This window comes from Rodentibacter rarus (assembly GCF_001998965.1).
Lineage (GTDB): Bacteria > Pseudomonadota > Gammaproteobacteria > Enterobacterales > Pasteurellaceae > Rodentibacter > Rodentibacter rarus.
The window spans coordinates 1-48,997 of sequence record NZ_MLHJ01000012.1 but is presented as its reverse complement, the minus strand read 5'-3'; the positions used below and the strand labels follow the sequence as shown (position 1 = coordinate 48,997).

The 48,997-nt window shown below is 39.8% G+C and carries 44 protein-coding genes, 4 tRNA genes and 1 pseudogene; 27 read left to right on the top strand and 22 right to left on the bottom strand.

The window, feature by feature from the left end; genetic code table 11:
- The 5 genes from BKK50_RS01915 to BKK50_RS01895 form a co-directional block, all read right to left on the bottom strand.
- A partial coding sequence (locus tag BKK50_RS01915) for a GTP-binding protein (protein WP_244149405.1) occupies positions 1–235 on the bottom strand: 235 nt, incomplete at its 3' end.
- Between the two features lie 104 nt (positions 236–339).
- Positions 340–415, bottom strand: a tRNA-Thr gene (locus BKK50_RS01910).
- Between the two features lie 3 nt (positions 416–418).
- Positions 419–493: transfer RNA gene (locus BKK50_RS01905), tRNA-Gly, on the bottom strand.
- Between the two features lie 41 nt (positions 494–534).
- A tRNA-Tyr gene (locus BKK50_RS01900) sits at positions 535–619 on the bottom strand.
- 30 nt (positions 620–649) lie between these two features.
- A tRNA-Thr gene (locus tag BKK50_RS01895) sits at positions 650–725 on the bottom strand.
- Between the two features lie 216 nt (positions 726–941).
- On the opposite strand from BKK50_RS01895, the gene coaA reads away from it, so the two are divergent.
- The 6 genes from coaA (at position 942) to ilvA (ending at position 8,104) form a co-directional block, all read left to right on the top strand.
- Positions 942–1,877 (top strand): type I pantothenate kinase, encoded by a 936-nt coding sequence (gene coaA, locus BKK50_RS01890; RefSeq protein ID WP_077414789.1) that lies wholly within the window; start codon positions 942–944, stop codon positions 1,875–1,877.
- Between the two features lie 241 nt (positions 1,878–2,118).
- Positions 2,119–3,774, top strand: coding sequence for an acetolactate synthase 2 catalytic subunit (gene ilvG / locus BKK50_RS01885; RefSeq protein ID WP_077414787.1), 1,656 nt, complete (start codon positions 2,119–2,121; stop codon positions 3,772–3,774).
- Between the two features lies 1 nt (position 3,775).
- The gene (gene ilvM, locus BKK50_RS01880; protein ID WP_077414785.1) at positions 3,776–3,994 is read left to right on the top strand and encodes an acetolactate synthase 2 small subunit; all 219 of its coding nucleotides are present in this window, start codon (positions 3,776–3,778) and stop codon (positions 3,992–3,994) included.
- Positions 3,995–4,071: 77 nt separating this feature from the next.
- The gene (locus tag BKK50_RS01875) at positions 4,072–4,542 is read left to right on the top strand and encodes a GNAT family N-acetyltransferase (RefSeq protein ID WP_208606189.1); all 471 of its coding nucleotides are present in this window, start codon (positions 4,072–4,074) and stop codon (positions 4,540–4,542) included.
- A 114-nt stretch (positions 4,543–4,656) separates the two neighbouring features.
- Positions 4,657–6,495, top strand: coding sequence for a dihydroxy-acid dehydratase (gene ilvD, locus BKK50_RS01870; RefSeq protein WP_077414783.1), 1,839 nt, complete (start codon positions 4,657–4,659; stop codon positions 6,493–6,495).
- A gap of 67 nt (positions 6,496–6,562) precedes the next feature.
- Positions 6,563–8,104, top strand: coding sequence for a threonine ammonia-lyase, biosynthetic (gene ilvA / locus BKK50_RS01865; protein ID WP_077414781.1), 1,542 nt, complete (start codon positions 6,563–6,565; stop codon positions 8,102–8,104).
- 61 nt (positions 8,105–8,165) lie between these two features.
- Here the strand turns inward: ilvA and BKK50_RS01860 are convergent, their stop codons facing one another.
- From BKK50_RS01860 to rbsD, 10 genes are all read right to left on the bottom strand, one after another.
- Positions 8,166–9,239 carry a DNA cytosine methyltransferase gene (locus BKK50_RS01860; RefSeq protein WP_244149404.1) on the bottom strand — a complete coding sequence of 358 codons (1,074 nt, stop codon included), beginning with the start codon at positions 9,237–9,239 and terminating at the stop codon, positions 8,166–8,168.
- 2 nt (positions 9,240–9,241) lie between these two features.
- A complete protein-coding gene (locus BKK50_RS01855; RefSeq protein ID WP_077414779.1) occupies positions 9,242–10,075 on the bottom strand; it encodes an NgoPII family restriction endonuclease in 834 nt (277 codons plus the stop codon).
- A gap of 183 nt (positions 10,076–10,258) precedes the next feature.
- Complete coding sequence (locus BKK50_RS01850; protein ID WP_077414777.1) at positions 10,259–10,894, bottom strand: hypothetical protein; 636 nt, start codon at positions 10,892–10,894, stop codon at positions 10,259–10,261.
- 112 nt (positions 10,895–11,006) lie between these two features.
- Positions 11,007–12,332 (bottom strand): anaerobic C4-dicarboxylate transporter, encoded by a 1,326-nt coding sequence (locus BKK50_RS01845; protein ID WP_077414775.1) that lies wholly within the window; start codon positions 12,330–12,332, stop codon positions 11,007–11,009.
- Positions 12,333–12,703: 371 nt separating this feature from the next.
- Positions 12,704–13,705, bottom strand: coding sequence for a substrate-binding domain-containing protein (locus tag BKK50_RS01840; RefSeq protein WP_077414773.1), 1,002 nt, complete (start codon positions 13,703–13,705; stop codon positions 12,704–12,706).
- Positions 13,706–13,732: 27 nt separating this feature from the next.
- Complete coding sequence (gene rbsK, locus BKK50_RS01835; protein WP_077414771.1) at positions 13,733–14,653, bottom strand: ribokinase; 921 nt, start codon at positions 14,651–14,653, stop codon at positions 13,733–13,735.
- An 84-nt stretch (positions 14,654–14,737) separates the two neighbouring features.
- The gene (gene rbsB, locus BKK50_RS01830; RefSeq protein WP_077414769.1) at positions 14,738–15,616 is read right to left on the bottom strand and encodes a ribose ABC transporter substrate-binding protein RbsB; all 879 of its coding nucleotides are present in this window, start codon (positions 15,614–15,616) and stop codon (positions 14,738–14,740) included.
- Positions 15,617–15,636: 20 nt separating this feature from the next.
- Positions 15,637–16,605 (bottom strand): ribose ABC transporter permease, encoded by a 969-nt coding sequence (gene rbsC / locus BKK50_RS01825; protein ID WP_077414767.1) that lies wholly within the window; start codon positions 16,603–16,605, stop codon positions 15,637–15,639.
- A gap of 20 nt (positions 16,606–16,625) precedes the next feature.
- Positions 16,626–18,107 carry a ribose ABC transporter ATP-binding protein RbsA gene (gene rbsA, locus BKK50_RS01820; protein WP_077414765.1) on the bottom strand — a complete coding sequence of 494 codons (1,482 nt, stop codon included), beginning with the start codon at positions 18,105–18,107 and terminating at the stop codon, positions 16,626–16,628.
- Between the two features lie 12 nt (positions 18,108–18,119).
- Positions 18,120–18,539 carry a D-ribose pyranase gene (rbsD, locus tag BKK50_RS01815; protein ID WP_077414763.1) on the bottom strand — a complete coding sequence of 140 codons (420 nt, stop codon included), beginning with the start codon at positions 18,537–18,539 and terminating at the stop codon, positions 18,120–18,122.
- Between the two features lie 220 nt (positions 18,540–18,759).
- Between rbsD and BKK50_RS01810 the strand changes: the two genes are divergently transcribed.
- Complete coding sequence (locus BKK50_RS01810) at positions 18,760–19,482, top strand: lysine/arginine/ornithine ABC transporter substrate-binding protein (protein ID WP_077414761.1); 723 nt, start codon at positions 18,760–18,762, stop codon at positions 19,480–19,482.
- Between the two features lie 62 nt (positions 19,483–19,544).
- Here BKK50_RS01810 and hcr read toward each other — a convergent pair whose 3' ends face one another.
- Together hcr and hcp are read right to left on the bottom strand one after the other, a co-directional pair.
- Positions 19,545–20,567 carry an NADH oxidoreductase gene (hcr, locus tag BKK50_RS01805; protein ID WP_077414759.1) on the bottom strand — a complete coding sequence of 341 codons (1,023 nt, stop codon included), beginning with the start codon at positions 20,565–20,567 and terminating at the stop codon, positions 19,545–19,547.
- 121 nt (positions 20,568–20,688) lie between these two features.
- Complete coding sequence (gene hcp / locus BKK50_RS01800; RefSeq protein WP_077414757.1) at positions 20,689–22,341, bottom strand: hydroxylamine reductase; 1,653 nt, start codon at positions 22,339–22,341, stop codon at positions 20,689–20,691.
- A gap of 325 nt (positions 22,342–22,666) precedes the next feature.
- Between hcp and cpdB the strand changes: the two genes are divergently transcribed.
- Complete coding sequence (cpdB, locus tag BKK50_RS01790; protein WP_077414753.1) at positions 22,667–24,640, top strand: 2',3'-cyclic-nucleotide 2'-phosphodiesterase; 1,974 nt, start codon at positions 22,667–22,669, stop codon at positions 24,638–24,640.
- A 73-nt stretch (positions 24,641–24,713) separates the two neighbouring features.
- Here cpdB and BKK50_RS01785 read toward each other — a convergent pair whose 3' ends face one another.
- Together BKK50_RS01785 and ansB are read right to left on the bottom strand one after the other, a co-directional pair.
- The gene (locus BKK50_RS01785; protein ID WP_077414751.1) at positions 24,714–25,148 is read right to left on the bottom strand and encodes a hypothetical protein; all 435 of its coding nucleotides are present in this window, start codon (positions 25,146–25,148) and stop codon (positions 24,714–24,716) included.
- A 197-nt stretch (positions 25,149–25,345) separates the two neighbouring features.
- The gene (ansB, locus tag BKK50_RS01780) at positions 25,346–26,395 is read right to left on the bottom strand and encodes an L-asparaginase 2 (protein ID WP_077414749.1); all 1,050 of its coding nucleotides are present in this window, start codon (positions 26,393–26,395) and stop codon (positions 25,346–25,348) included.
- 268 nt (positions 26,396–26,663) lie between these two features.
- Here ansB and argC point away from each other — a divergent pair, with 268 nt between their 5' ends.
- From argC to BKK50_RS01705, 15 genes and pseudogenes are all read left to right on the top strand, one after another.
- Entirely contained in the window at positions 26,664–27,686 is a 1,023-nt protein-coding gene (gene argC / locus BKK50_RS01775; protein ID WP_077414747.1) for an N-acetyl-gamma-glutamyl-phosphate reductase, read from the top strand.
- 15 nt (positions 27,687–27,701) lie between these two features.
- Complete coding sequence (gene argJ, locus BKK50_RS01770) at positions 27,702–28,901, top strand: bifunctional glutamate N-acetyltransferase/amino-acid acetyltransferase ArgJ (RefSeq protein WP_077414745.1); 1,200 nt, start codon at positions 27,702–27,704, stop codon at positions 28,899–28,901.
- A gap of 12 nt (positions 28,902–28,913) precedes the next feature.
- On the top strand, positions 28,914–29,651 hold the full coding sequence (gene argB, locus BKK50_RS01765; protein ID WP_077414743.1) for an acetylglutamate kinase: 738 nt from the start codon (positions 28,914–28,916) through the stop codon (positions 29,649–29,651).
- A complete protein-coding gene (locus BKK50_RS01760) occupies positions 29,652–30,791 on the top strand; it encodes an acetylornithine transaminase (protein ID WP_077414741.1) in 1,140 nt (379 codons plus the stop codon). It begins immediately after the preceding gene.
- A gap of 151 nt (positions 30,792–30,942) precedes the next feature.
- Positions 30,943–31,389, top strand: coding sequence for a rhodanese-like domain-containing protein (locus tag BKK50_RS01755; protein WP_077414739.1), 447 nt, complete (start codon positions 30,943–30,945; stop codon positions 31,387–31,389).
- Between the two features lie 12 nt (positions 31,390–31,401).
- On the top strand, positions 31,402–31,914 hold the full coding sequence (secB, locus tag BKK50_RS01750; protein WP_077414737.1) for a protein-export chaperone SecB: 513 nt from the start codon (positions 31,402–31,404) through the stop codon (positions 31,912–31,914).
- 55 nt (positions 31,915–31,969) lie between these two features.
- Entirely contained in the window at positions 31,970–32,974 is a 1,005-nt protein-coding gene (gpsA, locus tag BKK50_RS01745) for an NAD(P)H-dependent glycerol-3-phosphate dehydrogenase (protein WP_077414735.1), read from the top strand.
- Between the two features lie 9 nt (positions 32,975–32,983).
- Positions 32,984–33,781 (top strand): serine O-acetyltransferase, encoded by a 798-nt coding sequence (gene cysE / locus BKK50_RS01740; RefSeq protein WP_077414733.1) that lies wholly within the window; start codon positions 32,984–32,986, stop codon positions 33,779–33,781.
- Between the two features lie 365 nt (positions 33,782–34,146).
- Positions 34,147–36,273, top strand: a complete 2,127-nt coding sequence (locus tag BKK50_RS01735) for a calcium-binding protein (protein ID WP_077414731.1) — start codon at positions 34,147–34,149, stop codon at positions 36,271–36,273.
- A 5-nt stretch (positions 36,274–36,278) separates the two neighbouring features.
- Entirely contained in the window at positions 36,279–36,920 is a 642-nt protein-coding gene (locus BKK50_RS01730) for a hypothetical protein (RefSeq protein WP_077414729.1), read from the top strand.
- A gap of 1 nt (position 36,921) precedes the next feature.
- Entirely contained in the window at positions 36,922–37,566 is a 645-nt protein-coding gene (locus BKK50_RS01725; protein ID WP_077414727.1) for a hypothetical protein, read from the top strand.
- 656 nt (positions 37,567–38,222) lie between these two features.
- Positions 38,223–38,864, top strand: coding sequence for a hypothetical protein (locus BKK50_RS01720; protein WP_077414725.1), 642 nt, complete (start codon positions 38,223–38,225; stop codon positions 38,862–38,864).
- Positions 38,865–38,866: 2 nt separating this feature from the next.
- A pseudogene (locus tag BKK50_RS01715) lies at positions 38,867–40,995 on the top strand (type I secretion system permease/ATPase).
- Position 40,996: 1 nt separating this feature from the next.
- Positions 40,997–42,424 (top strand): HlyD family type I secretion periplasmic adaptor subunit, encoded by a 1,428-nt coding sequence (locus BKK50_RS01710; protein ID WP_244149403.1) that lies wholly within the window; start codon positions 40,997–40,999, stop codon positions 42,422–42,424.
- A 34-nt stretch (positions 42,425–42,458) separates the two neighbouring features.
- On the top strand, positions 42,459–43,274 hold the full coding sequence (locus BKK50_RS01705) for a shikimate 5-dehydrogenase (RefSeq protein ID WP_077414723.1): 816 nt from the start codon (positions 42,459–42,461) through the stop codon (positions 43,272–43,274).
- A 55-nt stretch (positions 43,275–43,329) separates the two neighbouring features.
- On the opposite strand, the gene udp is transcribed toward BKK50_RS01705, so the two are convergent.
- Together udp and BKK50_RS01695 are read right to left on the bottom strand one after the other, a co-directional pair.
- On the bottom strand, positions 43,330–44,088 hold the full coding sequence (udp, locus tag BKK50_RS01700) for a uridine phosphorylase (RefSeq protein ID WP_077414721.1): 759 nt from the start codon (positions 44,086–44,088) through the stop codon (positions 43,330–43,332).
- A 52-nt stretch (positions 44,089–44,140) separates the two neighbouring features.
- On the bottom strand, positions 44,141–45,640 hold the full coding sequence (locus BKK50_RS01695) for a helicase HerA-like C-terminal domain-containing protein (RefSeq protein WP_077414719.1): 1,500 nt from the start codon (positions 45,638–45,640) through the stop codon (positions 44,141–44,143).
- A 120-nt stretch (positions 45,641–45,760) separates the two neighbouring features.
- Here BKK50_RS01695 and BKK50_RS01690 point away from each other — a divergent pair, with 120 nt between their 5' ends.
- From BKK50_RS01690 to dtd, 4 genes are read left to right on the top strand one after another with little or no spacing between them, the layout of a single operon-like run.
- The gene (locus BKK50_RS01690; protein WP_077414717.1) at positions 45,761–46,435 is read left to right on the top strand and encodes an MOSC domain-containing protein; all 675 of its coding nucleotides are present in this window, start codon (positions 45,761–45,763) and stop codon (positions 46,433–46,435) included.
- A complete protein-coding gene (locus BKK50_RS01685; RefSeq protein WP_077414715.1) occupies positions 46,425–46,898 on the top strand; it encodes a YchJ family protein in 474 nt (157 codons plus the stop codon). The genes BKK50_RS01690 and BKK50_RS01685 overlap by 11 nt, the downstream gene beginning before the upstream one ends.
- Positions 46,895–47,701, top strand: coding sequence for a virulence factor BrkB family protein (locus tag BKK50_RS01680; protein ID WP_077414713.1), 807 nt, complete (start codon positions 46,895–46,897; stop codon positions 47,699–47,701). Before BKK50_RS01685 ends, BKK50_RS01680 begins: the two co-directional genes overlap by 4 nt.
- Positions 47,702–47,727: 26 nt before the next feature.
- Entirely contained in the window at positions 47,728–48,162 is a 435-nt protein-coding gene (gene dtd / locus BKK50_RS01675; RefSeq protein WP_077414711.1) for a D-aminoacyl-tRNA deacylase, read from the top strand.
- A gap of 59 nt (positions 48,163–48,221) precedes the next feature.
- On the opposite strand, the gene BKK50_RS01670 is transcribed toward dtd, so the two are convergent.
- A complete protein-coding gene (locus BKK50_RS01670) occupies positions 48,222–48,857 on the bottom strand; it encodes a tellurite resistance TerB family protein (protein ID WP_077414709.1) in 636 nt (211 codons plus the stop codon).
- Between the last annotated feature and the right edge of the window lie 140 nt (positions 48,858–48,997).

Sequence of the window (48,997 nt, the reverse complement as noted above, 5' to 3'; positions counted from 1 at the left end):
GTGCATAGTGACGGGTTGGAGTATCGTATTCAACGTGTGAAGTGTTGATGGTGATACCACGTGCTTTTTCTTCAGGTGCATTATCGATTTGGTCAAATGCACGCGCTGAACCACCGTAGTGTTTTGCTAATACGGTGGTGATTGCTGCGGTTAAAGTTGTTTTACCGTGGTCAACGTGGCCGATTGTACCCACGTTTACGTGCGGTTTTGTACGTTCAAATTTTTCTTTAGACATTTAAAGAGTCCCTCTAAATAGACACGGTTATCGATGGGTAAATAAACCACATTAACCAATAAAATTGTTTACAAATTTAAATAAAAGGAAGAGAAATTTAAGGCTGGTGCTGATAGGCGGATTTGAACCGCCGACCTCACCCTTACCAAGGGTGCGCTCTACCAACTGAGCTATATCAGCGTTTGGAGCGGGCAGCGGGAATCGAACCCGCATCATTAGCTTGGAAGGCTAAGGTAATAGCCATTATACGATGCCCGCAAGTCCTAAATTCGTCTGTCCCATCAGATTCATCTAAATGATGGTGGAGGGAGAAGGATTCGAACCTTCGAAGGCTGAGCCAACAGATTTACAGTCTGCCCCCTTTGGCCGCTCGGGAACCCCTCCACACTAAATGAATACTTATTCACGAAAGGATGGTGCCGACTATCGGAATCGAACTGATGACCTACTGATTACAAGTCAGTTGCTCTACCTACTGAGCTAAGTCGGCGTATCGTAAGCAAGTGAGGCGTATTATATGGAAAAAAGTTTGCCTGACAAGTCTTTTTTCTAAAAAAATTTATTTTTTTACTTATTCGCCTACTTTGCAATCAAAACCCTTTATTTTTGCCGTAATTTTCACCAATATCGAGAAAAACAATGCATAATAACGCATTATAAGGTATATTTTTTAACATTTTTTACACCTGATATATCGCATCAAACCGTGGAAATTTCTAATCAACTGACACCGTTTCTATATTTCAATCGAACACAATGGGCAAATTTACGAAAATCGGTTCCCCTAAAATTAACCGAACAGGATCTCAAACCTTTACTGGGTTTTAATGAAGATCTTTCGCTTGAAGAAGTCAGCACGATTTATTTGCCTCTTACTCGTTTAATTAATTACTACATTGATGAAAATCTTCGCCGTCAAACCGTATTAAATCGTTTTCTTGGTGGACAAAATGCAAAAGTTCCTTACATTATCGGTATTGCCGGTAGCGTAGCGGTTGGAAAAAGCACCTCTGCACGTATTCTACAATCTCTCCTCTCTCAATGGCCAAAGGAAAGAAAAGTTGATCTCATCACCACAGACGGTTTTCTCTATCCTCTTGAAAAACTCAAACAAGACAACTTGTTGCAAAAAAAAGGGTTTCCGATCTCTTATGACACAGCAAAATTAATTCGCTTTCTTGCCGAGGTGAAATCCGGATATAAAAATGTCCAATCCCCTATTTATTCTCACTTAACTTACGATATCATTCCCAATCAATTCGACATCGTCAATCAACCGGATATCTTAATTTTAGAAGGATTAAATGTTCTACAAACAGGGGGAAATAAAACCTCACAGACTTTCGTGTCTGATTTTGTCGATTTTTCGATCTATGTTGATGCTGAAGAACCGCTATTAAAAGAGTGGTATATCAAACGTTTCTTAAAATTTCGCCAAAGTGCCTTTAAAGATCCTCATTCCTACTTTAAACACTACGCTGAACTTTCAGAACAAGATGCCATTAGCACGGCAACCCAAATTTGGGACAATATTAATGGCTTAAATTTACGGGAAAACATTCTTCCCACTCGAGAGCGGGCTAACCTCATTTTAACTAAGGGGGCGGACCATGCCGTTGAATTAGTCAAATTAAGAAAATAAAATGCGGTTAAAAAATCAGCCCATTTTGGGAAAAATGCCATCTTGGAAAATAATTTGAGGTATTTGGATAGGTTCAACAAATCATTCAATTTATTTCAACGCCCATATAAAACAGGTTCGACAAGGTAATTTGTTGCGCTTTTTTTGTTTTTTTCTCCCCTCGCCCCTACCAATGCGACAAAATTTCGTTACAATGAAAACCTTATCAAAAAAACAACAATAAACATAGGACGCAAACACGATGACAGGCGCACAACTCATCATGGCATGCTTGAAAGCTCACCATGTCACCACACTTTTCGGTTATCCCGGTGGCGCAATTATGCCCACCTACGATGCTCTTTATGATGCAGGTCTCGATCACCTTCTTTGTCGCAATGAACAAGGTGCGGCAATGGCTGCCATTGGTTACGCACGTTCTACGGGCAAAGTGGGCGTGTGTATCGCCACCTCAGGCCCCGGTGCAACCAATTTAGTGACCGGCCTTGGCGATGCGATGATGGATTCCGTTCCCGTGATCGCCATTACCGGTCAAGTAGCCTCACCACTCATTGGTACAGATGCCTTTCAAGAGGCTGATGTACTGGGACTTTCTCTTGCTTGTACCAAACACAGTTTTATTGTGCAAAGTGCGGACGAATTGGCAGAGGTTTTCGCACAGGCATTTGACATTGCACAGCGTGGTCGCCCCGGTCCGGTATTAATTGATGTTCCACGCGATATTCAAGCGGGCGAAGTGCCGGAACATCTCAAGGCTTATGTCAAAACACCGACAAAACCAACCGCACTTTCCAATGAGAATTTGGCGCAAGCAAAATCACTCCTATCTAGCGCCCAAAAACCTGTCCTGTATGTGGGGGGCGGTGTCGGTATGGCAAAAGCCGTACCGGCATTACGTGAATTTTTAGCCCAAACCAATATGCCATCAGTTTCCACCTTAAAAGGATTAGGCACAATTCATCCTGAAGATGAGGTTTATATGGGAATGATCGGTATGCATGGCACAAAAGCCGCCAATTTTGCGGTGCAAGAATGTGATTTATTGCTTGTTTGTGGCGCACGTTTTGATGATCGTGTGACAGGAAAACTCGATACCTTTGCGCCTCATGCTAAAGTCATTCATTGTGACATTGATGGTGCGGAAATCCATAAACTCCGCCATGCGGATGTGGCGTTACAAGGCGATTTAATTCAAGCTTTGAATGCGCTAAAACAACCGCTTGATATTGAACCTTGGCGTGAGCATATTCGAGCACTAAAAGCCAAATTAGATTTCACTTATGTGGATAATGCCGGCAATCGCCCGATTGATCCTTGGGCATTGCTCAACACGTTGTCTCATCGTAAACCACAAAATGCCGTTGTTTGTACCGATGTTGGTCAACATCAAATGTGGTCGGCACAACATATGCAGCACTTTGCACCGGAAAACTACCTTACCTCTGCCGGCTTCGGCACCATGGGCTTTGGTTTGCCGGCAGCTATTGGTGCGAAAAAGGCCCGTCCGCAAGATGAAGTCATTTTAGTCACCGGAGACGGTTCTTTAATGATGAATATTCAAGAACTGGGCAGTATTAAACGGGGCAATTTACCGGTGAAAATTTTACTGTTGGATAACCAACGTTTAGGTATGGTTCGCCAATGGCAGGATTTGTTTTGGAACAAACGTCGCTCGGAAACGATTTTAGAAGACAACCCTGATTTTGTGATGCTCGCTAATGCTTTCGACATTCCGGCTGAACGCATTGAACGTGCCGATGAAGTAGATGCTGCTCTCACAAGATTACTTGAAAGCGACACCGCCTATTTATTACAAGTCTGTATTCCGCCTGATGATTGTGTTTGGCCTTTAGTACCACCGGGTGCTTGTAATGCAGATATGGTGGAGGAAATGTAAGATGAATGAATATCAAGTTGAATTAACCGCCCACCACCGCCCGGAAGTATTAGAACGCATTTTACGCGTAATACGCCACCGTGGTTTTACGGTGACAGCGATGCAAATGGAACTCATCGAAGGAAAAGTGTGGTTAAAAATCACCGTAAAATCCGACCGCACGTTGAATTTATTGGTGAATCAATTGGTGAAATTGCCGGATGTCATTGACATCAACTAAAGAATGAACATCATTTCACATACGAATTGTATTTGGTGAATATTTCATCAATGATACGTTATAAGAGATAGGCATCAATGTTAATTCGCCCTGAAACACCGAAAGATTATGAGCAAATTTATCAATTAATTAAATCTGCTTTTGCCAATTCTGAGCATTCGGATGGTACAGAGCAAGATTTAGTTGAACGTTTACGTAGGAGTTCATCATTTATTCCTGAACTCGCTTTAGTGGCAGAAATAAAAGGTGAAATTGTCGGTTATATTTTATTTACCCAAGTCCGTATTGGTGAAAATATCGAACTTTCCCTTGCACCTTTAGCTGTTTTACCCAGCATTCAGAAACAAGGCGTTGGTAAAGCCCTAATTAAACAAGGGCACGAAATAGCCAAACAGTTGGAGTATCATTACGCTATAGTATTAGGAAATCCCGACTATTATGGAAAATTAGGCTATCAACCTGCCCGACAATTTCAAATTACCGCACCTTTTGAGATCGATGATACTTTTTCATGGTATTTGAGCTCAATCCGCCGCAAAATAACGTGAAAGGTGTTGTGCAATATGCCGATGAATTTGGCATTTAGTCAATGTTGAATTTATCACTGTTTTAATGAATCCAAAGTGATTCGACTTTTATATAAGATTAAACTTGGAGAGATTATGTCAAAATTACGTTCAGCGACCAGTACACAAGGTCGTAATATGGCAGGGGCTCGAGCCTTATGGCGTGCCACAGGAATGAAAGAAAATGACTTCGGAAAACCTATTATTGCGGTGGTAAATTCCTTCACGCAATTTGTACCGGGGCATGTGCATTTGAAAGATTTAGGTCAACTTGTTGCAAAAGAAATTGAAAAAGCAGGCGGTGTGGCAAAAGAATTTAACACCATTGCGGTGGATGACGGTATCGCCATGGGTCATGGCGGTATGCTGTATTCCCTGCCTTCTCGGGATCTCATTGCTGACTCTGTGGAATATATGGTGAATGCCCATTGTGCTGATGCGATGGTGTGCATTTCTAACTGCGACAAAATTACCCCGGGGATGTTAATGGCGGCAATGCGTTTAAATATTCCTGCAATTTTTGTTTCAGGCGGTCCGATGGAAGCGGGTAAAACCAAGCTTTCCGATCAACTCATTCGTTTAGACTTAGTGGATGCCATGATCGAAGCGGCGGATCCAAAAGTGTCTGATGAACGCATTGATATCATTGAGCGTAGCGCCTGCCCGACTTGCGGGTCCTGTTCCGGTATGTTCACGGCAAACTCAATGAACTGCCTAACAGAAGCGCTGGGGTTAAGTTTACCGGGCAATGGTTCGATGCTTGCCACTCACGCCGACCGCAAAGAACTCTTCTTAAAAGCCGGTCGCCAAATCGTGGAATTATGTAAACGTTACTATGAACAAGACGATGAAAGCGTGCTGCCACGTTCAATCGGTACTTTTGAAGCCTTCGAAAACGCCATGAGTTTGGATATTGCCATGGGCGGTTCAAGCAATACGGTGTTACACTTATTAGCCGCTGCACAAGAAGCCGGCGTCGATTTCAAAATGGCAGATATTGATCGCCTATCCCGTGTCGTGCCTTGCTTAAGTAAAATCGCACCGAATACCAATAAATACCATATGGAAGATGTTCACCGAGCCGGGGGCATCATGGGTTTACTGGGCGAACTCGACCGTGCGGGATTAATCCATAAAAATACCCATACCGTATTGGGAATGACGATGGGCGAGCAGCTTGATCAATACGATATTATTCGTAACCAAGACGAAGATTTACACAAATTCTTCCGTGCAGGGCCTGCGGGTATTCGTACCACTGAAGCATTCTCACAAGATTGTCGTTGGGATACGGTGGATAATGATCGTGAAAACGGTTGTATTCGTGATAAAGCCCATGCTATCTCACAAGAGGGGGGCTTGGCGGTACTATTTGGTAATCTTGCAGAAGACGGTTGCATTGTAAAAACTGCCGGCGTGGATGAATCCATTTGGAAATTCAGTGGTTCGGCTATCGTATTTGAAAGCCAAGAAGATGCCGTTGCCGGGATTTTGGGCGGAAAAGTAAAAGAAGGCAATGTGGTAGTGATCCGCTACGAAGGACCAAAAGGCGGTCCGGGTATGCAAGAAATGTTGTATCCGACCAGCTATTTAAAATCCATGGGATTAGGTAAAAAATGTGCCTTATTAACTGACGGTCGTTTTTCCGGCGGCACATCAGGGCTTTCAATCGGCCACGCTTCCCCTGAAGCGGCATCAGGCGGTGCCATCGGCTTAGTGCGTGATGGCGATATCATCAATATTGATATTCCAAATCGAGCCATTAATCTTCAAATTAGCGATGAAGAACTCGCCACCCGTCGTGCAGAACAAAATGAAAAAGGCTGGGTACCGGCAAATCGCCAACGTGAAGTCTCTTTTGCCTTAAAAGTGTTCGGGCATTTCGCCACCTCAGCCGATAAAGGTGCGGTGCGGGATAAAACCCTTTTAAAATAACCAACATCATCTCCCCCATCCCCCTCTTTATAAAGAGGGGGAAATACGAAGTCAGCAAAATAAAATTATGAAAAACCTACTCACTAACCCACAACCAAGCCAAAGTGATTACATCAATGCGATTGTCAAATTAGGCTCACGCGTTTACGAAGCGGCAACCGTCACACCACTACAAAAAATGGGCAAATTGTCCGAACGCCTACACAATAATATTTGGATTAAACGGGAAGATCGCCAACCGGTGAACAGCTTTAAACTGCGTGGTGCTTATGCCATGATCTCCAGTCTTTCCCCCGAACAAAAAGCGGCAGGCGTCATCGCCGCATCAGCGGGAAACCATGCTCAAGGTGTTGCCCTATCCGCCAAAGAGCTTGGTTTGAAAGCCTTAATTGTGATGCCACAAAATACGCCAAGCATTAAAGTGGATGCAGTGCGTGGTTTCGGTGGCGAAGTGTTACTACACGGTGCCAATTTTGATGAAGCAAAAGCCAAAGCAATTGCCCTTTCCAAAGAAAAAAATATGACTTTCATTCCGCCTTTTGATCATCCCCTCGTGATTGCCGGACAAGGCACATTGGCGATGGAAATGTTACAACAAGTGGCGGATTTAGATTATGTCTTCGTACAAGTCGGTGGTGGTGGCTTGGCGGCCGGTGTGGCAATTTTGCTAAAACAATTTATGCCGGATATTAAAGTGATCGGTGTGGAATCTAAAGATTCAGCCTGTTTAAATGCTGCCCTTGAGAAAGGTGAGCCGACGGATCTCGCTCATGTGGGATTATTTGCAGATGGTGTCGCAGTGAAACGGATTGGTGATGAAACCTTCCGATTATGCCGTCAATATCTTGATGATATGGTGCTTGTCGAAAGCGATGAAGTCTGTGCAGCCATGAAAGATTTATTTGAAAATGTACGTGCCGTTTCCGAGCCTTCCGGTGCATTAGGCTTGGCTGGTTTGAAAAAATATGTAAAAAAACATCATATCGAAAATAAAAATATGGCGGCGATTTTATCTGGGGCGAACCTGAATTTTCACACGCTACGTTATGTATCCGAACGTTGCGAAATTGGTGAAAATCGTGAAGCCTTACTTGCGGTTACCATGCCGGAACAACCTGGGAGTTTCTTAAAATTCGTTCAAGTGTTGGGCAACCGTGCAGTCACAGAATTTAGCTATCGCTATGCCGATGACAAACGTGCCTGCATTTTTGTTGGGGTACGCACCTTAGATGAAGCGGAAAAATCAGACATCATCAGAGATCTCACACAAAACGGTTTCGATGTGGAAGATATGTCCGATGATGACATTGCCAAAACCCATGTGCGTTATCTAATGGGAGGCCGCGCTGCCAACCCGAGTGAGCGTTTATATACTTTTGAGTTTCCGGAACAAAAAGGCGCGTTACTAAAATTCTTGGAAACCTTACAAAATCGCTGGAATATTTCCCTGTTCCATTATCGGGCCCATGGTGCGGATTACGGCAATATTCTTGCCGCTTTCCAATTGGAAGAAACAGCGCAAAGTGAGTTTGAACAAACTCTTGCACAACTCAATTATGTTTATGAAGATGTGACAGAAAGTAAATCTTATCGTTATTTCTTACGCTAAAAATCACATAAAAAATAACCGCACTTTAGAAGCGTAAAGTGTGGTTGTTTTTTTAGGAAGATTAAAAATTCAATCCTAACTGTGCGGATTCATTAATCTGGCAACACTCATTTGAATCTATGTAATCTTGTGATTCTGTGGCTTGCTCAATCGCTTTTTTGATAGCTTTTGCAATTTCAAAAGCTAAATTCACAGGAACAGCGTTACCAATCATTTTGTAGGCATCGTTAGTATTTTTATAGATAAATTTAAAATCATCGGGAAAGCCTTGCACCCTTGCCACTTCCCGAATCGTCATACGGCGATATAAATTTTCTTTGCCAATCACAAAACGATAATCGTTTGTTCCGTGCTTTTCCATTTTTGGTGCTTGCGGGTGTAATTGGCACTGTCGCCCTGATGCCTGCACGGTAAAGCCCTGTTCATGCCATGCCTTAACACGATTTCGACTCATAAAAATTGGCGAAAAACTGCCAGTAAAATATTCATTATTATTGATCGCTTGCGGATTGGTTTGATTTTTCTCCAGGGAAGGCACCGCACTATCTTTTAAATCCCAAATAATATCTTTAAGAGTGATTTTTTTCTCATCATTTTCTGTTGAGCCTTTAGGAAATTGAAAAACGATATTTAGATCTTTTCTAAAACCAATGTAAAAAACCCGTTTGCGTTCTTGTGCTACGCCATAATCTTTAGCATTAACCATGGTTAGAGTGACATCATAACCGCATTCATCAAACATTTTTAATAAATTTTTCACTGCTTTACTATGGCGATTGGCAAGCATCCCACTGACATTTTCCGCCAAGAAAAATTTAGGTTGCTTACTTTTTAAAATACGAATGTAATCAAAAAAAAGTTGCCCACGAGCATCGTTAATTCCACGTAAACTGCCAGCCTCTGACCAAGATTGGCAAGGAGGACCACCGATAATGCCTTCTATTTGATCGGGAAAATCTTCTTCTTTGATATTGCGAATATCCCCCTCAATCAGACGGGTATTAGGGTGGTTGGCTTTAAAGGTCGCCCAAATGGTTTTATCGTATTCATTCGCAACGGGGATCTCAAATCCCGCTTTTTCAAATCCCAAATCCAGCCCACCGCAGCCACTAAATAAACTAATTACTTTCATCATATTTATAAATAATAAGTGATCAATTTTGCTTTTTTCAATTTTAAAGGATTATTAGGATCTTTAATTTTTATATCCGCTATGGTTAAACGTTCATTCTTTATGGAAAGTAATTCATCCTTATTTTTAAGACTTTCCCATTTTTCATTATTTATGATTGCCATAAAATTAAACAAATTATCGTGATTGCGTTGATAAATGTAAGAAAATACTTTCCAAGGATTTTCAATATGCCACATTCCACGAACTCTGAGATAGGTAATTTCAAGGGGATCAACAGAATTTATTCGCCCTAATTCATTTGTTACTGAAAAGTCTAAGTTTGAACCCTGTTCAACACTTTTTTTGATCAGTGTTTTTACTCTCGTGTAAATCTCATCATCGGCGCAATAGTCTTCACCATACACAAAACATAAGTGTTTTAATATATTGTTTTTAACTACTCCCACTAGGTAAATAATATCTTTTTCCGACCACTCTTCAGCTTCACGGCAGCCCCTAGAAATAAGCGTACTATTTGCATAAAGTTTATGTTTCGGATGACTACTGTTTAAAGCAATGGTTGCATTATCATTTTCAATTTTTTTGACCTCAATTGCATCGCCATTTTTCAACATTGCATCGGGCGGATTATTAGCATTTCCTAACCAAGAGAAAGTGTGACGTAAAGCATCATCTCTTTTGCTATCATTTAAATGAAAACTATTGGCAAATAAATCTTTGGTATACTCTTCCAGTGCTTTACCTATTAAATTTGCACGATTTTTGCCTTGATATTCCTCCGTTAAATTCGTGATAGGATTATTGATTAGATTAATGATTGCATTAATGATGTTCATAATATTTCCCGTTAGAATTTTTAGGAATTATAACAACAAACAAGGAATATTGTTACTGTATGATTGGTTTAAATATTAAGCGATTACCACTCCTATTATTCCTCCTATGCAGTGGTGATTATCTACCAACTGTATTATCTCGTAAGGAAAGTTCAAAATTCGGTTGTTTTTAGCCTTGTTTTTTTATTTTACAAATTCACTAAATTCCAATTCATAGTCATCCCCATCTCGGGAATATTTGATATAGCGGGGGAATTGTTCGCCTGCGAATTTTTTCACCATAATATCTTTGTTACCCGTTTTGAAGGTATAGGTGATTTCTGTGACATTTTGTTTATTGTATTCAATTTGTTTCTCACGTTTATTTACCTTCACATTTTCCATCGGATAGAGTTTTTTACCATTGGTAATTTGAAAGCTGGTGGGTAATTTATCGTAGTAACTCAACTGAAATGCCATGGTGAATAAATCAAAAGTCGGTAAGTTAAGTGCTTCCGTTTTTAACCCATTTTTCACTTTGCCGTATTCAATGGTCGTTGGAGAAATTTTTGATAGCGCATAAGGTTTGCCATTTCGCACATCCTGATAGTTCACCATTTTAAACTGGCTAGGTGTTTGTGAGCCTCGAGATAAAAAAACAATGTTATAAAGGGGAATGTTAATTTTGGCATTCACCGAATATTGGGTTCCGTCCGCTTTAAAATGCACATAGGCGGGCATTAAATAATTAGAGCTGTATTTGATATTGTAATCCAAGGCAGACCACGCACTGGGAATGTAGGAGATAAGTGCAGTAAAAAGAATTTTCAGAAATTTCATCAGCGTTCCTTATAAAAATTAAATACTTGTGTTAGAGCGATGTTTTATCAATAAGTTCGTAAAGATAAAAAAACGGCGCTTGAGGCACCGTTTTATACTCTAATCCAGCGATTTAAAGAAGTATATTGGCAAGTAATAAACCAATGATTAAGCTGAAAACCATACTTAATAAACCCGGTATCATAAAACTGTGGTTAAAAATGTATTTACCGATTTTGGTTGTGCCGGTGGTATCAAAGTCAATGGAAGCAATAATCGGTCCATAATTTGGTACGAAGAAATAACCATTTACCGCCACAAATACCCCGATTAATACCGGTGCAGGAATACCAAGGGCAATACCAAGCGGGAATAAGGTTGCCACGGTGGCACCTTGGCTGTTTACTAATACGGAAAGCACAAATAAGGCAAGTGCAAATGTCCACGGTGCGGTTTCAACCAAACCTTTCACCATATCTTTCACTTCTGTCATATGAGCTTGCATCAATGTATCGCCCAACCATGCGATACCAAAAATGGCAATCACCGCACGCATACCGGCGTGGAACACCGATCCTTTGGTGATTTCAGTGCCATCCGGTTTACAGGTTAGTACGATTAATGCGCTGATTGATAACATAATAATTTCAATGGTGTGCGCCATACCCATCGGTTTTCCATCAAACATCGGACGTAAAGAAGGAATCGCCCCCATTAACACGACAAGTAATGCGCCGAATAAAAAGAGAGATACAGAAATTTTTGCCGTTTTGCTAATTTCTAGTTCTTTTACATCGACAGTAGAATTAAATGCATCCGTGTATTTCGGATCCTTCTTTAAACGGCGTTGATATTCAGGATCATCTTTGAGCTCTTTCCCCATTTTATTGACAAAAATACAAGCCAGGAAAAGCCCTAAAAGCGTTGCAGGAATGGTGACCATTAATACATCGCCAAGATGAATACCTTGCGGTTCAAGATAAGCCACTACTGCCACCACCGCTGCCGCAATCGGACTTGCGACAATTGCAAATTGTGAGGCAATCACCGCCATTGAAAGTGGACGTTCCGGACGAATACCGTTTTGACGACTCACTTCTGCGATAACCGGCAAGACTGAATAAGCCACGTGACCGGTTCCAGCCAAGAAGGTGAATAACCAAGTGACCGCCGGTGCAATAAACGTAATGTGTTTTGGGTTGCGGCGTAAAATTTTGGTGGCGATTTTGATCATATAATCCAAGCCGCCAGCAGCTTGCATTGCCGCAGCCGCAGCCACCACCGCCATAATCATAAACATCACATCAATCGGTAAACCTGCCGGTTTCAAGCCAAAGCCAAAGGAAAGAATGGCAAGACCTAAACCACCAAATACACCAAGACCGATACCACCAACACGTGCCCCCACAAGGATACACAATAGTACGATGGCAAATTGTAATAAGAACATTGCAGACATACTGCCCCCTAAGTAAAAAAATAAACGATTATGTTGTTATAAATGCGGCGCAAATATACCAACAAATCAACACAGCTTCTATAATTTAGATCAAGAAACCCCCCTCTTCTTATACGAAAAGTGCGGTTAATTTTGATCCCCAAAAATGGAACTCAATGCTAACGAGCTAAGATGTAGATTTTTATGACTAAATACCAATCTAGCTTTTAAACAACCCGTTTTTCTGCGAAAGTGGTCTCGCTTCATTTCAATACAAAAGTGTGATTAGCCAATGGTTGAAAGTCTTTGAAAAAATTGAATTTGACACTCACATTCTAAATGGAAAAGCCTCATTTTTTATTGTGACTTATCAGATGTGATCTTCTACCATTTTATTCTGTTATTTTTAGAATAGATTGCCGAACCACGACATGAGGATTAAGCGTTAATGTTTGATAATGCTCATCCGATTTTTTTATCCGCTGGAGTAATAATTCCACGGCGAGTTTACCCAGTTCAGCCTTTGGCTGACTAATCGTAGAAAGGGGAGGAAAAAGATAGCGGGAAAGTTCAATGTCATCATAACCTATGACGGAAATGTCCTCCGGAATCCGTAACCCCTGTTGTTGAAGAACTTGATAAGCCCCGACTGCAATAGCATCGCTACAACAAAACACAGCGGTTGGGTGGTGTGGTGTCGTCAGTAATTTTTGCATACCGCTCACCCCACCTTCAAAATCGAAATGGCTTTCAATAATCCAATGGGAATTCAATGGGATTTCGGCTTCAGACAAGGCTTTTTTGTACCCTTCCAAACGGTTTTTCGCCACCGATTTTTTAAGATTACCGGTAATAATACCAATCGCTTTATGTCCGGCTTCAATTAATGTTTTTGTTGCCAAATAACCGCCAAGCATTGAATTTTCAAGGATTTTATCGGCATTAAGTTCTTTGAACCACCAATCCATTATTACGAAAGGGACGGAAATCGCTAACTCAGTATCGGCGTTAAAACGGCTATCACCACACATTAATAGTAAACCATCCACTTGTTTATGAAGCAGTGTTTGTACATTTTGTTGTAGCCGTTTTGCATCCCCACCGGTGGTGGCAATGATGAGATTATATTGATGCTGTTGGCAATATTGTTCTACCCCTGCCATCACCTCAGCAAAAAAAGGATTATTGGTTGCCGTAACCAGTAAGCCAATTGTTTTGGTTTCTTTCACTTTTAGGCTACGGGCAACAGCGGAAGGCGTGTAATTGAGTTCTGTTACTACACGCATCACTTTTTCACGGATTTCTTCACTCACAAAACGTGAGCCATTGATAACATGAGAAACGGTGGAAGTAGAAACTTTCGCTAATCTTGCAATGTCTTTCATTGTTGCCATAAAAACACACCCATTTTTGACCGCACTTTAAGCATTATGAAGAAAATCTAAGGTTTCCTGTTTTGTCGGAATAGAGGGCTGCGCACCGGCTCGAGTGACACTTATTGCAGCCGCAGCCTGAGCAAAATGAATTGCTTCTTCAAAAGGTTGCCCTTCCAACAAAGCGGTTACAAAACCACCGTTGAAGGTATCACCTGCCGCAGTGGTATCCACCGCTTGTACGGAAAAACCTTTGATAATGCGGTATTCTCCGTTTCGACTAATAAATACGCCTTTTGCACCGAGCGTAATCATCACACAGTTTATCCCTTTTTGATGAAAAACTTCTGCAGATTTAACCGCACTTTGCTCGTCTGTTACCCGCACACCGGTAAGTATTTCCGCTTCTGTTTCATTGGGTGTGATAATGTCAATATGATTTAATAAGCTATCGGGTAAAGGCTGAGCCGGCGCTGGGTTTAACACTACTTGCACCCTATGTTTCTTTGCAATTTGTGCGGCAAGTATTACTGCCGGAAGCGGGGTTTCAAGTTGCATAAGTAAATAGTCGGATTGCGCAATTTGTGCTTCGCTTTGGTATACGATTTGTTCATCTAAATAAGCATTTGCCCCCGATGCAATCACAATACTATTTTCAGCAGATTGTGCCACTTGAATAAAAGCGATACCGGTCATTTCTTGCTGAATGGTTTCAATCGGTGTTGTATCAATCCCTTCCTGCGCAAAGGCATTTTTCATGGTTTCACCAATACTATCACCACCGATACAACCAACAAAAGCTACATTTGCCCCTAATCGTGCTGCTGCAACGGCTTGATTTGCCCCTTTCCCACCATAGGCAATACGATAATTTTCTCCAGTGAGGGTTTCCCCCGGTTGAGCAAAATAAGGGACGGATATGACATGATCGGCATTTATACTGCCAAGAACGGTCAGCTTTTTATTCATGTTGAAATCCTTATTGATTGTTATTGCAAATGTGCTGCCACAAACCTAAACGCTTGTGGCAGCAATAATAAAATATAAAAATGATTATTCACTGATGACTTTTAAATCTACCGGAATTTTAGCCTCGACTTTTTCGCCTTTTAAAATTTTATCGGCAGTCATCACCCCTAATGATCCAATTAAATTCGGTTGCTGTGCAATAGTCGCCGCTAATTTACCGCTTTTTACGGCTTTGATACCATCATCTGTGCCGTCAAAACCAACAATCAGCACTTTTTTATTGGCGGCATTGACTGCTCTCAATGCACCTAATGCCATTTCATCATTTTGGGCAAAAATCGCTTGTACTTCTGCTTTGCTGGCAAGCAGATTTTCTGTGACATTTAACCCTTTGGTACGGTCAAAATCTGCCGGTTGGCTGGCAAGAACATTGAATTTATGAGTTTCAATCGCTTGTTTGAAACCTTCGCCACGTTCACGCGCCGCCGATGTTCCCGCAATGCCTTCAAGTTGAATGACTTTTGCCCCATTACCTAATTTTTGTGCGATAAAATCCCCTGCCATTTTGCCTCCGGCGATATTATCGGAAGCGATATGGCTCACTACATTTCCTTTGGCTGCACCGCGATCTAGGGTGATCACCGGGATATTATTACGATTGGCTATCGCTACCGCATTCCCCACTGCTTCAGAATCTGTCGGATTGATTAAAAGCACTTTTGCGCCACGAACCGTTAAATCTTCCACATTAGCCAGTTCTTTTGCCGGATCATTTTGAGAATCCAACACAACGAGCTGATAGCCTAATTCATCGGCTTTTTGTTGTGCTCCGTCTTTTAATGTGACGAAGAAAGGATTATCCAATGTGGATACCGCAAGGGCAATGGTATCTTGTGCGAAAGCTGCACCGGATAGGGATAAGCCTAATAATACGGCGGAAGTAAGTGCGGTCACTTTTTTCATAGTTTCTCCTGAAAAATGAATTACAGTTTTTTTGTACCAAGATAGTTATCGGCCAAAACAGCAACCAGAATAACCAACGCTTTTGCTATCATTTGATAGTAAGATGAAATATCCAATAAATTCAGGGCATTATTTAAAAAACCGATAATCAATGCACCAATGAGGGTTCCCATTACTCGCCCTTTTCCTCCCATAAGGCTGGTTCCCCCCACAACGACGGCTGCAATGGCATCCAGTTCATAGGATACCCCGGCTGTCGGTTGGGCTGAGGAAAGACGAGAAGTCACAATCAGACCGGCAAGGGCGGATAAAAAACCACTCACTGCGAACACGAATATTTTGATTTTATTGACATTAATACCGGAAAGCTGAGTAGCGGCCTCATTGCCACCAAGAGCATAAATATAGCGACCGATAGGGGTATGTTTTAAAATGTACCACGCCAGTGCAAATACAACCGTCATGATCCAAATAGGTACTGGAATACCAAGAAAATAGCCCGTACCAATCGCCGAAAAAATATCGGCACTGTCAGAAAAACCGGTGGTAATCGGGCGACCATCCGTATAAACCATCGTTACACCACGCAATAAGGTCATAGTAACAAGAGTTGCAATAAAGGCTTGGACTTTTCCTTTTGCGACAATGATACCGCTTATGCCGCCTAACACCGTGCCAAGCAATAAAACGACAGGAACCACAAGTAAAATCGGTAATTCATAGCTCACCATCGAAGCCGCAATCGCCCCGGTTAATGCCAAAACAGATCCCACGGAAAGATCAATCCCGGCAATTAAAATGACGAAAGTCATTCCCACAGCGATAATGGCATTGACCGATGTTTGACGCAAAATATTGAGAATATTATCTACGCTGAAAAAATTCGGGTTCATTGTGGATACAATGGTGATAAGAATAATCAGCGCAATAAACGAACGCTGTTCAATTAAAAATTTGCTCATTTGGAAACGAGAAGTTTCAGTTTTCATTATTTTTACCTTACCTATTCCTATTTACCGATAGCCGCAGCTAACAATTTTTCCTGTGTCGCTTCTGCACGAGAAAATTCTGCGGTGATTTTGCCTTCACGCATCACGAAAATGCGATCACTCATTCCCAGCACTTCCGGCATATCAGATGAAATCATTAAAATACTTAAACCGTCTTTTTTAAATTCATTGATGAGTTGATAAATTTCTTTTTTTGCCCCCACATCCACACCTCGTGTCGGCTCATCTAAGATCAGCACATTGGGGCGAGTCATCAAACCACGGGCAATGGCGACTTTTTGTTGATTACCTCCGGAAAGTAAACCGACTTGTTGATCTCGGCTTGGGGTCTTAATGTTAAACATTTCAATAAAATCATCGACCGCCATTTTCTCCACTTGGTGGCGGATTTGCCCTTTTTGCGAAAAATGATCAAGCGAAGTAAGGGACATATTTTCTTTCACTGACATTCCCAATATCAAACCATCATTTTTTCGATCTTCTGAAATATAGACGATACCCTGATCTAAACCATCTTGTGGACGGTGATTTTCAATCTCTTGATTTTTTAACCGCACTTTACCACCCGTTTTTGGTAGTGCACCGTAAAGCACTTTACCAAGTTCCGTTCTACCAGCCCCCATTAAACCGGACACCCCGACAATTTCACCACCATAGAGTTTAAATGAAACATCATCAATACCGCTCCCACTGAGGTGGGTGACATCTAACACACATTCACCTTTTTCTTGTGCCAGATGTGGATATTGTTCATCCAATCGGCGACCGACCATCATTTCGATTAAATCCTCTTCATTAATCGCTGATACTGTCCGCTCGCCAATAAATTGACCGTCACGCAGAACCGTCACATCATCACAAATTTGAAAAATCTCTTTTAAACGATGAGAGATATAAACAATGCCGCATTTTTCCGCTTTAAGTTCATCAATTACCTTGAATAAAGCCTCTGTTTCCGTGTCGGTTAATGCATCAGTCGGCTCATCCATAATAATCACTTTGGATTCAAAGCTGAGCGCTTTGGCAATTTCTACCATTTGCTGTTCACCAATAGAAAGTTCGGAACACAATTTTTTGCTGCTGTGTGTTACACCTAGACGTGCCAAAAGTTTATCGGCTTCTTGGTACATTTTTGGCCAGTTGATCGCCCCCCATAAGGTTTTGAATTCACGACCTAAAAAAATGTTTTCTGCAATAGTTAAATTACCAATTAAATTTAATTCTTGGTGGATAATGCTAATTCCCGCTTCTTGTGAGGATTTTGGTCCGTTGAAGCGCGCTTCTTTACCAAGGTATTCAATGGTTCCGGCATCTTTGGAATAAATACCGGTTAGCACCTTCATTAAGGTTGATTTCCCCGCACCGTTTTCCCCCATTAATGCCATCACCCGACCGGCATAGACCGATAAACAGGCATTTCTCAAGGCTTTCACGCCGGGGAAGGATTTATCTATACCACTGATTTTGAGTAAGGTTTCCATTGTTTCCCCTTGTTAAAAAGGCACACCTGAATACAAAATGACATTGGCATAAGGGGAACATTCCCCCGTACGCACAATGGCTTTGCTATTTTGGGAATGCTGTTTAAATGTTTCATGTGGCACAAATTCCAGTTGAATTTTATTGCCTTGACTAGCTTCAAGCTGGTTAAAGCGTGACAAAAGTGCGGTCAAAATATGAGGATTTTTAGTTTTAATTTCTTCGGCAATCACAGCACGTTCCACAAACATTTCATTGATTACAACATCTAAAGTTTGTAAAAAATTTGGCACTCCGGCAGTGAGTGCAAGATCAATGCGTTCTACTTGGGCAGGAATTGGTAATCCGGCATCACAAATAGTAATGCTATCGGTATGACCTAATGTGGCAATACAATGGGAAAGTGGTGCATTGAGTAATGTTGTTTTTTTCATCGAAAAATCCTTTTAAGGTTTATCGAAACGTTTCGATGAATAAATAATAGGGAGAAAAAGTAAAAAAACAATCACCAAATTTAAAATTTGGGACAGCGATCACAGAATTTTTATGTCATAATCACACGAGTTTCAATAAATTATTATGAATAATAATTGAATATATATTCAGTTTTATTTAATATATATGCACTTCAAGAAGCAAACACGGGAGACAACAATGAAAAAACAACTTTTACTTGGTATTTTTATCGGTGCGGTGAGTGTAACAACCAATGCGGAGGAATTAACCTTCGGCACAGAACCGAGCTATCCACCATTTGAAGTGACTACAGAAAAAGGTGAGTTAATTGGGTTTGATATTGATATCGCACAGGCAATTTGTCAGGAAATTCAAGCTACTTGCCATTTTAAAACCCAGCCGTTTGATGCGTTAATTCCAAGTTTGAAAGCAAAACGTTTTGATGCAGCAATGTCGGCAATTGATATTACACCGGCACGTGAAAAACAAATTTTATTCAGCGATCCTTATTATGACAGTTCAGCAAGCTATGTGGCGTTGAAAGGAAAAGGAAATTTGGCGACAGCTAAAAATATCGGTGTACAAAATGGTTCCACTTTCCAACAATACACCGTTGCAGAAACTCCACAATATTCGCCAAAATCTTATGTGAATTTGCAAGATGCAATTTTAGATCTGCAAAACGGGCGAATTGATATTGTGCTGAGTGATACGGCATTACTGGCGGATATGATGAAGAAAGAGCCAAATATTGAATTTGTCGGCGAAAAAATAACGAATGAAAAATATTTTGGACGTGGCGTAGGCATTGCGTTAAACAAATCCAATAAAGCCTTACAGGTACGTTTAAATCAAGGTTTGAAAGCGATTAAAGAAAATGGCGAATATCAAAAAATCTATGATAAATGGATGAAAAAATAGCTGGAAAACACGCTAAAAATCAACCGCACTTTGGGTATGCCATGTGCGGTTTTTTAGGTATTTTATGACATCAAATCTACCGTCATATTTCCTTTTAACTGACAACTGCATGCCAGCACATAGCCTTGTTTGATTTCCCCTTCGGTTAAAGGACCATTAGTAGTAACCTCATAATCACCATTTAACACCAAGGTTTTACAAGAGCCGCAAATGCCCTCGCGACAGGCTGCGATGATTGGTTTTTTGTGTTCTTCCAATGCAGCAAGCAGTGTCATACCAACGGGTACAGAAAACGTTTGTGGCACAGGATTGGTAATCGAAAGAGTCACTTGTTTGCTGTTGTCCAACATACAATTTTCAGTAGAGGAGTGGAATTGCTCCAAGAAGAAACGTTCCGGCGGGATGCCGAGGGATTCAGTCATAGTGCGTAAGTCGTTCATATAGCTTTCCGGTCCGCAGGTGAGCACTGTATAATCGGCGATATTCGGCACAAGATCGGCGATCATTTGACTGTTTAAACGACCAGCAATAAAGCCCTCTTTCACCTCTACAGAAGCATTCATAAACAGTTTTAACTGTGGGAATTGTTCTTTCAACAGTCCCCATTCCCGTTTGAAAATCACATCTTTTGGCGAATGTACGCTATAAAGCACCACCACATCCACATTCGGTTTGTTTTTCAGTAACCAACGGCTCATAGACATAATCGGTGTGACTCCACAACCGCCGGCAACCAAGAGATAATGGTCGCTGACGATACGCGTACAAGTGAATTTTCCCATCGGATCTGACAACCAAATTTGGTCGCCTTCTTTAAGTTCCGAGGTTATCCAATTTGAGCCTACGCCGTTTTTAATGCGGCGTACGGTTAAGGTAATAAAACGGCTCATACCGGGTGTGGAGGAAAGGGTGTAAGCACGCACGATATTCGGCGTGTTACGAATGCTCACCAAGGCATATTGACCAGGCTCGTAAGGATAAAAATCCTGAGCAATTAGCTCAATAGTGTAAACATCATCCGTTTCCTGATGAATAGAATGCACCTGCATTTCGTTGTAACACAACGGATTCTGGTTATTTGACATAGTGTTTCTCTTTGCGTGTTTGGAAGTGCGGTGGGGTTTAGCGTTATTTTCCTCTCGCCTGCTTGCCGGCGAGGGGAAATTAAAACACCACCAAAAACAACCGCACTTTTCCCATTAACCCTTATTTCGCTAAGGCTTCCGCCATATCTTGTTCCGGAGTGGTTAAGCCGCGTAAGCCGAATTTTTCGTTCAACAATGCCATCACATTATCGTTTAAGAACGCCGGTGCAGTTGGACCGGTGTAAATGTTTTTCACGCCCAACGCCAATAAGGTTAATAAAATCACGATGGCTTTTTGTTCAAACCAAGAAAGCACGAGGGTTAACGGCAGTTCATTGACACCGATGCCGAGTTTTTGTGAAAGATTCACGGCAAGCATAATGGCGGAGTAAGCATCGTTACATTGCCCGACATCCAATAATCGCGGTAAGCCGTCGATGACACCGAAGTCTAATTTGTTGAAACGGTATTTTCCGCAACCTAAGGTTAAAATCGCACAATCTTCCGGCACTTGACGGGCGAAATCGGTGTAGTAGCTACGTTCGCCTTTGCTGCCGTCGCAACCACCTACCAAGAATACATGGCGTAATTTGCCACCGGCAACGAGGTTGATGACCGCATCAGAGGCGTCCAATAGGGTTTGACGACCGAAACCCACGGTGATTTGATGCTCCAATTCATCATAAGGGAAACCTGCCATTTCTTGCGCTTTGGCGATCACTTGACTGAAATCGCGATCTTCAATATGTGTCACGCCCGGCCAGCCGACGATGCTACGAGTGTAAATACGATCAGCATAATTGCCTACATTCGGGTCAATAATACAGTTGGACGTCATGATCACCGGGCCCGGGAATTTAGCAAATTCTTTTTGTTGATTTTGCCATCCGCTACCGTAGTTACCCACTAAGTGTTTATATTTTTTCAACTCCGGATAACCGTGCGCTGGCAACATTTCTCCGTGGGTGTAAACATTCACGCCGGTGCCTTCGGTTTGTTCCAATAAGGCTTTTAAGTCTTTCAAGTCATGACCGGAAATTAAAATACATTTACCTGCCACCGGTTTTACGTTTACCGTTGCCGGTACTGGGTTTCCAAAGGCTTCCGTTTCCCCGGCATCTAACAGGCTCATAACTTGGAAGTTCATATTGCCGATAGCAAGGGCTTTTTCCAATAATTCGTTTAAGTCACTTGGTTGGGTGCCAAGCCATGCCATAAATTCGTGGAATTGACGATACACTTCGTTATCGAATTTACCTAAAACATAAGCGTGTTCCATGTAGGCCGCGGCGCCTTTTAATCCGTACAAACATAACATACGCACACCATGGGCTTCTTCGCCAATTAAAGTGCGGTCGGAATTGAGTGCAAAATTTGCCGCTTGTTTGGTGAGATCGGCAATGGTTGTGCCTTCGAGTTGTAAGTGTGCCAGTGGATGGTTTACATCAATGCCAGCATTCACCGCACGGCAGCGTTTGATTAAATCGTCACGATAGCAAATGGTTTGCTGAGCATATTCTACAATACGTTGAGAATCGAAATTTACGTTCGTTAAGGTAGAAAAGAATGCTTGTGCCGCAAACGCATCAATTTCATTATCAATAATCGCTAAATCTCGAGCTTGGATTGCCCATGCAGAAAGGCTTTGCAAGGTGGCGACCAATAAATCTTGTAAGTCGGAAGTTTCAGCGGTTTTACCGCACATTCCTTGAGAGTAGCTACAACCGTTCCCCACAGGTGTGCGCATAGTTTGTTCACATTGTACGCAATACATATAATAAAATCCTCTTTTAGAGTATAAAGTTGTCAAATATAAACCCGATAAAAAAAGTCAGGTTTATGGAACAATCATAAACTCTTTAAATAAACCATACAAAAAGAACTTTTAATTAATTAATATTTTTTTGATCTAGATTCAGAGCAATACTAATAAATAGTTATAGATAACAGGCGTTTTTGTCATAAATTCATTTCTTTTTTGATATAAAAAATTCAAAATTTTTACATTCCAAACAAAAAATATGACCGCACTTTCTTTCAAAAACAGGAGGTTTTTCTTAGAATATTGCTCAATTTCCCTCTCCAGTAAGGACATTTTCATGATAAACAGACGTCATTTTATTCAAATTGGTGCAAGCAGCATTCTTGCATTAGGCGCAAGCCGTTTCACCATGGCAAAAGGCAAACCAGACCTTGATTTACGCATTGTAGCGACTACGGATATTCATAGTTTTTTAACGGATTTTGATTACTACAAAGATGCCCCAACAGATAAATTCGGTTTTACCCGTGCGGCCAGTTTAATTCGTCAGGCCCGCACTGAGGTAAAAAATAGCGTATTAGTGGATAACGGTGATTTAATTCAAGGTAACCCCATTGCCGATTACCAAGCGGCACAAGGTTACAAAGAAGGTAAACCTAATCCGGCAATAGAATGCCTAAATGCGATGAATTATGATGTGGGTACATTGGGTAATCACGAATTTAACTATGGCTTAGATTATCTGGCGGATTCAATGAAACAGGCGACATTCCCGATTATCAATGCCAATGTGGTAAAAGCCGACAGTGATGAGCCTTATTTCACCCCTTATGTAATTCAAGAAAAAGTGGTGGTGGATAATCAAGGTAAAACCCATCAGCTAAAAATTGGTTATATCGGTTTTGTGCCGCCTCAAATTATGGTGTGGGACAAAGCCAATTTACAAGGCAAAGTGGAAGCCCGGGATATTGTTAAAACCGCACAAAAATATGTGCCTGAAATGAAACAAAAAGGGGCAGATATTGTGATTGCCTTGGCACACACAGGTCCATCGGACGAACCTTATAAAGAAGGGGCAGAAAATTCCGCATTCTATCTGGCAGATGTACCACATATTGATGCAGTGATTTTTGGCCATTCACACCGCTTATTCCCAAACAAAGAGTTCGCCAAATCACCAAATGCGGATATTGTGAAAGGTACAGTAAAAGGTGTGCCGGAAAGTATGGCGGGGTATTGGGCAAATAATATCAGTGTCGTGGATTTAGGCTTAACCGAGCATAATGGCAAATGGATTGTAACAGAAGGGCGTGCTGCACTTCGCCCGATTTTTGATGCTGAAAATAAAAAAGCCCTTGTTGAAAATGACCCAGAATTGACCGCACTTTTACAACCGGCTCACGAAGCAACCCGTAAATTTGTGTCGCAACCTATTGGGAAAGCCACCGACAATATGTATAGCTATTTAGCGTTGGTGCAAGATGACCCAACTATTCAAATTGTAAACCAAGCCCAAAAAGCCTATGTGGAAAAAGTCGCACCCAATGTGGCAGCAATGGCAGGATTACCGATTTTAAGTGCAGGTGCACCATTTAAAGCAGGGGGACGTAAAAACGACCCGACCGGTTACACCGAAGTGAATAAAGGTGAACTCACTTTCCGTAATGCGGCAGATCTCTATCTTTATCCAAACACCCTTGTGGTGGTGAAAGTCACGGGCGAACAGCTCAAAGAATGGCTTGAATGTAGTGCCGGTATGTTCAATCAAATCGACCCAACCGGTGATAAACCACAATCGTTGATAAATTGGGAAGGTTTCCGCACCTATAATTTTGATGTGATTGATGGGGTTAATTATGAATTCGATATCACCAGACCGGCCCGTTATGATGGCGAATGTAAACTCATTAATCCAAAATCGCACCGTGTAGTAAACCTCACTTATCAAGGCAAACCGGTTGATCCAAAAGCGGAATTTTTAATTGCCACCAACAATTATCGTGCTTACAGCAATAAATTCCCCGGCACGGGCGATCAACATATTGTCTATGCTTCACCGGATGAAAACCGCCAAATTCTGGCAGACTACATCAAAGCTACCAGTGAAAAAGAGGGCGCGGTGAATCCAAGTGCGGATAAAAACTGGCGTTTTGTGCCAATCAAAGGCAATGATAAATTAGACATTCGCTTTGAAACCTCGCCAACAGAGCAGGCAACACAATTTATCAAAGAAAAATCACTGTATCCAACCAAACAAGTTGGCACTGACGAAGTGGGCTTTGCGGTGTATCAGATTGATTTGTCGAAATAAAAAATAAGTGGGCGATTTGCCCACTTTTTTGCTATCAATATGTTCAAAAGAGCGGTCAATTTTCCTTTCGTTTTTAAACGCCTGCAAACCATCTATGCCATTTTCCTTTCACTTTAGTTGGATAGTTCACTTTTAATAAGCGGTAAAACTGTGTGAAATTGTCATTAAAAATCGTATCTTTCGGAATAAATTGATAATGGCGTTGCCCGTTTGGGGTGTGAATACGCATAAACCAGTATTTTCGGTTATTCACTGTTACACTCATTTTTTCCAAAGCGATCAAATCCTCAAATTGATAATGATGAACTAATTGCCCTGCACGGAAGATAAAAATCCCTTTTGAATTAAAATAATAACGCTCTGGGCTAAACACTTTCCCACAGCTAAAGGGAATGAGTTTTTCCCCTTCAAATTCTCTGTTATTTCGGGTTTGTAGAAAACGAATGAAAGGAACGAGAGTGAAAATGGCGAGAGTACCTAGTACAATAACAACAATGAGTATATCCATTGGATTTTGAGAAAATGATTAAAGTGGGAGGATTATAGCAAATTTCAATATCACCCCAATCCAAAATCAGTGTTCGTCCTCACTTTTTGTCACAATTTAAAGAACCAAGATCTGTATAGTACAGAACCCGGTTCTTAAATTCAGTAAGTCTAATTTTTTAGGTCAGATCATTTTCACAGCACTTTTCGCCTGCAAAATTAGAAATCTTCAAAGTATTGTTGAATAACTTTCGGATCCTTAGTTTGCGTTAAAGCAAGTTGTAATAGCACCCGTGCTTTTTGCGGATTCAGTGTACCGGAAGCAACAAAACCATATTGAGAATCATCCACCTCGGCATCACGGGTTGTATAACCCGTTGGCACACGGGAAGAACGCACCACAGACACGCCCTCTTTTACCGCTTTTTCTAAGCGTTCCAAGTGAGCGGCATTAACATTCCCATTCCCCACACCAGCCGTGACAATACCTTGATAACCCGCATCTAATAAGGCATTTAACGGTTCAATTGGTGCGTTAGAATAAGCATAAACAATGCCCACTTTTGGTAGGCTGTCTAATTTTTCCACATTAAATGGTGTGTTCACTGTATGCTTGCTTTCCGGTGAACGTTCATAATCCACCTTGCTATTATGAATATAACCTAACGCACCAAAATTTGGTGAATGGAAGGTTTGCACTGCTGTGGTACTGGTTTTCGTCACATCACGGGCACCAAGCACTTCATTATTCATCGCTACAAGTACACCGCGACCGGCAGATTTTTTATCGGTCGCCACCACAACTGCGTTATATAAATTTAACGGACCGTCTGCACTCTTTTCCGTGGCAGGACGCATCGCCCCCACAAGTACAACCGGTTTTTCACATTTTACCGTGAGATCTAAGAAATAGGCGGTTTCTTCCATCGTATCAGTACCGTGTGTGATCACAAAACCATCGGTATTTTTACATTGCGCATTGATTGCCTTCGCCAATTTTAACCAAACCTCATCATTCATATCTTGTGAACCGATTTTCACAATTTGTTCACCCTTGATATTGGCAATATTTTTCATTTCCGGTACTGCCTCAATCAAAGTATCAATATTAAGCTGTCCGGCTTTGTAGGCAGAATTGACCGCACTTTGTCCACTACCGGCAATCGTGCCGCCTGTCGCAAGAATCGTAATATTCAGTAATTCAGCCGCATTCACCGCAGAAACACTAAAACCTAGTAGTAAAGAGAACGCCAATTTGTTTAATTTCATAAAAAACTCCATAGGGATAATAAATTCCCTGCTATCTTCTAACTAAACCGATTAAGATGGAATGGCAAAAAGAGAAAAAGATGATCTTGATCATCAAAAATAATATTTTTTATCAGCCCCTCCAATCACCACTACATTTTATTTTTTCCAATAAATTGGTTCGACCAGCTAACATTTTTACGATATTTGGGTTGACATGCACGTTAAATTAATATATTTATTCTAAATAATTGCATAAATATGCAAAATAAATCTTATTGGAGTAAATATGAAAGTTGGCATTATCGGCATTACGGGTTATAGCGGCACGGTACTTTACACATTACTGGCACAACATCCGAAAGTCTCTCAAGTCATACTTTATGGCAGCACACAAGAAACGCAAATGCTCAGCGAGCGCATTCCCGCACTTGGGAAAAACGATATAATAATCAAACCATTTGATGTAAAAAATATTCAACAAGAAACGGATTGCCTATTCTGTGCCACCCCTTCGGGGGTCACAGGGAAGTTAATGCAACCCTTAATTGATAGCGCTTTCCCTGTCATTGATTTATCCGGCGATTTCCGCTTGAGAAGCGAACAGCTCTATGAAAATTGGTATCACCAAAAAGGGCGGCAATTATCACCTGCCCACAAAATCACCTATGCGTTGCCTGAATTTACCACAAACTATACTCCTTATATTGCCAATCCGGGTTGTTATGCCACTGCAACCTTATTAGGTCTAGCGCCCTTGGCAAAAGCCGGAATGGTTGAGGCAGGCTCCATTATTACGGATGCAAAATCCGGCGTATCCGGTGCGGGTAAAAATCCGACAACATCGACACATTTCCCCTTTATCAACGAAAATTTATGGGTTTACCGTTTAAATCAACATCAACATATTCCCGAAATCACCCAACAATTAAGTGATTGGGATGCAAGTTTGCAACAAATTCAATTTTCGACCACATTATTACCCATCACTCGTGGCATTATGGTGAATACTTATGCAAAACTTACCCAGCCGGTTACACAGTCAATCATCGAAAACATTTTTACACAATGTTATGCAGAAAAGCCCTTTGTGCGTTTTAGAGGCGCACAACTGCCCACCATTAAAGAGGTGGTCGGCTCCAATTTCTGCGATATCGGTGTGATGTGGAACCCTTCCACAAAAATCGTCACCATCGTCTCTGTGATCGACAATTTAATGAAAGGTGCAGCTGGGCAAGCGGTGCAAAACTTTAATTTATATTTTGGATTTGAGGAGACGGTCGGTTTACCGCAGTTTCCCTTATTCCCTTAAGTAATGGAGGAAAGCATGAACAAAACAAAATGGCAAGAACAAGCATTTTGCTGGCCAAAAGGTTACAGCAGCGATGCGGTACACGCAGGGTTGCGTTATAGCAAATTGGATTTAGGCTGGGTGGTGTCTGATGTGGTGGCGAATGCTGCCGGTGTTTATACCACCAATAAAATTTGTGCAGCACCGACGGTGATAACAAAAAATCTGGTTAAAAAAACACAACAATTGCAGGCTATTGTGGTGAACAGTGGGTTTGCTAACGCTTGCACCGGCGAACAAGGTGTGCAAGACGTGCTATCGGAACAACAATGGGTGGCAGAAAAATTAGGCATTTTGCCCGATCTTGTCGGCGTGGCGTCCACCGGCTTAATTGGCACGCCATTACCTATGGATAAAATGCAACAGGGCATTGCAAAGCTGGAAAAAACACAAAACGATTTCATCACCCAAGCGATCTTAACCACCGATACCAAAGCCAAAACCCTTTGCCTCCGTCTTGAGATTGACGGAAAACCCTGCACTCTCACCGGTTTTGCCAAGGGTTCCGGCATGATCCACCCAAATATGGCGACTATGTTAGCCTTCGTAGTAACAGATTGCGCTATTGAAGCCAAGACATTGCAATCTCTGCTTAGTGAATTAACGGAACAAACTTTCAATCAAATCACTGTTGATGGTGATACTTCCACCAATGATATGGTGCTATTAATGGCAAACGGGCAAGCCGGTCATCAGGAAATTACCGAACAAAGCCTCAATTACCCGCTCATTAAACAGGCTTATCAATTTATGCTCACCGAATTGGCAAAAATGATCGCACAAGACGGTGAAGGGGCAACAAAATTGATTGAAGTGAATGTGCAAGGCGCTAAAACCATAGAAGAAGCCAGAATTGCGGCGAAATCCATTGTGGGTTCAAGTTTAGTGAAAAGCGCTATCTTCGGTGCGGATCCAAATTGGGGGCGAATTGTGAGCGCTCTCGGCGCTTCACAAATTCATCTCGATCCAGCAACGGTTAGCGTCAATATCAACCAAATATCGGTGGTGAAAAAAGGTCAAGCCGCTAATTTTGACCCAAACGAGGTCAGCGAAGCCTTAAAAAGTGCGGTCATTTTTATTGATGTTTTTTTGCAGGTTGGCAACGCCCAAGGGCAAGCTTGGGGCTGCGATTTAACTTACGAATATGTGAATATTAATGCCTCTTATGCAACCTAATGAGGGGGAAAAATGAAAAATCTTATCGTCATCAAAATGGGTGGTAATGCCGGCGCGGAGCTTACTCCGATATTTTATCAACAGCTCAAGCAATGGCGGGCGGCGGGAAAAGCCGTTCTGTTGGTTCACGGTGGAGGCAATAAAATCTCCGAATATTGTGAAAAATTGCAATTACCTGTGATGAAAAAAGACGGTATCCGCATCACCGATGCTGCCACATTAGAAATCACCCAAATGGTGTTATTAGGCTTAATTCAACCGCAAATTTTGCAGCAGCTCGCATCCCATCAGATCTCGGCAATGGGGTTAAATACGATTACTAATGCGTCTATTCAAGGTGAGGAAATTGATCCTATCGCATTCGGTGCAGTGGGAAAAATAACCCATATTCACACCGCACTTTTTGAAACATTGTTACAAGACTATGTGGGCGTCGTTGCCCCCTTGGCACAAAACCAACAAGGTGGAAGATTAAATATTAATGGTGATAATGCCGCCGCTGAAATTGCGACATTATTGCAGGCTGAAGCCCTTTACTTGGTTACCGATGTTCCCGGTGTATTAAAAGAAGGACGGTTAATTTCAACCATAACCCCAACAACAGCCCAGCAATTACAAGCCGAAAATGTGATTGGTTGTGGAATGAAGCCTAAAATTAACGCCGCCTTTTATGCCCTCGAAAAGGGCGTACCTTATGTGAAAATTTGTTCAAATACATTCAATGAAGGCACGATATTTAAGGAAGATTAAATGAGTTTATTATTTAACACTTACAAGCGTTTCCCCTTTGAAATTATTCACGGAGAGGGAGTATATCTCACAGATAATCAAGGAAAACGCTATTTAGATTTAACCAGCGGGATTGGTGTGTGCAATCTCGGCTACAACCTAGAGCCCCTTAATCAGGCGGTAACCCAACAATTACACTGCATATGGCATACCTCCAATTTATATCATAGTTCACTTCAAGAGCAGGTGGCGAAAAAGCTCGTAAAAGACGAAGAACAATTGGTCTTTTTTTGTAATTCAGGGACGGAAGCCAATGAAGCCGCAATCAAATTAGCCCGAAAATATACCGGTAAACATAAACTTATGACATTTCATCATTCTTTTCATGGGCGAACAATGGGGGCGCTCTCTATCACGGGTAATGAGGCGATTAAAACCGGATTTGGTACATTATTAAATGATGTTGATTTTATTCATTACAATGAAATTTCCGCATTATCTGCGATTACTTCGGATTACGCCGCCGTCTTCGTGGAAGTCATCCAAGGTGAAGGAGGGGTAACGGTCGCTGATACCGAATGGTTAATCGCCTTAGAAAAACAATGCCAAACACAAGGCGTGTTACTGATTGTAGATGAAGTGCAAACCGGTATGGGGAGAACCGGGAAATTATTTGCCCATCAACATTACGATATTCAACCGGACATCATAACCCTCGCAAAAGGGCTGGCAAACGGTTTACCATGTGGTGCGGTCATCGCTAAGAAAAACCTTGGGGAAGCATTTCAATACGGCTCCCACGGCTCCACCTTTGGTGGCAATCCGATTGCGATGGCAGCGGCAAATCAAGTTCTCGATCATATGACACCGATATTACTTGAAGAAGTGCAAACCAAAGGAGAATGGCTGTTAAAAAAAATAGCGAAAGAATTGACCGCACTTTCTGTGGTAAAACGTGTTTCCGGTAAAGGTTTTATGCTGGGCATACAGTTAGCAGACCACGTTCCTGTCGAGGAGGTGCTAGGCAAACTCCACAAAAAAGAGATACTCGCCCTTTCTGCCCGAGGAAATACCTTACGCTTATTGCCACCGCTTATTATCTCAAAAGAAGCATTGGATAAAGCCATCACACACATTCATCAAATTTTAAGTGCATACTAATTCATAAAAAGATTGACACTTGCTGTCAATCTTCTGTTTTTTCCCACTTCCCTTTGTAAAACAAGAATTTTTTTGAAAGAAAACCAAAGTGCGGTTATACTTAAGCCCTCTTTCAGCCTAAATTTAACTTAACATTAATATTGAGATAACAATGCAAGAATTTCTGCCTGATGCAATTCAATTTGCACAAAAACATACTTTATTAACCGTTTCTTGGTTTACCATTTTCGCTGCGGTGATTTACACCTTTTTCAAATCTGCAACAGAAAAATTTAAAGTGATCGCCCACCCTGAGGTGATTCGTTTAATCAACAATGAAGATGCCATTGTGATCGATCTTCGTACTCTAGATGAATTCCAACGTGGTCATATCATTAACAGTATCCATTTACTCCCAAGCGATATCAAAAATGCCAATCTCGGTAAAATTGAACAACACAAAGAAAAACCTTTAGTTTTAGTGGATCTCAACGGCATATCTGCACCGGCATCCGCTGCATTACTCGTGAAACAAGGATTTGCGAAGGTTTATATCTTAAAAGAAGGGATTTCCGCTTGGATGGGGGCGAATTTACCTATCGTTAAAAAACACAAATAAGGAACAATGATTATGTCAGAACAAAACCAACAACCTGAAATGGCTGCGGAAGAATCACAAGCCGTATTACAAATTCAGCGTATTTACGTCAAAGATGTTTCTTTTGAAGCGCCTAATCTTCCCCATATTTTTCATCAAGAATGGAAACCAAAATTAGGTTTCGATTTAAGCACAGAAACCGTGCAATTAGGTGATGATTTATATGAAGTCACCTTAAATATCACCGTGGAAACGACTATGGAAGATTCCGGCGATCTTGCTTTTCTCTGTGAAGTGAAACAAGCCGGTGTATTCACCATTAGTGGTTTAGAAGAGGTGCAAATGGCACATTGCTTAACCTCACAATGTCCGAATATGCTGTTCCCTTATGCCCGTGAACTCGTTTCAAGTCTAGTGAATCGAGGCACATTCCCGGCATTAAATCTTTCTCCGGTGAACTTTGATGCCTTATTCATTGAATATATGAATCGTCAGCAAGAGGCGGAAAATACTCAAGCTGAAGAAAAGAAAGAAACGCAACATTAATTCTTAATAAAAAAGGGTAGGTTTAGGCTTGCCCTTTATTTTTTGGGGGGAAATTATGCAACCTCAATCACCCATTACTGTACTTGGTGCCGGCTCCTATGGTACGGCATTGGCAATCTCGTTCTCACGTAACGGCTCCCCGACCTATCTTTGGGGGCACAATCCTACACATATAGAGCAAATGCGGTTTGAACGTCAAAATCGCCGCTTCTTGTCTGATATCGTTTTTCCTGAAGAATTACACATAGAAGATGATTTGGCACAGGCACTCCACCGTTCACAAGACATTTTAATCGTAGTACCGAGCCACGCCTTTAATGAAATTCTCACCCAAATCCAACCGCACTTACAACCTCATCATCGCCTTATTTGGGCAACCAAAGGGTTAGAACGAAACACCGGACGGCTTTTACAAACTGTGGCGGAAGAACAACTGGGTACAAATTATCCCCTTGCTGTGCTTTCCGGCCCCACCTTTGCCAAAGAACTGGCGCAAGGCTTACCCACAGCTATTACCCTCGCTTCCAATAACGAACAATTTGCTCTTGAATTTCAGGCTCGCATTCATTGCAGCAAGCATTTTCGGGTGTATGTGAACACAGATATGATTGGGGTGCAGCTGGGGGGGGCAATTAAAAATGTTATTGCTATTGGTGCCGGTATTTCCGATGGAATGGGATTTGGCGCTAACGCACGCACGGCATTAATTACCCGGGGCATTGCAGAAATCAGCCGATTAGGGGCTTCCTTAGGGGCAAATCCCAACACCTTTATGGGAATGTCCGGTTTAGGGGATCTTGTCTTAACCTGTACCGACAATCAATCACGCAACCGCCGTTTTGGGCTGATGTTGGGTGAAGGTTTAACGGCACAAGCGGCAATGGAAAATATCGGGCAGATCGTGGAAGGTTTTTACAACACAAAAGAGGCTTATCTCCTCGCCCAACGACAAGGCGTGGAAATGCCCATTACAGAGCAAATTTATCAAATTCTCTTTTGCGGGAAAAATGCACAAGATGTTGTTCGCAGCTTACTTGGGCGTGAACGAAAAGGCGAATAAGGAGGAAAAATGACATTAGAAGTATGGCAACATATTCGTCAAGAGGCGAAAACATTAGCAGAGCACGAACCCATGCTTGCGAGCTTTTTTCATTCCACCATTTTAAAACACCAAAATCTGGGCAGTGCGTTAAGTTATTTGCTCGCCAATAAATTAGCCAATCCTATTATGCCGGCAATTTCTTTGCGTGAAATTATCGAAGAGGCCTATTTCGCCGAACCGGCGATTATTGATTATGCCGCTTGCGATATTAAAGCCGTACGCCAACGGGATCCTGCGGTAGAATTGTGGTCTACTCCCTTGCTTTATTTAAAAGGGTTTCACGCCATCCAAAGCTATCGAATCACCCACTATTTATGGCAACAAGATCGAAAAGCCCTCGCCCTCTATTTACAAAACCAAATTTCCGTAGCCTTTGATGTGGACATCCACCCGGCCGCCCAAATTGGGCATGGCATTATGTTCGATCACGCCACAGGTATCGTGGTTGGAGAAACCTCGGTGATTGAAAATGATGTGTCCATTTTACAGGGGGTGACCTTAGGCGGAACAGGCAAAGAATCCGGTGATCGTCATCCGAAGGTGCGAGAAGGCGTGATGATTGGTGCCGGTGCAAAAATCCTTGGCAATATTGAAGTGGGCAAATATGCCAAAATCGGTGCAAATTCTGTGGTGCTCCAACCCGTGCCGGAATACGCCACCGCTGCCGGGGTTCCTGCCCGAATTATTGGCAAAGACAAAGCCGCCAAACCGGCATTTGAAATGAACCAATATTTTATTGATGATGGAATGAATTTGAATATTTGAGTGAAAAGAGCCTTAACTTAATATGCTTAAGGCTCTAAATTTATTGTGACAAGAATCACAGTTTTATAAAAATTTAATTGATTTAATCAATAATAGATTTATAGTCAAGCCTTTAGATTTCAATTCTTTTCTCTATATTTCTATACAAAGATCCTTCTTTTCTTATTTTGTAGTACTCAGCTGGTTTTAGATTGTTGCCGAGTAAATAAAGCAACAATGGGATTATTGCTAATTTTTTGCAACAACAAAGGAAATCAGGAATACAAAATATGTCTGTAACTTATCTTATTAATAGATTTCCTGATAGGGATTAACCTTAATCATTTATCTAAATAGAGACTATCTCTAAATTGTAGGAGAAAAATATGGGTAGATTTGATTGTGACAAAGATACAACGTGCCTAGATACAATTGAGGTAACGGAACGTAGTGAGAATCATAACAATAGAAGTGATTCCGACAAATATAGTAACCGCGGTCAGAGAAATAAAACAATAAAATTTAAGGGTCTCACATTATCAACGAGAGATACATTTCAGTTCTGGACGGTATCTAAAAGGGGAAACACGTATATTGTTTATTCGGTTAAAGGAAAGAAATATCTCTTAGCTGAAGTGATAGAAGGAAGAACAATTATTTTTGATCAGCGGGATAACGATGGAATTATTTTCGGAGGCTATGATAGCAAAACCGGTGAACGTCGTATTTTTATTGGATTTGATGTTACAGATGAAGAATTTCTAAAAAATGATAACCCGAGTAGTGCAGTGAGAACGATGACTGTTCAAGAATTATTAAATTCTAACAATGGAAATTTGGATAGTTTAAAAGGGAATTTTCGGGTGGTAGAGGAACTCTCAAAAAAAGTAAAAAATACCCCATCAAATAACCAAAATTCAGATGTCCTTGGAAAAATTAAAGATACGATGAGTATTTCAGAAAGTACCCTTAAAGGTCTCATAGAGGATGAAAATAAATATAGAGAAGCCCTACAAAAAGCAGGCAAACTTTCTGAAGCTGAAGCATTAAGAACAGCTACCGAAATAAAAAATATTTTTTCCACAAGATTGGGATTAATTGGTAAAACACTCACTTACTCTGAATTTGTTGATGATCTTAAGAAAGGTTATGTTGAGGGTGATTGGTCAAAACTAGAGAAGTTTACAAGAGATGCCCTAGAGGGATTAATTGGGGCAAAAGCAGGAGAAATTATTTCTAAGTTATTTGTAATAAGTCTCAGCATGGTTTTTAATATATCCCCTCATCTTAGAATATTCAAGCTATTCTCTATTGGGACATCTATTTTTTCTGCTTATTTTGCAAATGAAGCGAATATCACTGAGTTGTTCACTGATAAAAGCCTATTTAATAAAGATGGAGAACTTTTTTCTTTGACTAAAGATCATTATTTATCAGCAAGTGGCAATATAAATCTACCGGAAAATATCAAAAATGCCCAATTATCAGGGAATAAAAATTCAAGGATTACCGGAAATCGTGACGATAATATCCTTAAAGGAAATAGTGGAAACAATGCGCTTTATGGTAATAATGGAAATGATACGTTATTTGGTGATTTAGGCAACGATAAACTTTTTGGGGGAGAGGGTAATGATATATTAGAAGGCGGAAAAGGTAATGATTATCTAGAAGGGGGAGAGGGGGATGATATTTATCAATTTAATTTTGATGATGGGAATGACACCATTATAGATAATAAAGGAAATGATAAAATTCTACTTGGAAAAGGAATAGAATTTGAAAAAACCTATTTTACATTAGAAAATAATAAACTTAAATTATCTTTCATTGATACTAATTCCTCAATTTCTATAGATCAAATTTTCAAAAAAATAGGATCATTAAAAATTAATAAAAATATTAGTATTAATTTTCATAATGGTAAGTCTTTAAATTATAATGATATTCTTAACATTATTAAAAATAAGAATAATCAGGTGAAAAATAGTATTAAGTATGAATTCTATGATAGAAAACTATTTTCTCCCCAAAAAAACACAACTCTTGTAGGAGGTAATGGAAAAGATTTTCTACAAGGAAATAGAGAAAATAATCGTCTTGAAGGAAAAGATGGTGATGATGTTTATTATTTCTCTGGATCAATTGGTAATGATGTTATTTATGATAATAATGGCAATGATAAAATTTATCTTGATGAATCTTTTTATGGAAAAGATATTCTCTTTACTAAAGAAAACTTGGATTTACGCCTTTCTTTTCCTCAAACTAATGAGAGTATTTTAATAAAAGATTTTAATAAACTAACAGTCCGAAAACGTGGTTTTGGTATAAAACGAAAATCTTTTTTCAATAAGTTAGAGACCTTACAAATAGGAAATGATGTGTCTATTGATATCAATCAATTAGTTAATAACATGTCTTTATTTGCTGTTAATGTAAATAATGACGTTATATATTTGTCAGATAATTTAGAACGTCTTAATAAATCAATCAATAGAATTTATTTGTAGAAGTTATGATAGATAAAAAATATCCTAGGATAGGATTTAATGATAAAGTTTTAAATTGCAACTTGATTTCAATGTTATTTATCTTGTTGTTTGTCATTATTTTTTTTAATAATTCACCGGAAACAGACTTCGAAATATTTTTATATGAGTTATTAATTAAAGATCGAGGTGTTTATTCTCAAATTTATCCATTTCCGTCTCAGATTATATCAAATTTAATCATGTGGCTGACGCCAATTTCGGCTTTATCCCTATCCCTAACTATTAAGTTTAATTATCTATCAGAACAGGAAATAATAAATTTAGGTGGTTTTGTAGAAAAAAATTTCTATAAAAATTTTTTCAATAATACTGTTATGATAGTTTCTATATTTGCAGCTATATTTATATGTTTATTTCCTATATACATATATTATGCTCCACTAGATAAGATAGCGATTAGAACAACATTTATTAGGGATTCTTTTGTAACAGTTATCTTTCTTCCCTATTTTTATTATATGAGTTCAATGCTGGTAATGAGTCTTTTCCTTAACCTTGTTTTTCATCCTATTACCTTTTTTAAATATCAATATAAGATCCCTTGGTATGGTAGAAAAGATAAGATTAGATCACTAGTGAAAAATAAACGAAAAAATGAGAAATAATATGGAAGATAAAAAATACCCAAGGGTAAATATTAATGAAAAGATGATAAAATATAACCTGATTGGTGCATTACTCCTATTTATATTTGTGGTTATTTTTTTTAATGATATACCTGAAACACATTTTGAAAAATTTTTAGATAGATTTTTAATCAAAGATAAAGGGATTTATTCTCAGATTTACCCATTTCAATCTCAGATTATATCAAATTTAATCATGTGGTTAACTCCTATTTCAGCTTTATCTCTGTCACTGGCTGTTAAATTTAATTATCTATCAGAAAAGGAAATAATAAACTTAGGAGGGATTATAGAGAAAAATTCTATAAAAATTTTTTTGATAAAAGTTATAATTCTATCTTTTATGTTAGCTGTTATTTTTATATGTTCATATCCTATTTATATAGATTATTCCCCATTAAATGAGGTAGCCATAAGAACAACATTTTTTAGGGATTCCTTTATAATGGTTATATTTCTTCCCTACCTTTTTTATATGTGTTCAATGTTGGTAATGAGTCTTTTCTTCACTATCATTTTTCATCCTATAAAATTTTTTAAGTATCAATATAAGCTCCCTTACACCTATGATAGAAAAGATAAGATTAGATTACTAATGAAAAATAAACGAAAAAATGAGAAATAATATGGAAGATAAAAAATACCCAAGGGTAAATATTAATGAAAAGATGATAAAATATAACCTGATTGGTGCATTACTCCTATTTATATTTGTGGTTATTTTTTTAATGATATACCTGAAACACATTTTGAAAAAATTTTAGATAGATTTTTAATCAAAGATAAAGGGGTTTATTCTCAGATTTACCCATTTCAATCTCAAATTATATCAAATTTATTAATGGTTTTTCCTATAATATCTGCTTTTTTTCTTGCAAAAAAAACTAAATTTTGTTACTTATCAGAAAAGTAGCTCAATGATTTAGGAATTACGATAGAAAAAATATTATTAAAATAATTTTAATAAAGATTGGTGGGGTTTTATCTTTATCACTTTCTATTTTTATGTGTATATTTTTTATTTATATTGATTACGCTCCTTTAGATGAAGTAGCAATAAAAACTTCATTTTTTAGAGATTCTTTAGCAACATTAATATTTCTACCTTATGTTTTTTATGGCTGTTCAACTTTATTAATGATGTTTACTATTATTTTATCCTATTAATTTTCTTAAATACCAATATAAATTTTCTTATAATAGAAAAGATAAAGTTAAATCATTAATAAAGAATAGATAAATATAATTATAGAACTAAATTAGATCAATATGAGGATTAAAATGAAAAAAGAAGAAACATACTATCAATCAAACTACAATGATAAATTTCTCACTTATAATCTGATTATTATTCTTTTATTATTCATTTTTGTTATAGTCTTCTTTAATGATTATCCAAAAACAAGTTTTGAGTTATTCATAGATAATATTTTAATTAAAGAACATTTGATTTTCTCTCAACGTTACCCTTTTCAATCTCAAATTATTTCAAATATAGTCATGATTTTTGCTCCCATATCCGGTTTTCTTCTCGCATTAACGCTTAAATATAAAACCATATCAAAGGAGGAGTTAATAGAATTAGGTGCTATTATAGAGACAAATAAATTCAAAATATTACTATTAAAATTTTTTGTAATGATAGGATTAGTTTTATTTATTGCTATGGTTATATTTTTAGTTTACATAGATTATACTCCATTAACTGAAGTTGCTCGTAGAAATACATTTATTCGGGATACAGCTATAACAGTAATATTTTTCCCATTTTTATATTATGGTCTCTTAATGGTTACCGTTGCATTCTTTCTTAATATCATAAGTAACCCCAAAAAGGTATGCACTTATCAATATCATTTTCCCTATGACAGAAAAGATAAAATCAGATTATTAATGAAAAATAAACGAAAAAATGAGAAATAATAATGGAAGATAATCAAAATTTTGATCCTGCATTGAGGGGATTAATTCTTTTAGCGCAATATCACGATATTGCAGCAACGGAAGAAAGTATTAAATATCAATTTGATATTGAAGGGAAAGGTTTAACCCAAACAGCTTGGTTATTGGCGGCAAAATCTTTAGGGCTAAAAGTGCGGTTACTTTCTAAGCCAATTTCTCGTTTACCTTATTGTCATTTACCTGTTTTAGTGTGGGATAACACCGAGGGAAAACATTTTATTCTTGCCCGCATAGACGAACAACATCATCGTTACTTAATTCAAGATTTAACCTTACCGGAACCCACAATATTATCCGAGCAAGAATTTAAACAGCGTTATCGTGGTGAAATTATTGCGATTACCTCTCGAGCCTCTGTTCTCGGACAGCTTGCTAAATTTGATTTTACTTGGTTTATTCCTGCCGTAATTAAATATCGCCGAATTTTATTAGAAGTGATCGGCATTTCGCTTGTTTTACAATTTCTTGCTTTAATTACACCGCTCTTTTTTCAGGTTGTGATGGATAAGGTATTGGTTCATCAAGGGTTTAATACTTTAAATGTCGTCACTTTCGCTCTTGTTGTTACCGTGTTTTTTGAAATTATTTTAGGCGGTTTACGGACTTATATTTTCTCCCATACGACCAGCCGGATTGATGTAGAACTTGGCGCAAGATTATTTCGACATTTATTAAAACTCCCTTTGGCTTATTTTGAAACCCGTAGAGTTGGCGATACCATAGCAAGAATACGTGAGCTAGAACAAATTCGTTATTTTCTTACCGGGCAAGCATTAACCTCCGTTTTAGATTTATGCTTTTCTTTTTTATTCTTTTCGGTTATGTGGTTTTATAGTAAATGGCTCACTTTAGTCGTTTTACTTTCTTTACCTTGTTATATTATTTGGTCTATTTTTATTACGCCTATTTTACGTAAACGCCTTGATACCAAATTTGCCCGCAATGCTGATAATCAAGCATTTTTAGTGGAATCCGTTACGGCAATTAATATGATTAAATCAATGGCTGTTTCACCACAAATGATTGATCGTTGGGACAAACAATTAGCCGCCTATATTCACGCCGGGTTTAAAGTTACTAAAATTGCAGTCATAGGACAACAAGGCGTTCAATTTATTCAAAAAATGGTGATGGTCATTAATTTGTGGCTGGGGCTCACTTTGTGATAAGCGGTGATTTAAGCATAGGACAACTTATTGCGTTTAATATGCTTGCTGGACAAGTCGCAATGCCGGTTATTCGCCTTGCACAATTATGGCAAGATTTTCAACAAGTGGGAATTTCGGTAGAGCGTTTAGGTGATATTTTAAATACGCCAACTGAAAAATCAAAAAACAATCTTTCTTTACCGAAAATTAAAGGTAATATTCTTTTTGAGCAAGTCTCATTTCGTTATCAATTACAGGGAAATACAATCATTGATGATTTATCTTTTTCTATTACTGAAGGTCAAATTATTGGTATTGTAGGGCGTTCAGGTTCAGGGAAAAGCACCATTGCTAAATTAATTCAACGCTTATATATACCAACCAGAGGGAAAATCAAAATTGATGAGCAAGATTTAACTTTACTTGAGCCTAATTGGTTACGTAAACAAATTGGCGTAGTATTACAAGACAATATTTTATTAAATCGAAGTATTCGAGATAATATTGCGATTAGTGTCCCCGGGATAACGATTGAAAAAGTGATTTATGCAGCAAAACTTGCCGGGGCTCATGATTTTATCTGTGAGTTAGATAATGGCTATGACACTATTGTTGGGGAACAAGGAACGGGATTATCGGGTGGGCAGCGCCAGAGGATTGCGATTGCCCGAGCCTTAATTACAAATCCTAAGATTTTAATTTTTGATGAAGCAACCAGCGCTTTGGATTATGAATCCGAACGAGTCATTATGACAAATATGCGACAAATTTGCCGAAATAGAACTGTCATCATCATTGCCCACCGCCTCTCTACCGTCCAAATTGCCGATAAAATTCTCGTATTAGAAAAAGGAAAACAAATAGAATTTGGTTCACATAAAGAATTACTCAATAATCCTCAAGGTTTATATCATTATTTATATCACTTGCAATTAGGTCATTAAAATGATGAAAACTTATTTTCAGGCAATATTAAGTTTTTTGCATCATTATATTCACCATTTTTGCGAAGTTTGGAAAATTCGTAAGAGTTTAGATACGCCTGTTCGTGAAGAAAATGAATATGATTTCTTGCCTGCCCATTTGGAATTAATGGAAAAACCGGTTTCTGTGTTACCCCGCAGATCAAGCCATTTGATTATGCTATTTATTTTAATAGCCTGTATTTGGGCTATTTTCGGTAAGGTGGATATTGTTTCTACTGTCACCGGAAAAATCGCTTATAGTGGAAATAGTAAAATTATTCAACCCATTGAAAATGCTATTGTTGAGAATATTTATGTTAATGATGGACAATTAGTTGAAAAAGGTGAATTGTTGTTAGAACTAACCTCATTAGGTGCAAAAGAAGAATTACAAAAAGCAAATCAAGCATTAAATAGTGCTAAATTAGCTAAAGCTCGAGCGGAGGCGTTATTAAATTCCATTTACTCTAATACACCACCCTATTTACAAATTGATGATGAATCAATATCTTCTGTTGAGCTACAACAATCGCAGCAATTAATCTTAACTCAATTTAATACTTACCTTCTTCAGCAACAAAAAGCAGCGGCATTACTAGAGCAAAAACAAGCCGAATATGTCACAATAAAAATGCAAATTAACAAATATCACTCTTTACAAAAGCTAGAAAAAGAAAAAACGAATGACCTCGCTAAATTATTAAAATCAAATGCCATTTCTAAACATCAATATTTAGAACAAAAAGCAAAGTTTCTTGATATCAATAACGAGATTTTAACATTAGAAAGTAAATTAAATGAAATTAATGCAGGAATTCAACAAGCAAAAGATGAAAAAGAACTTTTAACAAATACCTTTACCAAAGATACTCAAGACTCTCTAAGACAAGCGAACGAACAAATTAGGCAACTTATTTTTGAAAAAGAAAAATATACTGAGCGTCAAAAAACAACACAAATTAAAGCCCCTGTTACAGGCTCAATCCAACAATTAGCCGTGCATACCATTGGTGGTGTTGTGACTACCGCTCAACCTCTGATGGTGGTTGTCCCAAGGCGGGATAAATTAGAGGTAAAAGCGATAATCGCCAATCAGGATATTGGGTTTATTCGTCAAGGACAGGAAGTCACAATAAAGATAGAAACATTTCCTTATACTCGCTACGGTTATTTAACAGGGAAAGTAAAATCTCTTAGTTTTGATGCGATTGAAACTGAAAAGACAGGACTTACTTTTGCGACAATTATTGAGCTGGACAAAGATTACTTAATTATAGAAAATCATCGGGTCAATCTAACTGCCGGTATGATAGTGAGTGCTGAAATTAAAACAGGTAGACGTTCTGTCATCAGTTATTTACTAAGTCCTTTGCAATCTACTTTTTCAGAGAGCTTTACCGAGCGTTAACACTATTTTGGAAAATTAATCAGGAAAATAAAAAATGATCAATAAAGATACCCAACTTTGTATGTCCCTTTCCGGCAGACCGGGAAATTTTGGTACAAAATTTCACAATTATTTGTATGAAAAACTGGGATTAAACTTCATTTATAAGGCTTTTACTACGCAGGATATCGAACACGCCGTGAAAGGCGTGCGTGCTCTAGGTATTCGGGGGTGTGCGGTATCTATGCCCTTCAAAGAAAGCTGTATACCGTTTTTAGATGAAATTCACCCATCTGCCCAAGCCATTGAATCGGTCAATACCATTGTCAATGACAATGGCTTTTTGCGTGCTTATAACACCGATTACATTGCGATTGTAAAATTAATTGAGAAATATCAACTAGATAAAAACCGTTCGGTGATTGTGCAAGGCAGCGGAGGAATGGCAAAAGCGGTTGTCGCTGCCTTTAAAAATAGCGGTTTTGATGATTTAAAAGTCTATGCCCGAAATGAAAAAACAGGTCAATATTTGGCCGCACTTTATGGCTATGGCTATATCAATAGCTTGGAAAATCAGCAGGCTGAGATTTTAGTCAATGTCACCCCAATTGGTATGAAAGGGGGAAAAGAAGAAGCCGATCTCGCCTTTCCGAAATCGATGATTGATGCGGCAAATGTTGCCTTTGATGTGGTAGCGATCCCTGCAGAAACCCCATTTATTCAATATGCGGAAAGCCAAGACAAACAAATTATTTCCGGTGCAGAAGTGATTGTTTTACAGGCGGTGGAGCAATTTGAACTCTACACCCACCAACGCCCAAGCGATGAATTAATCAATGAGGCCGCCGCTTTTGCGAGAGCGAATAGTTAAAAGTGCGGTTAAAAATAAAGGCGTTTTGAAATTCCAAAACGCCTTTTTTGTTCGACTAAGCTAATAGTTTTCTCACCCCTTCCACGACCACGGAAATGGCTTTTTCTTCACTGGCTTTTATGGTGGCTTCATTTGGGATTTCTTGTTGTGTGCGGTTGACAATTACCCCTGAAACCATACCGGCGCGTAATCCTAATGCATTACACATGGTAAATAATGTAGCGGATTCCATCTCGAAATTCATTACATTGAGATCTTGCCATTGTTTGAGCAATCCTTGGTAATCACGGTAGACTTTTCCGCTGTAAGTGTCATAACGCTCTTGGCCCGGATAGAAAGTATCGGAGGAAGCGGTGATCCCCACAAACGGTTCAGCCCCTTTCTCTTTTGCCGCATTAACCAGTGCGGTGGTACATTCAAAATCAGCTACTGCCGGATATTCCAATGGGGCAAAATGGCGGCTTGCGCCATCTAAACGCACAGCGCCTGTGGTAACAAGAATATCGCCTACATTAATATGCGGTTGAATTGCACCCGTTGTGCCAATACGAATAAATGTACGCACACCAAGTTGGGCTAATTCTTCCACACAAATGGAAACGGAAGGCCCACCAATCCCTGTCGAACAAACCACCACCGGCTGACCGTTGAGATAACCCAACCAAGAGGTAAACTCTCGGGTGCTGGTGAGAAATTCAGGATTATCAAGGTGTTTGGCAATACGCTCGCTGCGTGCGGGATCACCCGGGACAATAGCAATGGTTGCCCCTTTTAATTGGGCTTTGGTGAGGTTTAAATGAAATACGTCTGACATAATTATCTCCTTATTTTAAATTTGGCGGTAAAAATGGCCGCACTTTGGTTTATTATTTTTTCAATGCACCCAAAATACCACGCATAATTTGTTTCGTAACCTGATTACGAATATTACGCCCTACGGATTTCGCCACGCTATTGATGATTTGTTCTGTTGGGCTAAGTTTTTCCCCTCGTTTTTGAGAGCCAAAAATCATACGGCTGAGGCTGCCTAAAATGCCGTTTTCTTCTTCCTGTTGTGCTTGTTCCGCTTGTTTTTGTTGAACCGCCGCAAGGTCGGCTTGTGCATTTAATACTTCAAAGGCTGATTCATTATCCACATAATCTTTATAGAAAGAATAAAGCTCATCATCTTTCACCCATGCGTAACGTTCTTCGGCAGAAAGCGGTGAAAGTTGGCTTTTCGGCGGGTAAATATAAGCTATTTCAACAGGGGTTGGCATTCCTTTTTCATCTAAGAAAGAAACCAATGCTTGCCCCACACCAAGGGTTGAAATCGTTTCCACCACATTCACTGCAGGATTGGCACGGAAGGTTTCAGCAGCAGATTTAACGGCTTTTTGATCTCGTGGAGTAAAGGCTCGTAAGGCATGTTGCACACGGTTTCCTAATTGCCCTAAAACCGTATCCGGCAAATCCAACGGGTTTTGGGTGACAAAATAAATCCCCACCCCTTTGGAGCGAATTAAGCGAACCACCTGTTCCACTTTTTCCACCAATACTGCCGGCGCACCGTCAAATAACAAATGTGCCTCATCAAAAAACATGACAAATTTCGGTTTATCGGGATCACCCACTTCCGGCAATTGTTCGAACAGTTCAGACATCAACCAGAGTAAGAACGCACTATACATTCTTGGTGAATTAATCAATTTTTCGGAATTAAGAACATTGATGACCCCTCGCCCATCACGGGTTTGTAGCCAATCTTCAAGATTGAGCGCCGGTTCGCCGAATAAGTTGCTTGCCCCCTCATTTTCAAGGGTGAGCAAAGCACGCTGAATAGCCCCCACGCTCGCCGCAGAAACATTGCCGTATTCCACTTGGAAAGTTTTGGCATTTTCCGCCACATATTTCAGCATTGCACGAAGATCTTTTAAATCAATAAGTAAAAGGCCTTTATCATCGGCCACTCTAAACACTAAGTTGAGCAATCCCTCTTGCGTGGCATTGAGGTTTAGCAAACGAGAAAGTAACAACGGTCCCATTTCAGAAATGGTGGTGCGTAGCGGAATCCCGGTTTCGCCAAATACATCCCAGAAAGAAACCGGATAACCGTTTAAATAGTGTTCACCGCCTAAATCAAATTGTTCAATACGTTCGGCAATTTTACCGCTCAATTGCCCCGCTTTAACCAAACCTGAGAGATCACCTTTGACATCCACTAAAAAAACCGGCACACCATCATCACTAAATGCCTCCGCAATTTTGCGTAGGGTGACGGTTTTCCCCGTCCCTGTCGCACCGGCAATTAATCCGTGTCGATTTGCCATTTTTGCCGTAATACCCAGTGTTTTTCCCTGCTCTGTTCGGGCGAGATCATATTGCATAAATGTTCCTTTTTATTGTGTATTGATTGAACAAGATAATAAGGAAAAAACAAAGTGCGGTCAAAATTTAAGTGATTTTACGGTATAATTTTGTGCGTTTTTATAAAAAGGGGAAAGGAAATGTCAAAAGCCAAAATTCTGGTGATTAAAATCGGGAAAGTCGAATTACTAACTTTCGCTGACGGTTCAACCTATGAAAGTGCCATCCGCAAACAGCCGGTGCCTTCAGTCAAAATCCATAAACTTGGTGCATACGGTAACGATGTGGGATTAAAAAAGCACCATGGCGGTGTGGATAAAGCCTTATTTTTTATGTCTGAAACGTCATTTTCAGCCTTGAATGATTTATTAGGTGAGGATTTTTCTTATCAGGGCACCGCTATATACGGCGAAAACTTTGTCGTATCCGGATTTGATGAAGATTCCGTTTGTGTGGGGGATCGCTTTAAAATCGGTTCAACCCTTTTGGAAGTATCCCAACCACGCAAACCCTGCGAGCGTTTATCAAAAAACACCCATAACCCCGAAACCCAAAAAACAATTTATCATTCAGGCTGGAGCGGTTGGTATGTACGGGTCATCGAAGAAGGGGAGATCGCACAAGGTGATGAATTAATATTACAACACAGACCTTATTCATCTCTCACCATTCGCCATTTAAATCAGTTATTATCCGGCAAACCGACAAGGGAAGAATTAGAACAAGCGTTAGCCATTGAACAATTAGCAGCGGCATTTAAACGTTCGTTAAACTCACAATTAAGTAAAATCAGGACCTTTCAAAATGACCGATAAAATGACCGCACTTTGCCCCTGTCAATCTGACAAAAATTATGCAAATTGTTGTGGAGTATTTCATCATCACCAAGCCTTACCGGAAACCGCAGAACAACTGATGCGTTCACGTTATTGTGCCTATGTATTGAAAAACATTCCCTATATTGTGGAAACCACTGTGCCCAATCAACAACCCCACTTAAATGTTCAAGCCTTACAAAATTGGGCTGATAACACACAATGGCTTGGTCTACAAATTCTAAAAACAGAACCCCTCACAAAAAGCCACAGTGCGGTGGAGTTTAATGCCCTTTTTCAAGGCAAGGAGGGAGAGCAATCCCACCAAGAGCGGTCTATTTTTGTCAATATTGGTGGGCGTTGGTATTTTATTGATCCCACCGTGCCTTTACCGACAATGAAACAGCCTTGTGTTTGTGGTTCGGGTAAAAAATTTAAACATTGCTGTGGAGCGTGGTTATGACAGATTTCACTTTCTTTAAACAATTTTGGCGGCGCTTTAATGAAAATAAATTAACGCAGGCAGCAGGCTCGCTCACTTACAGCACAATGTTGGCCATTGTGCCGTTAATTATGGTGATTTTTTCTATTTTTTCCGCCTTTCCTGTATTTAACGAGGTCACCGGAGCATTAAAAGAATTTATTTTCACCAATTTCGCCCCTTCTGCCGGTGATGTGGTAGGTCAATATATTGATGAATTTGTGAACAACTCTAAGCAAATGAGTGCGGTGGGTATTGTGAGTTTAATTGCCGTGGCGTTAATGTTGATCAATTCCATTGATCGCACCTTAAACGGCATTTGGCAAGATAGCAGCTCACGCCCGATTTTTACCTCCTTTGCGATTTATTGGCTAATTTTAACTTTAGGGCCTTTGCTTATCGGTACAAGCATTGCCGCCAGTGCCTATATAAAAACGGTGTTTGAAACCTCAGAACATCTCTCATTTGGGTTAAAACTGCTTAGTTTTGTGCCTTTTCTTTCTACTTGGTTTATTTTCACCGTGCTTTATATGGTCGTACCCAATAAGAAAGTTAGTATCAAACATTCTGCCGCCGGTGCACTCATTGCTGCGGTATTTTTCACTTTGGGAAAACAAGCCTTTACTTGGTATATCGTGACCTTTCCCTCTTATCAATTGATTTACGGTGCAATGGCAACCCTACCGATTATGTTGCTCTGGATCCAACTAAGCTGGACAGTGGTATTAATTGGGGCTCAACTTGCCGCCGTATTAGAAGAAATCAAACAACAAAAGTGCGGTTAAAAAATCAAATAAATGAAGGAAATACCATGATTGCATTAATACAACGTGTGACACAGGCTCGTGTAGAGGTAAACGGTGAAACCATCGGGCAAATCGGCAAAGGATTATTAGTATTGCTCGGCGTGGAAAAAGAGGATGACCGCGCGAAAGCGGATAAACTTGCCGAAAAAGTGTTAAATTACCGAATTTTTAGCGATGAAAACGACAAAATGAATTTGAATGTTCAGCAAGCGGGGGGAGCATTGTTGGTGGTATCCCAATTTACCTTAGCGGCAGATACGCAAAAAGGCTTACGCCCCAGTTTTTCTAAAGGGGCGGATCCTGCCTTAGCGAATGAACTTTACGAGTATTTCTCGCAAAAATGTGCTGAAAAAATTCCAGTAGAAAACGGGCGTTTTGCTGCGGATATGCAAGTCAGCCTCACCAATGACGGCCCGGTCACCTTTTGGTTAAAGGTATAATGGGAAAGCCCTATAAAAGTGTGGTCAAAAATAAGGGGATTTTTCATCCCCTTTCACATTTAAAAACCGGCTTGTTTTTCCAATTGTTCCACCAGCGCCTCATCTAATCCTAGCGCTTCTGCTAAGTTCGCCAGAAAAACAATTTCTTTGCGGGATAATTCTTTGCTCACTAAACGGGCGGCAAGATAAACATTTGCAGCCAATGCCGTATCATTCCCCACTTGGCGGGCAATTTCCGCAATGCTTATCGGATTTGCCATTTCTTGTTCAACCCATTGTGCTAATTCTGCATTATCACCAATTTCATTAGCAATGGTTTGTTTTTCCTCTGCGGTAATTTCACCATCGGCAGCGGCTGCAGCGATCATCGTGCGTAAAATCAAGGCACTTGCATCCTGTTGGGATGTGGAATTTAATACATCAAATTCATTGGCGGACATCATCGGTTGCGCCTGTTGGGATTTTTGATAATTTTGGTACGCTTGATAAGCAAGATTGCCCAACACAGCCAGTGATCCTAATTTTGCCAAACTCGCCCCACCGGAACGCCCTAAAATCATCGATAAAATCCCTGTGATTGCCGCACCAGTGCCCACTTTGGTGATGTTATCCAATGTTGAATTACCCGTTTGCAAATTGCTCGCTGAGTTTTTAGCGATGTTAACAACTTGATTTAAAATTTGATTAAAATCCATAAATTGTTCCTTTTTGTTTGTTAGAAAAACCTTTTCATAGACCGATTTTTTATAAAAAAATTCCGGTATTATGTAGCAAATGTACAAAACAGAAATTTTAACCAAAACGTAGGGACACACTGCGTGTGTCCGTTATAAAA

Excerpts from the sequence above, each read along its gene's own strand:
- ilvG (WP_077414787.1), top strand. The coding sequence starts at position 2,119 with ATGACAGGCGCACAACTCATCATGGCATGCTTGAAAGCTCACCATGTC.
- ilvM (WP_077414785.1), top strand. The coding sequence starts at position 3,776 with ATGAATGAATATCAAGTTGAATTAACCGCCCACCACCGCCCGGAAGTA.
- BKK50_RS01875 (WP_208606189.1), top strand. The coding sequence starts at position 4,072 with ATGTTAATTCGCCCTGAAACACCGAAAGATTATGAGCAAATTTATCAA.
- ilvD (WP_077414783.1), top strand. The coding sequence starts at position 4,657 with ATGTCAAAATTACGTTCAGCGACCAGTACACAAGGTCGTAATATGGCA.
- ilvA (WP_077414781.1), top strand. The coding sequence starts at position 6,563 with ATGAAAAACCTACTCACTAACCCACAACCAAGCCAAAGTGATTACATC.
- BKK50_RS01860 (WP_244149404.1), bottom strand. The coding sequence starts at position 9,239 with ATGATGAAAGTAATTAGTTTATTTAGTGGCTGCGGTGGGCTGGATTTG.
- BKK50_RS01855 (WP_077414779.1), bottom strand. The coding sequence starts at position 10,075 with ATGAACATCATTAATGCAATCATTAATCTAATCAATAATCCTATCACG.
- BKK50_RS01850 (WP_077414777.1), bottom strand. The coding sequence starts at position 10,894 with ATGAAATTTCTGAAAATTCTTTTTACTGCACTTATCTCCTACATTCCC.
- BKK50_RS01845 (WP_077414775.1), bottom strand. The coding sequence starts at position 12,332 with ATGTCTGCAATGTTCTTATTACAATTTGCCATCGTACTATTGTGTATC.
- BKK50_RS01840 (WP_077414773.1), bottom strand. The coding sequence starts at position 13,705 with ATGGCAACAATGAAAGACATTGCAAGATTAGCGAAAGTTTCTACTTCC.
- rbsK (WP_077414771.1), bottom strand. The coding sequence starts at position 14,653 with ATGAATAAAAAGCTGACCGTTCTTGGCAGTATAAATGCCGATCATGTC.
- rbsB (WP_077414769.1), bottom strand. The coding sequence starts at position 15,616 with ATGAAAAAAGTGACCGCACTTACTTCCGCCGTATTATTAGGCTTATCC.
- rbsC (WP_077414767.1), bottom strand. The coding sequence starts at position 16,605 with ATGAAAACTGAAACTTCTCGTTTCCAAATGAGCAAATTTTTAATTGAA.
- rbsA (WP_077414765.1), bottom strand. The coding sequence starts at position 18,107 with ATGGAAACCTTACTCAAAATCAGTGGTATAGATAAATCCTTCCCCGGC.
- rbsD (WP_077414763.1), bottom strand. The coding sequence starts at position 18,539 with ATGAAAAAAACAACATTACTCAATGCACCACTTTCCCATTGTATTGCC.
- BKK50_RS01810 (WP_077414761.1), top strand. The coding sequence starts at position 18,760 with ATGAAAAAACAACTTTTACTTGGTATTTTTATCGGTGCGGTGAGTGTA.
- hcr (WP_077414759.1), bottom strand. The coding sequence starts at position 20,567 with ATGTCAAATAACCAGAATCCGTTGTGTTACAACGAAATGCAGGTGCAT.
- hcp (WP_077414757.1), bottom strand. The coding sequence starts at position 22,341 with ATGTATTGCGTACAATGTGAACAAACTATGCGCACACCTGTGGGGAAC.
- cpdB (WP_077414753.1), top strand. The coding sequence starts at position 22,667 with ATGATAAACAGACGTCATTTTATTCAAATTGGTGCAAGCAGCATTCTT.
- BKK50_RS01785 (WP_077414751.1), bottom strand. The coding sequence starts at position 25,148 with ATGGATATACTCATTGTTGTTATTGTACTAGGTACTCTCGCCATTTTC.
- ansB (WP_077414749.1), bottom strand. The coding sequence starts at position 26,395 with ATGAAATTAAACAAATTGGCGTTCTCTTTACTACTAGGTTTTAGTGTT.
- argC (WP_077414747.1), top strand. The coding sequence starts at position 26,664 with ATGAAAGTTGGCATTATCGGCATTACGGGTTATAGCGGCACGGTACTT.
- argJ (WP_077414745.1), top strand. The coding sequence starts at position 27,702 with ATGAACAAAACAAAATGGCAAGAACAAGCATTTTGCTGGCCAAAAGGT.
- argB (WP_077414743.1), top strand. The coding sequence starts at position 28,914 with ATGAAAAATCTTATCGTCATCAAAATGGGTGGTAATGCCGGCGCGGAG.
- BKK50_RS01760 (WP_077414741.1), top strand. The coding sequence starts at position 29,652 with ATGAGTTTATTATTTAACACTTACAAGCGTTTCCCCTTTGAAATTATT.
- BKK50_RS01755 (WP_077414739.1), top strand. The coding sequence starts at position 30,943 with ATGCAAGAATTTCTGCCTGATGCAATTCAATTTGCACAAAAACATACT.
- secB (WP_077414737.1), top strand. The coding sequence starts at position 31,402 with ATGTCAGAACAAAACCAACAACCTGAAATGGCTGCGGAAGAATCACAA.
- gpsA (WP_077414735.1), top strand. The coding sequence starts at position 31,970 with ATGCAACCTCAATCACCCATTACTGTACTTGGTGCCGGCTCCTATGGT.
- cysE (WP_077414733.1), top strand. The coding sequence starts at position 32,984 with ATGACATTAGAAGTATGGCAACATATTCGTCAAGAGGCGAAAACATTA.
- BKK50_RS01735 (WP_077414731.1), top strand. The coding sequence starts at position 34,147 with ATGGGTAGATTTGATTGTGACAAAGATACAACGTGCCTAGATACAATT.
- BKK50_RS01730 (WP_077414729.1), top strand. The coding sequence starts at position 36,279 with ATGATAGATAAAAAATATCCTAGGATAGGATTTAATGATAAAGTTTTA.
- BKK50_RS01725 (WP_077414727.1), top strand. The coding sequence starts at position 36,922 with ATGGAAGATAAAAAATACCCAAGGGTAAATATTAATGAAAAGATGATA.
- BKK50_RS01720 (WP_077414725.1), top strand. The coding sequence starts at position 38,223 with ATGAAAAAAGAAGAAACATACTATCAATCAAACTACAATGATAAATTT.
- BKK50_RS01710 (WP_244149403.1), top strand. The coding sequence starts at position 40,997 with ATGATGAAAACTTATTTTCAGGCAATATTAAGTTTTTTGCATCATTAT.
- BKK50_RS01705 (WP_077414723.1), top strand. The coding sequence starts at position 42,459 with ATGATCAATAAAGATACCCAACTTTGTATGTCCCTTTCCGGCAGACCG.
- udp (WP_077414721.1), bottom strand. The coding sequence starts at position 44,088 with ATGTCAGACGTATTTCATTTAAACCTCACCAAAGCCCAATTAAAAGGG.
- BKK50_RS01695 (WP_077414719.1), bottom strand. The coding sequence starts at position 45,640 with ATGCAATATGATCTCGCCCGAACAGAGCAGGGAAAAACACTGGGTATT.
- BKK50_RS01690 (WP_077414717.1), top strand. The coding sequence starts at position 45,761 with ATGTCAAAAGCCAAAATTCTGGTGATTAAAATCGGGAAAGTCGAATTA.
- BKK50_RS01685 (WP_077414715.1), top strand. The coding sequence starts at position 46,425 with ATGACCGATAAAATGACCGCACTTTGCCCCTGTCAATCTGACAAAAAT.
- BKK50_RS01680 (WP_077414713.1), top strand. The coding sequence starts at position 46,895 with ATGACAGATTTCACTTTCTTTAAACAATTTTGGCGGCGCTTTAATGAA.
- dtd (WP_077414711.1), top strand. The coding sequence starts at position 47,728 with ATGATTGCATTAATACAACGTGTGACACAGGCTCGTGTAGAGGTAAAC.
- BKK50_RS01670 (WP_077414709.1), bottom strand. The coding sequence starts at position 48,857 with ATGGATTTTAATCAAATTTTAAATCAAGTTGTTAACATCGCTAAAAAC.